Raw genomic sequence first — 57,671 nt, forward strand, 5'->3', positions numbered from 1 at the left:
AGCAACAGGAGGCCTGTCTTCAAATGTCGTCTGTTCCAGCGCCTCCAAACCCAAACGGAGTGGCCCTGATAGCCGTGCGATCAGGACGATAGGCGCGTGCGTTCTAAGAAGAGAAACGCCCAATCCCATTCTCCCACGGCTGCGCCGCCCCGAAAGAATCTTTCGGGGCCACCCCTGTGGGTGAGCACTTCGACGAAGCTTGGAGCGGTCCACTGTGGCGCCCTGGCTCATGGGAAGCGAATTCCGCCGTCACAGTCTTGCTCAACAGACAGGAATCAGGAGAAGAAGCGTTTGGCAGATCTATTCACTGGACCGAAAACAGGGTGGCCGTGATAGCTCCGCTATCAGGGCGGCGAAGCCGTAGGAGAACGCCTCTGCCGCTTGCCTCGAAGTGAACCGCTCTATGGGTTCTAAGGGGGCGATGTGTTTCAGCAACAAACATCCAATCCCATTCTCCCACGGCTGCGCCGCCCCGAAAGAATCTTTCGGGGCCACCCCTGTGGGTGAGCACTTCGACGAAGATTGGAGCGGTCCACTGTAGCGCCCGGGTTCAAGGGGAGCGAATTCCGCCGCCACGGTCTTTCTCCACAGACAGGAATGTCTGTGCCACTGGCTGAGGGTGACGGCGGGCTTTGGTGTCGCTCCCAGACTATTTCTTCTGGTCTTTCTTCTCAGCCTCGGCCTTGGGTTCTTCCTTCTTGGGGGCCTCTTTCTTGGGCTCCTCCTTGGGCGGCTCAGGCTTCTTGGCTTCTTCTTTTTTCGGTTCTTCCTTTTTGGCTTCCGGCTTCTTCTCCGGTTCTTTCTTCTCTTCCGGTTTCTTCTCCGGTTCCGGCGGGGTGATCGACAAACCGGCGATCACTTCGACCTCCGGCAGCGACTTCTTCAGTTCGGCGATGCCCGCTTCGGTCACGCCTGTCTGCCAGACGTAAAGTTTCTTCAGCTTCGGAAGACTGGCGAGCTGTTTGATCCCGGCGTCGGTGACCTTGGTGTCGTAGAAGTTGAGATACTCAAGATTCTTCAGCCCGGTCAGATGTTTCAGGCCGGCATCGCCGATCTGAGTCTTCTCCAGATGGAGGCGGACCAGAGTGTCGAGTGTGGAAAGATGCTTGAGGCCTTCGTCGGTGATTTTCGTGCCGCGAAGGTTGAGCGAATAGACGTTCTGTACATCCTTGAGTGGAGCCAGGCTGGCGTCGGTGACATCGCCGCTGGCGAGATGGTAGGAGACTTCGAGCCGTTCGTCGTTCTGGGCCAGCTTCTGCACGCGGCCCCCCTGTTTCTCGACGGCGTCGACCTGGCTGAAAGCGGTAGCGGCACAGAACAACAGCAAAATACAGGCGGTAGCGAACTCTCGAAGCATGTCTGACTCCCTGTCTGTTTCAAGATGACCCAGAACCCATCATAACCCGTTGATGTCAGCTGGTACGATAGAAAACGGTTCCCGAAATGCAAGTCCCGTCGGATTTCGATCGGGCAGGCGGGCACCGTTTGGTTTCGGAGCCGTCGCGGATTACAATCGAATCACGCCAATAACTCTAACGAAGAGTTCACTGACAATATCACGGGAGGAGAGACTGATGTCCGATTTGAACAGCAAGTACGATGCAGCCCAGAAACTCAAAGACGAAGGCGATCTGCAGGGAGCCGTGGCTCTGCTGCAGGAGGTCATCGCTGAAGATCCGAACTTCGTGCTGGCTCACACCGCTCTGGCCGTGCATCTCCAGAAGCTCGGCAACAATGACCAGGCTCTGGCACACGCCCGGAAAGTTGTCGAACTGGAGCCGGACGATCCGTTCTCACATGCTCAGCTGTCGGTGATCGCTCAGCGTTGCGGTCGCATCAACGATGCAGAAGATGCTCTGGCCCGCTCCAACGACATGGGAGCAGGCGGCTGCGGCTCGCACTGATTTCGCAGTCCGTTCTGGGACTGGGCCACGGTCGTAACGTTGGCATCCTGCCAATAATGGCGGCCCGATTGTTGACAATATGAGGTAGCACATCGATCAAGGATCGAGCACCACTCGTATTGGAAGTTACGGCCTGCGAAGCACGCCACACGCATTTCCCTCTCACCCAAACCCTCTCCGCCCAGGGGGGTGAGGGGACTTGACGGGGGGCTGGAACACTGAATCCGTCGAAACCATTCCGATGCAACTGACTCCACTGCTGCGCCTGCTTCGCTTCCCCGCACTCTTCACGACCTTTCCGGATGTGCTGGCGGGCTACGCGATTGTGCGGCAGGGGCAGATCGACGGGCTCGAACTGACGGCTCTGCTCGTTTCTTCCGGGTTGCTGTATCTCTCGGGCATGGTCTTCAACGATGTCTTCGATGTCGCTCAGGACACCGAAGAGCGTCCGACCCGGCCGATTCCTGCGGGAGAGATCAGTCGACGCACAGCCGCGATGCTGGGCGGCGGGTTGATGCTCGGCGGAATGATCGCAGCGGCGTTCGTGTCGCTACTCGCGGTGATCGTCGCCGTTTTACTCGCCTCGATGATCCTGGCCTATGACGCCGGTGGGAAGAAGACGCCAGCCGGCCCCGTGCTGATGGGGCTCTGTCGCGGGTTGAATGTGTTGTTGGGAGCGGCGTGTCTGGAGAGTTTCCAGTCATGGACTGCTCATCCCGCGTTGATCGTCGCCGGAATCATGGCGTTCTACGTGTGTGGAATCACGCTGTTCGCCCGCACGGAAGCAAAAGAGTCGGGACGCGGGCCGCTGATCGCCGGCTGGGTGCTTTGCCTGGCGGCTCTGTTTGGCTGGGGAATCGTCGCCGCAACCTGGGCGACGGGGCCAGCCGTGCGAATCACGCTGCTGATGCTGATCCTCATCGGCTTCCAGATTTCCCGCCGCATGTCGATGGCCCTGCGAACCCGTCAGCCTCAACACGTGCAGCAGGCGATTCGAGTCTTGCTGCTGACCATTCCGATGCTCGAAGCGATCGTCATCATCGCGCACGGCGGACCGGATTCCCTGCCGCTGGCAATTGCGGCTGCCCTGATGATGATCCCGGGGCAGATCCTCTCGAAGTTCATCCCGATGACCTGATGGGGTCGGGTGCGATGCCCACGCTCGGGCGGGCATGCTTCACATGGACGTCGCGGCCTCAGGAAGCTTCGCGGAATTTCAGCGACGGCTTTTCGATCGTGACGATCGTATTCGGCGGAATGCTCTTCATCAGCGAGACGCTGGCTCCGATGACGGAATTGGAACCGATCACCGTGTCTCCGCCCAAGATCGTCGCGTTGGCGTAGATCACGACGCCTTCTCCAATCGTCGGATGGCGCTTGGAGCCACGGATGATGTTGCCCTCACTGTCCTTGGGGAAACTGAGTGCTCCCAGCGTGACGCCTTGATAGATCTTCACGTACGGATGGATCTCACAGGTTTCACCGATCACCACACCTGTACCATGATCGATGAAGAACGAATGACCGATCTGGGCTCCCGGGTGGATATCAATCCCGGTGCGGGAGTGCGAGCGTTCCGACATCATTCGAGGAATGAACGGCACTTTCCGCCGGTAGAGTTCGTGAGCGAGTCGATGGATGGTGATCGCTTCGAGACCCGGATAGGAAAAGATGATCTCATCGAGATTCATAGCCGCCGGGTCGCCATCGAACGCCGCCTGCACATCCTTGGAAAGGATCGACCGCAGTTCCGGAATGCACTTCAGAAAGTCGAGCGTGATTTCCTGAGCCTCGGCTTCAAAATCCCGCTCGACGATGGCGTTGCAGACCGCATCGGTGCGTGTGGTGAAGTCGTGCCGAAGAGCCCGGGCGATCTGTTCGGTCAGCATGTCGTGAAGGCTGTCGACCAGATCTCCGACGTAATACGTTACATTGCCGAAGTGGAGATTCTGTCGACGGCGGTATCCCGGAAACAGGATTTCGGACAGGTCTTCGAGCAGCTTGGAAATCTCGTTGTAGCTGGGCAGGGGACAATGGCCGAGGTGATTGATTGTCCCGATCTCATGGTAGCTGTTGACGATCTGCCCGGTGATTTCCGGCAGAATTTCCTTGCGACGAAAGTCGGTAGCCATGACCAGCCTCTGGAAAGGGGTCGAGTTATCAGAGATCCCACAATGCAGTTAACGCAAGTTATCGGCAGTGTGCAAAACAACGCTGCATGCGCAGATCCATTCTTACGTCCTGCGGGGATCTGTGAACCAGAATACTCGGCAAAAGTTCGCTGTCTTATCTTTTCTTCCCCGATTGAAGAAGAATTCTGGCAAATTGAAACGATCTGAGGCATCTCCCTGCAGAAGATGCCGGAACATTCCGGTTCCGCTGGTCTTCCATGAATTTCGCCCGATTCGAACCGCCATCGTCGCCGATACACAGTAGGGACGGACCATCTCTTCCTGCCGTCAGGCCGGGTCGACTCCTGAGCGGAACCAGTGACCATGCAAGAAACTCGTGCTGAATCCGCTCCCGGTCAGGGAGTCCCTGATGCGGCTGCACCAGTCGCCGACTGGGAGCACTATCTGCAGCGTCATCTCGACACGCCGTCGGGGTGCAAAGTTCGCCAGACGCGAATCCGTCAGACTCCGCAGGGAAGAGAACAGGCGTATCTCAAGCGGCTGGCCAAAACCGCTCGCACGAGCTTCGAGAAAACGGCGGTGTCTTTACATTCGCACCGCCTGCAGAGACATGCTCTTGACCTGATTCAACTTCGGCGTCGACTGATTCCCGATGGATCCCCGGCCTGGCAGCGGATCGAAGTCTTTCTGGCAGTCGCCCAAGTGCACCAGGCTCTGGAACTGCTGCTCGACGAGATCGATGGTCTGCTGGGATTGCATCAGCAGATCCAGCGACTGATGACCGACACTGACGTGTTTCTCACGACTCTGGCCGCCGGGAAACCGTGCGACATCTTTCGATTGCGCACGATTCTGCAGGCGATTCGCCACGCGGCTGCCGATGCCACGGTTCAAACCCGTAACTGGCTGACGACATGCAGTCTATTCGCCGAGCTGGAAACGGCGAAGATGCTGCCCGTGCGACGTCTCCCGCTCGCCAGTGCTCTGCAGTCGACCTATCTGTGCGCCCGACTGATTCGACGGAATGGCTGGGGGCTAAACGAAGAGCAGATTCTTGCAGCCGCATTGCTGAAGGATGTCGCTTTCTGGCATCCGAAGCTTTCCGAGATCATTTCGAGGCGGGGACATCATTCCGAATGGTCGGCTGCAATGGTCGCATCGCTGAATGAGATTGCACCGGGAACGATTCGTATGGTGCGGCAGCATCACGAGTGTGTCGATGGCACAGGAATTCCCTTCGGCGTAGCCGCCGAAGAGCTTCATCGCAGTGACCGTCTGCTCTCGTTGATCACACGGTGGACCGAGTTGTATCAGCACGAGATGAAGATGCGTGAAGGTTACAGTCTGGAAGCTGACTGGCAGGATGATCTGAGGACGTGCAACGAGGTCATGGAGACAGAAACGGCGGAACATCGCTGGGACGCCGCCTGGTTCCAATGCCTGCAGCAGGAGTTCGGGATCCGGCCTCCGCAGGAAATCGCCTCACCTGAAGAGGGCGGACGTCAGCTGAACGACTGGAAAGTTCCCCGTCCCAACTTTCTCAAACGACGATTCCCGATCCTGGGAGACAAAGTCGCCGTCCACGCCGCTGTTCGCTCGAAGTCGAAAGAACGCTGAGTCTCGCCCGCTCGCTGATGTTCTTTCTGTAGATTCCCAGTGTGCTGGAACACCTCTTGGCCCCAGGCATAGGTGGCCCCGAAAGACAAGCGGAAGACTGCACCTTGAGGCTCGAGGCAGATGCGTTCTCCTACGGCTTCGCCGCCGCCCTTGGGAAAATGGGCACGACTGATTGCTGTCTGTGCGTCATTCGGGAGCGACGGGATCGTTTCCGCAATCTCCGCTGCTTGCAGGATCACAAAACGGCTTGGTTGAGCCCGACTGCTTTCCGTGAGATAATCCCCCCTCAATGCACACCACCAGAGGGAGGAAGGCGATGTCGAAACGATTCGGAGTCATTCTGCCGGCAGCCGGAAAGAGCAGTCGGTTTTCGCATCAACAGAGAAAGAAGCCATTTGTCGACCTGAAAGGCCGGGCGATCTGGCTGCGGGCCGCTGAACATTTCGTCAATCGCGAAGACGTGGCCAAAACGGTCATCGTGATCGCCCCGGAGGATCGCGAGTACTTCACGACGAAGTTCCAGCCGAATCTCGCCTTTATGGATATTGAAGTCGTCGACGGAGGAGCCGAGCGTGTCGATTCAGTGGAACGTGGCATTGCGGCCATGCCCGACGATATCGAGTACATCGCCGTCCACGATGCGGCTCGTCCCCTGCTGACCAAGAAATGGGTCGATCGCGTTTTCCAGGCGGCTGTTGAATCGGACGCGGCCATTCTCGGGATTCCGGTCACGAGTACCCTGAAGCGGGTCGCTGATTCGATGATTCAGGAAACGGTCTCGCGGGAAGCCCTCTGGCAGGCGCAGACGCCACAGGTGTTCAAAGCGGAAGTGCTTCGCAACGCTTATAAGGTTCGCGGGAAATTTGTGCCGACCGATGAAGCCCAGCTGGTGGAGAAGGCGGGGGTCCCGGTGAAGATCGTCGAAGGGTCGGCGATGAATCTGAAGGTCACGACGCAGGATGACTTCCGCATGGCGCAGGCCCTTGTGGATCATCTGCCCAAGGAATCGCTGCCACGGACGCTGCACCCGTTCAGCGACGAGCCAAGCGGATTATTCTGAGCCCCCCGGAAATAAAGTTTCAGTGAACGGTTCAGGCGGCAGTTGCAAGCTTCCCCGCAACGTTCATAATAAGACAGGCAACAACGACCCGATCACCGAAAGAGACTCGCCCTTCGATTGTCGATGGAGTGTCCGAGCTCGCGGAAATCAAAGGAGGGCACCATGGACCGAGATCAGATCAAGCACTGTATACCGCATCGCGAACCGTTCCTGTGGATCGACGAAGTTCTCGAGATTGAGAAGAACAAGATTCACGCAACGAAGTACATCGATCCCGATTTGCCGGTCTTTCAGGGGCATTATCCGGACTTCCCGATTCTCCCCGGCGTTCTACAATGTGAAATGGCCCTGCAGGCCGGAGCGATTCTGATTTCCCGCCAGCATGCTCTCGAAGCCGATAAAGTGCCGGTGGCGACGCGAATGAACGACGTCAAATTCCGTCACATGGTTCGTCCTGGGGACACGGCGAACGTGTACGTCGAGATTACCGAGCGGCTGGGCGACGCGTTCTTTATGACGGGCAAAATCGTCGTCGATGGCCAGACCACAACACGGCTGGAGTTCGCTGCCACCGCGACCGATTCGCCCAGCTAGTGTGTCCACGAGGATGGCACTGAGATTTATCTTGGTGTTGCCACGCAAGCGCAGGCCTGTCTTCAGCGTACGTTTGAGGAATGGCATTGAGTAGTGCGCACTAAGAGTGTCGCAGCTCTCCCTACGCTTTGGGTTGGGACTCCCTGGCAGGGTTGGACAGGCGCAATCGTATCTCCGCATGGTACGGACATTTGCTGGGATAACCCTGACGGCCAGCCTACATCCTGAGGCAAAAAGCTGTCTGCAGACGACGACACGAAAAAAGCCCGCGCGGAATCACGCGGGCTTTTTTTGCGTTTCAATCGGAGAGCGACTCAGCTCTTGGCCAGTTCGCGGAGCACCTTGTGCAGAATGCCGCCGTGGCGGTAGTACTGCACTTCGATCGGTGTATCGATGCGGCACGTCGTCACGAAGTGGACTTCGTCGCCGTTGGCTTTGCGGGCGGTCACTTCCACAGCCTGCATCGGCTTCAGTTCGTCATCAAGAGCGATGTGGAACGTTTCCGTACCATCGAGGTCGAGTGACTGATAGTCTTCGCCCTCCCGGAACTGCAGTGGCAGAACACCCATACCGACCAGGTTCGAGCGATGAATTCGTTCGTACGACTTGGCGATGACGGCTTCGACGCCGAGGAGATAGGTTCCCTTGGCGGCCCAGTCGCGGGACGATCCGGTTCCGTACTCGGCTCCCGCGATGACCACCAGCGGGATGCCGGCTTCCTGATACTTCATGGATGCATCGAAAATCGATGTCTGCTCGCCGGTCGGATGATAGACCGTCACGCTTCCTTCGGTTCCGGGAGCCAGTCGGTTCTGCAGTCGAATATTGGCGAAGGTGCCGCGGGTCATCACGCGGTCGTTGCCGCGGCGGGAACCGTAGCTGTTGAAGTCATCAATCTGCACCCCATTTTCCTGCAGGTAGAGACCAGCAGGGGCGGTCGGCTTGATGGCTCCGGCCGGGCTGATGTGGTCGGTTGTGACCGAATCACCCAGCAGAACCAGACAGCGGGCCTCTTCGATCGATTTGATCGGACGGGGCTCGTCCGGCATATCGACGAAGAACGGAGGTTCCTGAACGTAGGTGCTGTTCGGATCCCATTCGTAGAGATCCCCTTCAGCTCCCGAGATCTGCTGCCACTGTTCGGGGCCGTCGGTCGCCTTGGAGTACTGATTGACGAACAACTCCGGCGACATGCTGCCGGCGATCGCGTCGAGAATTTCCTGGCGAGTCGGCCAGATGTCTTTCAGATAAACCGCGTTGCCTTCCTTGTCCTGGCCGAGAGGCTCGTTGACCAAGTCGATATCGGTCGTGCCGGCCAGAGCATAAGCAACCACGAGCGGCGGACTGGCCAGGTAGTTGGCTTTCACCTGCTGGTTGATGCGGCCTTCGAAGTTGCGGTTTCCGGAGAGAACCGAGCTCACCACCAGATCACCTTCGCTGACGGCGGCGGAGACTTCCGGGGGAAGCGGACCACTGTTGCCGATGCAGGTCGTGCAGCCGTAACCGACGGTGTAGAAGCCGATCTGCTCCAGGTAAGTCAGCAGGTTGGCCCGTTCCAGATAATCGGTCACGACGCGGGATCCCGGTGCCAGAGAGGTCTTCACCCACGGCTTGCGGTTCAGGCCTTTCTCGGCGGCTTTCTTGGCCACAAGTCCGGCAGCCATGAGCACTGACGGGTTACTCGTGTTTGTACAACTGGTGATCGCAGCGATAACAACCGCACCGTCGGTAACGGGAGCGGTTTCGCCCTCGAACTTCACCTCGACTTCGGGCGACTCGCCTTCCCGTTTGAAGGTGGTCTTAAGATCGCTCTCCCAGGACGACTTCATGTCTCGCAGCAGGATCCGATCCTGAGGCCGCTTCGGTCCGGCCAGGGACGGTTCGACGGTGCTCAAATCGAGTTCGAGAGCCGAGGTGAATTCCGGTTCCGTTCCGCCGGAAACGTAGAACATTCCCTGAGCCTTGTAGTAGGTCTCAACGAGTTCGATCTCTTCTCTGGTGCGGCCGGTTCGCTCAAGATAACGCAGAGTTTCCGCATCAACCGGGAAGAAGCCACAGGTCGCTCCGTACTCGGGAGCCATGTTGGCCAGCGTGGCCCGGTCGGGCAGGGACATCGAATCGAGGCCGGGGCCGTAGTATTCCACGAACTTGCCGACAACGCCGTGCTTTCGAAGCATCTGCGTGACGGTAAGCACCAGGTCGGTCGCGGTGGCGCCTTCCGGCAGTTCGCCGGTCAGCTTGAAGCCGACGACTTCCGGCATCAGCATGTAAATCGGCTGGCCGAGCATGACGGCTTCGGCTTCGATGCCGCCGACGCCCCATCCAAGTACGCCGAGGCCGTTGATCATCGTTGTGTGCGAGTCGGTTCCGACCAGGGAGTCGGGAGAGAGCACGCCATCCTTCTGCAGGACGACTTTGGCCAGATACTCCAGGTTCACCTGATGGACGATCCCGGTGGCGGGAGGAATTACGCGGAAGTTGTCGAAGGCCTGCTGACCCCAGCGGAGGAACTGGTAACGCTCGGCATTTCGTTCGAACTCGATCTCGAGGTTCTGATCGACGGCCATGCGGTTGGCGAACGCATCGACCTGCACCGAGTGATCGATGACGAGATCGCAGGGAACCAGCGGATTGATCTTTCTGGGATCTCCACCCATTCGCACCATGGCGGAACGAAGAGCCGCCAGATCGACGATGGCGGGAACGCCCGTGAAGTCCTGCAGGACGACGCGGCCCGGATGGAAGGGGATCTCGACCTGCTCGACATTCTTCGCGTTCCATCCGGCCAGGTTCTTCACGTCCTGATCGCGAACGACAAAGTCATCCCAGTTTCGCAGGCAGGATTCGAGCAGAACGCGGATCGAATACGGCAGGCGCGACGTGTCTCCGAGGCCTTGCTCGCTCAGCTTCTGGATGTTGTAAAACTGAAATTCGCCGGCCGATGTCTTCAGGCTTTCTTTGGCGTTGAACGGATTTCCGCTAGTCATGCTCCACTCCCAGTCCGATCCCGAACGTTCGTCCGCGATCTGCGTTTGTTGTACTGCTCTTGAGTTAGAAAGCGTACTTGATGCAACGGCGATGTTAAAGGGTTCCCCCGGTCCACAGATCGCATTTTCGAAGGGGACGAATCTGGCGAGAAGCAGGGGCGACATCGACTTATCATCAACCGTCGATGCGACTTAGGGATCAACCTCTCCCGATGAATGGGCCCGGATTGCGACGTTCTGACGCATTCATCGCTCGAATTGAGTCGGGGAATAGCGCAACGTACAGCGGTCATCCGCGAGATTCCGGTGAAGACTGTTAAGGTTTGATGAACAGTCGTAACTGGCACTGTTGTTCGAGTTCTTCAGTCGCGACAATCCTTCCAGCAAGAGGCCTCGACCGCACGCACGCTGTCGGACTTGTGGGAACGAATTGAAATCAAGCGACTGTGCTCGTCGTCCAGAAGGCGACTGGAGCAAACGGAACAAAAATGGCAACTGATGCCCCTGTCAGGGTGGAGAACGAATTCATGGCTGCGAAAGCGGCTGATATTGTTGGTCAGTTGATCGCCGGCGGGCGCTATGAAATTCAGTCCCATGTGGGGACCGGAAGCATGGGCCACGTCTACCAGGCGTACGACCATCGGCTCGGCACGTCGGTCTGTGTGAAGATCCCGACGATTTCTCGTCTGGCCGATCCGGATTTCGCCCGCCGGTTTGAATTGGAGTCGCGGTTCCTGGTGCGTCTGGCGCATCCGCAGATCGTCAATATCATCGACGTTGGCATTGAGAACGAGACGCCGTATATCGTCATGCAGTTCATCAGTGGCGGCACGCTGCTGACCCAGATGCAGGATGGAAACGGCAACCTCACGCCACGTCCGCTCAAAGATCTCAAGCACTGGTTGCCGAGCGTCGCCAAGGCTCTCGATTTCATGCACTCCCAGGGGTGCATTCATCGCGATGTGAAACCAGCCAATATTCTCTTCGACGATCACAACAACGCCTATCTGAGCGATTTCGGACTCTCGAAGCTGCTCATGGAAGATGAAACACAGGAAGACAACCGGATGACGGCTAAGGGAGCCGTGGTCGGAACGCCGAATTATGTCGCGCCGGAAATCGTCCTCGGCCGTGAGTACGATGGCAAAGCGGACCAGTACTCTCTGGCCATCACCGTATACGAGTTCATCACTGCGATGGCGCCGTTCGAAGGTCCTTCGGCCTCTGCGACCATGGTCAATCAGACGACCAAACAGCCGCCGCCGATGATGACTTTCGTACCCAGCCTGGCTCCGCGAGTGAACCAGATTGTCCTGAAGGCGATGTCGAAATCCCCCGACGGCCGGTATCGAAACTGTGAAGAGTTCGCCGACGCTTTGATGACAGCCGTCCTCACAGGCAACCTGGCGGCTGCGAATTCGACCCGATCTCAGTCGGGCATCAGTTCGGTTTCCGGAAGCGGCTCGACCGATATCGGACGGTCCCCCCGGTTCATCGTGACAAAAACGTCCCGGGCTGTTTCGCCGGGAAAAATTCCGTGCCCAAAGTGTGAGAAGAAGCTGCTCGTCACGTCGGCGTTCGCCGGCCAGCTGGCAACCTGTTCCGGCTGCAGCGGCCGTGTCCGGATCTCCAACGATATCCAGGAACTGGCGCTGCTGGAAGAAAACCCGAATTACAACGCCAGTCTGCATCGAGGCGGCGAGAGCGATCAGTTCAAGACCGTCCTCAAGACTGAAGTCTTCGGATTAAAACTCTCCGAACGCCAGGCCAACTGGTTCGTTGGGGGCACGCTGCTGGCGATCATGTTCGGTGCGATTATTTTCGGCATTCGTCTGAATCAGGAGTCGATGTCAGATCAGACGTTGAGGGAAACGCGCACGATCAGTCGCGAGAAGGACATGAGCGCCCGGATTGCCCGGATCCCTATCAAAGCGGCCTACACTCCGGCTCCGGCAGAGAATGACTGGATTAAGCGACAGGTGTCGAACTTCAGCAATCTGGTCTCCGTCAACGCGGACATCCAGCTGACATCAAATGCAGAGGGCGGGGAAACAGCGTTGAATCTCGCTGCGGAACTCATTGAGATCGACCCGCACTCGCTCAACACACTGCTCTCGACGCGAACGACCCTCGAATTCGAACGTCTCAAGCAGCAGTGGCGGGACAATGACAGCACCGAGGGGCAGCTCTTCGAACGCGAAGAGACCATCTATACCACGCCGTTCGTCTGCCTGATGTGGCAGGACCGTTATTTTGAGTTCACTCAGAGATACGGTCAGCTGAATCTTGAGACGGTCGTTCGTGCCGCCGTTGACGATGCCGACTGGGGGACTCTGGCCGACAAGCCGGACTGGGGACTGTTTCGTTTCGCCACGCCGCCGCTCGACGATCCCGAGTTCGGCGATCTGATGTTGATCACAGCCTGCCACCAGATTCTCAAGACCGATCAGGCGCTTAAGTCCGAAGATCTGATGAACGAGAAGGTTCGCGATTTTCTGAAGAAGGTGGACCGTCTGCCGGTTCGGAATCGCACCGAAGGCTCGGTGATGGATGCAATGATTGATGCGGCCGTGCAGTCGGGGCCTGACTACGCCGATGTGTTGATCATGACCGAACAGGCGGCTCTGAAGGCTATTCCGCAGCTGGAAGAAAAGTGGAAACAGTTCGTCCAGGTCGTTTATCTCACGCCCGCTCCGAATATGTCCCGGTCGATTGGGATTACTTCCGTGGCGACCGATGCCCAGGCCGACGGAGCCTCCACGTTTCTTGATTACCTGCTCAACTCGGAATCGATGCGGCAACTGGCCGGTGAAGGGCTTCGGCCGGCATCAGCGGCTGTCTCTCCCTTCGAAAGTCAGGTCTTCTCTCGCTACCGCCTGCGGGGTGTCAGAGAAAATGCACCGGGAGCGGTCCCGCTTCCCGGGCCGGAAGTTGTCGACACCCTGAGGGAAACCTTCGAGCGAATCCGGCTCCAGTAGACGCAGCGTGCTGGCCGGCTTTGGTCCGCATGCGGGTGAACCGTGGGCATATCCCGCGGAGGAGCGACTCTTCGCCTGAGTCGCCGCATCTGATGCGAAAACAACGGTCACACCTGTCAGACAACCGCCCTAGAAGTTCAGCTCCCACTCTCGTCGAACCGTTTGCAGTCCTTCCGTGCAGACGTCGTAGAGTTCGCTCAGCCGCCGGAGGATGGGAGCCTCTTCTTCGTAAGGCTCCTGTTCGAAGGTGCTGGCGATGTAATACGATCGCTTTCCCTGCTCGCGATAGTCGATGAGACTGTCCTTGCGGTCCCAGCTCTTGAGAACTTTGAGTCCTTCCGGATACAGCCCCGTCCAGAAAAGGGTGAAATCGCCAATGTGGCGATGAATCTCGCGGCGGGGGCGGTCGGCACATTGCTCCGCTTCGGCCAGCATTCCCGCGACTTCTTCGAGGCGATGACCTCGGAGATCGCGGATTTTGAAGATCGATTCGTGGCGGACGAATCGCAGCAGCAGGGTGGTCAGATAATCGACCAGACCAGGGTCTGGCACACCCATTTCGGCATGCAGAGTGTTTTCAAGCAGCCCCGCGAATAGATTTCGCAGCTGGTCTTCACCGGAAAGGATTCGAACCATGGTCGCATTCCTCCGTTTGGTGTCGGGTGAATGGATAGGAGAATCGTCGGCTGGTTCGGTGAATGATCGGCCGTTGTCGTTGTCAGAGCCGTCCGATGAAAACCATCGCTCATCGTCCGGGTCTGAGGTTCCACGCGCGGTCATTTTCAATCACACCGCAGTCGCTGACATCTCGTGAATTTCATTCTAGGTTGGGGGTACAGTTCGGGTCAATTTGTGATTTTCCGGGCTTTTCACGTTGTAAATGATTCCCTACGATGTTGCCCGACTGAACGTCCTGCATGCAAAACAACTGCCCCACCACTCTTTGGATCTGACGTCAGTCAAGTCGTAACAGATGACCAAGAAACACGTTACGACGCATTATGTCGGCTTCTGGATAGAACGGGGCAGAGAGGGACAGCGTGGGCTGTCCTGTGACAGTTTCCATTTCACAAAGTGAGCAAATTTCGATGACTGAGCAGAAAGCAACGAACGTTACCTGGCACGACCACACCGTGAGTAAGGCCGAGCGGCAGAAGCTGATGGGCCACAAGAGCGCTGTGCTGTGGTTCACCGGCCTGAGCGGAGCCGGAAAAAGCACCGTGGCCAACACCGTCGATCACCTGCTGCACTCCAAGGGCATTCACACCTACGTCCTGGACGGCGATAACGTCCGCATGGGCCTGAACAAGAACCTCGGCTTCTCGGCTGAAGATCGTGCCGAGAACATTCGCCGCATCGGCGAAGTGGCCAAGCTGTTCTGCCACTCCGGCGTCTTCGTGCTGACCGCCTTCATCTCTCCGTACCGCGCTGACCGCGACAAGGCTCGTGAGATTCTCGATCAGGGCGAATTCATCGAAGTTTACGTCAACGCTTCGCTCGAAACGTGCGAAGGTCGCGATCCGAAGGGGCTGTACAAGAAGGCCCGCGCTGGCGAGATCAAAGGCTTCACCGGCATCGACGATCCGTACGAAGAACCAGCCAACCCGGAAATCGTTCTCAATTCGGACAATAAGAGCATCGACGAACTCGCTCAGGAAGTCGTCGACTACCTCGAGAAGAACGGCTACCTGTCTGCATAACCTGCGACAACCAGCTATACTCCGAACCCCGCTGATCGATCAGCGGGGTTTTTTCATGGCAGTCGTCAACGCGAGTGAATCGCTCCCATTCACCTGAAATGGGACAACTCACCCAGGGATGACTCAGACGCGTGCGTCTGAGTGGCCCAGCCACAAGAAGCCGGTCACCGACGTCTCTTGTTTACACTGCCTGGCAATCGTTATTAGAGCAGTTTACTTTTGGGTGTAACCGTTCGGTCCGCGAAAGATGCAGCGTTTCAGGCGATTCGACGCTCATTCGCGGACATCCGATAGAGCGATCCGCTCTATCGTTCCGGCGACGGACAGCGTCTTCCTGTGACTTCGTCACCCAGACGTGCACGTCTGGGCCATCCACCTTGGCGGAACGCCAACGAGAGATTCATGACCGTTTTCCCTGTCCCAGAGTCTTCCATCGTCCTGACCCATGACCGCTAACCCACAGCTGCCGACCTGCATTTCTCAATGGCGCGATGAGCAGATCGAATTGCCGACTGGTCCACTCACGTTGACGATCCCCGCCGATCCCGATGCGTTGCTCGACGATCCCGACGTTCTGGAAGAGAGTCGACGGACGGACTATGTCCCGTACTGGGCGTACCTCTGGCCGGCTGCCAGGGAGATGTCGCGTCTGCTGACCAGTCTGGATGAAGCCCCAGCCGAATCGGCTCTCGAACTCGGCTGCGGCAGCGGGCTGATTGGTCTGGCCGCGATCACACGTGGCATTCATATCACCTTCAGTGATTACCGGCAGGAAGCCCTTCAACTCGCCGCCTTCAACGCCCGCCAGAATGGGCTGACCGACTTCGATGTTCTCAACGTCGACTGGTTCAACATCGAAACAGAACGCCGGTTCCCCTGGATCATTGCATCGGATGTCCTGTATGAAGCCCGCTTTCACGAGCCGTTTCTGAACGCAGTCTCCCAACTGCTCGAACCGGGCGGCGAAATCTGGATTGCTGATCCCGGTCGGGCGCTGGTTCTCGAGTTCGTGCGGCTGGCGCAAAGCCGAGGATGGGAGCCGGACGTCTACAACGGCGAGAGGGAACCGCGCTCGTTTCCGGTTATTGGTCAGTTTCAGTTGCTCGTCTTCAAGCCGACTGCTTAGCATCTGGGAAGCGCAGCAGACCCTCAACGATGCAAATCAGTCGAAAGGTGCGGACGTGCAGAACAGAATTCAACGGCAGTGGATGACCATCAACGAGTCTCTCTTTCGCAGAATGGTCTTCATCGCTGTTCTGTGCCAGTGGAGCTCGGGAATCGCTTTCGCTCAACAGCCAGAATCACTGAAGCCGATTAAGAACGTGATTTTCATCCTCTCTGATGATCATCGCTACGACTTCATGGGGTTCCATCCCAAATCTCCCGCCTGGCTGCAGACACCGAATCTGGATCGCATGGCCAGCGAGGGGATGCATTTTGAGAACGCCTTCGTCACGACTTCGCTCTGCTCGCCGAGTCGCGCTTCCATTTTGACCGGCCAGTACATGCATCGGCATCAGGTCGTCGATAATCAACGGGGCGTGCCGGAAGGAACGACGTTCTACCCGCAGTTGCTGCAAGAACAGGGCATGCAGACGGCCTTTATCGGCAAGTGGCATATGGGGCATGACGATGACAGTCCCCGGCCCGGTTTCGATCACTGGGTCAGCTTCATGGGGCAGGGCCAGTATTTCGATCCCGAACTCAACATCAACGGCAAGCGGCAATCATTCAAAGGGTACAATGCCGACGTCCTGACCGATCAGGCGCTGGAGTGGATGCAGAAGGGCCGCGATGGCAGCAAGCCGTTCTTCATGCACCTGGCATTCAAGGCGGTCCACTATCCGTTTCAGCCGGCCAAACGCTGGGCCGGGAAGTATCACGGCAAGCCGATCGACTATCCCGAAACGAGAGCCCGTACCGAGCGGAACTATCGCACGCAGCCGAACTGGGTGAAGGAACGTCGCTACTCCATTCACGGCATCGATCACATGGAAACCGGCCCGTTCGATAAAGACCCGGTGCCCGATCTGGATGACCTCTACTGGGACTACGCCGAAACCGTCAGCTCCTTGGACGACAACATCGGGCGGGTGTTGAAAGCACTTGAGGAAGCGGGTCTGGCTGAGGAAACACTGGTGCTCTACATGGGCGACAACGGATTTCACCTCGGCGAGCATGGTTTCTACGACAAACGGGATGCCTTTGAGACGTCCGTTCGCGTGCCGCTGCTCGCCTGGTCGCCGGGAAATGTTCCGGCTGGTAAAACTGTTTCGCAGATGATGCTCAATATCGACATCGCTCCGACCGTTCTCGAAACGCTCGGCTACAGCGATGCCATCGACCCCAAACAGTTTGACGGGCAATCGTTCGCTCCGTTTCTGGCGGGAAGCTCAACCGACTGGCGCTCGCATTTCGTTTATGAGTATCACTGGGAATGGAACTTCCCCGCCACGCCGACGCTCTTCGCCATCCGCACCGATCAGCACAAGTACGTCTACTATCACGGAACGTGGGACATCGACAGTTTTCATGAACTGACGACCGACCCGGACGAACGCCACAACCTGATCAACGTCCCCGGCTATCAAGAGCAGATCGAAGCCCTCCGCTCGCAGCTCTTTACCGAACTCGAAGAACGAAATGCTCTGAACGCCCCAGTCCGCCCACCAGCCGGCGAACGACTCGGTCAACGCAAACTGCCCGAGTGATAACTCTCAGAGAAGCAATGAGTCCACCCCAGTAGGGTTCGCTGTGTGGACGCGGAATCGTCGTCGATTGCGTGACCAGTTCGCTTCGCTTCAAGTCGTGTTCCTGTGATGCGGACACCTATCGAAGCACAGAAGGCGGAAATAAAGAGCTTCACGCAATACGCGTTCGCACAGTGAACCCTACAGCCGCCTACGAGGCGGTTCCTGCGAGAGCTTCGACGACTTCTTTCTCGGCTGGCGTCTGTTCAATGACACGCATCGAACGCCACTTGCCGCCAAGGAAGCGGATCAGATAGATGATCCCGAGCGACCAGACCCACGCGGTCAACAGGGACCAGCATCCGTAGATGCCGACGTGGAGGACTTCCACGGCGACATAGGTCGCGATCGCCATGCCGGACGCCATGACCAAACTCACCTTTAACACAAAGGGGGTATCACCGGCTCCTTTGATGGCGCTGACGAAGATCATCATCGCGGCATCAAACATGTTGTAGGCCGCCACGAAACGGAGCAGGTTGATCGACATCTGCCAGACTTCGCCGTCTCCGCCCTCGGTTTCGACGCCGACAAAGAACGGCGCGAGGAAGAGTTGCGGCACCAGCAGATAACTCAGCGAGATGCCGGTCATGTAGACCAGTGCGACGTGCAATGTCGTCCACGTTGCACGAGCTGAGAGATCGTCGCGGTTCTCCCCAAGATGCTGACCAACCAGAATGCTTGCGGCCTGAGCAAATCCCCAGATCGGCATGAACGCCAGCGTGCTGATGCTGAAAGCCATACTCGTCGCCTCTGCTTCGACGCCGCCGAGTCGACCGACCAGCATGATGAAGCAGGTGAAGCCTAGCACATCGAGCACGAACTGAAATCCGCTCGGCGCCCCATAAAAGAGGATCCGCTTTAACAGGTCCCGATGAATTCGCAGATCGAGCGAATGAAACTCGATGCGATGCTTCTTCTGGACGAGAAGCAGGAAGTAGATCAACGCTTTGATCCACAACGATGTCACCGTCGCCCAGCCCGCTCCCGCGATTCCGGCTTCGGGAAATCCATACTTGCCGAAGATCCAGGCGTAATCGAGGAAGACGTTCAACAACGCCACAAAGGTATCGACGCACATCACAATGCGCGTTCTTCCCCGGCCGGAATAAAAGGACGAAAGGGCCTGAGCGATCAGCATTGCCGGGATGCCCCAGCAGAGGATCTGGAAATACTGGATCTCGAGGGCCTGCACCGCCGGTTCGTGACCGGCCAGTGCAAAGACGGCGGGAGCCAGCGGAATGGCCAGCAAGAGCAGCGGACTAAGGAACAGCGAGATCCAGACGCCCTGCCAGACGGTGGGCCCAATCTGCTTCGGCTGATGACTGCCCGAGTACTGAGACACAAACGTGGCGCAGTACATACAAATACCGAGCGGCAGGCAGAGCAGAGAGAACCAGAGCGTCGAGGCGGAAAAGGCAGCCGCCATCGCGATTCCCGATTCCCACTTCAGAAAGACGCGATCGACGAACGTCATCACCGTCCACGACAGGGAGGAAATCACTAACGGGAGTGAGACATACAGAATTTCCCGACCACCAGCCGTGCGATTCCACCACGTTTCACGAGGCGGTTGGGGCGGGGCGAGCAATGCAGCGGAGGCATCCATACCAGTTGATCCGTTGAGTGAGCGCACCTGAAAGTCGGAGGGCCGCAGCGGGGCGGGGAGAGATCGGGAGAGCCGCTCCCGGCGCAGGGGGAGCCAGCGATCCGGGAATGATAGGGCAGACACCGGCTGCGGCAAATGGTTCGACGGGAATTCGCACCGCGTCGGAAACAGGGCGACGATCTAAGTTCCAGCCACTTCGGAAGCTCCGTTCATCCGCGAAATTTTCCTGAAAATCCGCGAAGGATCTTTACGGTTCGTCCGTCTCCTGTTCTGAGGTAACGTCAGTAATCAGAACGCGCTTAAGTGGATCGGATCATGTTGAATCAGAGAACCCTCCTGGCCGGCATCGCTGTCCTGGCGGTGGTCGCTGGCATCGCAAACGCTTCCTACTGGGCTGGCTTCGACGATGGATACTGGTTCCGCACCGATATCCGTCTTTCCAAAGAAGTACTGCAGGATCAGACGCTTCTCGACGACATCAAACTGGAACCGGTCGCGCAAAGAAAATTCCGCGCCCGGTGATGGGACCAGGACCACGTCCGGGAAGCCCGACTTCCGCTGGCCGGCCCGTTCCTGTTCGGCAATCTTGACGGGAAGAACCTGAAGGCCATCGACCGCCACGTAGCCATCAGCCTCTGCGTTCGAGATGGTGACCGTTCCGTCCGTCTGAGGATCAAACCGGAACCGTCCGAGAGCAACAGGGACCTGCTCAACGATCGCAGGTTTGCGCTGGTTGACCGTGACGACGCGGCTGCCTTCACTCGTTTCGATGGTGACCCGCGTTTTGCTCGAACGGTTTTCGTGCCAGCTGTAAAGCAGACGGACTTCGTACTCGCCGGCTTTCGGCACCTTGAAGCGGAAGATCGCTGACTTCTTCCCGCGATCGGTGTTGTTGTCGTGGCGGTATGTGTTGCCGATCAGGGAATGCTGTCGCCCACTGGTGACCCAGTCCCCTTTGAACTCGGCGGACGAGTCATCCAGAACGATTCCCGGCAGCTCACTCAGTGGCGTTTGTCCCGGCGGCCAGTGCAGGATTTGGCCGTCCGCCTGAAGCCGCTCTTTCAATTGATCGTACTCGACATCTTGAATGGCGATGTCCTTCTCGAGAGCCAGACAGGCAGCCGTCGCCGCCGACTGGCTCGTGATCATGAAGGGCGGTTCCATGCGAATGCTGGCGAACGCCGAGTGACTGGCTGACAGAGCGAAAGTCACAAGCAGATTGGTGCACTGACTCTTCTTCGGCACGATGGCGTCGTAGCCGATCTGATAGGGGCCGAAGCCTCCCCGGCCGGTGGCGATCTTCCCTTCACGGGTGACAACTCCATCTTTCACAATGCGGCGGATTTCATGGGCGTCGGTCCCGTAGGATCCCAGGCCGATCGACTTCGGAGCGAACTCCCGACCGAAGGTGTGATGCTCCGTCATTACGAAGTCGCTCACCATTCGTCGCCCTTCGCGAACATAGATCTGATGGGGCCAGCCGCCGGTCTCTGGAAACTCATCCTCTGGCAGTCCGAACCGCCTCATGTCATTGCGGACCTTTTCCGGTACGCGGGGATCATTCGCCAGAAAGTAGAGCAGTCCGCGGTGATAGTTCTCGAGCTCGCGGGCCAGTTCCTCGCGTTCGTCATAACTCGCTTCGGGCCACGCCCAGCTGAAGCCGGGGAGATTGCCGCCGAAGGTCGCCGTGTTGAAGTCCCACTTGCTGTTTGGCAGCGGATCGTGCTTGCTGAACCAGCGGAGATCCATGTCGTCTCCCTGAGCCAGGCACGCTTCGATGAAGCGAACGACCAGTTCATAGCGGGCGGGATCGTAATTGTCCGGTTTCACGATGGGCCGCATGTTGTCCGGATCGGTTGTCATGCACAGCCGATAGCAATAGGCCTGCACACCCGGGGCAGCTTCACCTGGAGTGCCCGGTTCGCCTTCGTTGACCAGCGGGAGCAATCCACTGGACGGGTCGCCTTTGACGACGTACGGATCGAGCGGGAAATCGCGATCCCAGACCCCCTGACCACCCGGCACGCGTCCATTGGAGCCCGGTTTGAGGTGCCCGGTACGTGGCTTGTAATTGTCGCTGTAGTAGATGCCGTTGTACGTTTCGCCGTACTGGTCGTTGCTTTCCCGGGTGAGGGTGTAGTCAACTCCCGCGGCGGCCATCAGATCGCCTTCGTAGGTGGTGTCGATGAACATCCCGGCCTGTACGGTCCGGCCGTCTTCGAGAACGAGTTCGGTGATGCGTGTTCCGTCTTTCCGCACCGAGGCGAGCCGGGCGTTTCTCATCACGACGACGCCTGCTTCTTCCGCCATTTCGTCGAAGACTCGCTCGGCGATGTGAGGCTCGATTGAATACGAACCCCCGGTGGCGGGTCCGCCGTGGCCTTTAAAGCCTTCATCCCACTGCAGTTGTTTTCCGTAGGTGGCGACGAGTCGTGTGAAGTACTCGCGGGCAATCCCGCCGACGCTTCGCGGCTCGCCGATATCGACGGCGCTGAGTCCGCCCGAGGTCATGCCGCCGAGATGCAGCCCCGGTTCGACCAGCACGACCCGCTTCCCCATGCGAGCGGCCTCAACAGCCGCGACCACCCCGCCGGACGTTCCGCCATACACGCAGACGTCGGCGTCAGTCGTCGAACCTTCCCGGACCCATTCTTCGCTGAATTTCGCGACGGTCAGCTGGCCTGTTCGGTAGTGGTCGACGCCATCCGTCGAGCCGCGTTCGTAGAAACAGAGAATCGTTCCGTCCGACAACGCGGCCAGATCGCTGTAACCACTGAATCCGGGTTCAATCACTCGCTGATGCGGCCACGTTTTCCCTTCGTCTTCACTCAGCTTAACGGTCACGTTCACCCGATCCCGCTTTTGTCCCGCGACCTCTTTGCCATCTCTTCTGCTGAGGTTATGAGGGTTTGAAAACGCAATCAGCCCCGGCTCGTTCCCGTCTGGTTCGCGGACGCGGACGATCGCCCCCATGCAGATCGGTTCCAGCAGGGCGGGATCGAACCGAGGCTCGGACCAGTCGGTCGCTCCGTTGGGACTGACGGTCACGAGTCGGCGATTTCGTTTGGATTCATTCCGGGCATTAAGCATCACCGAACCATCGGCCAGTTCCACGACCACGGTTTCGTTGGGAAAGATGAACTCGTCGGTGTCGGGAATGGCGATCTCTCCGCGGTGCCATGTCTGACCATGATCGTCGCTGTAGATTGTTGACGTCACTGAGGGACGATGGGCATGTCCTCCCGTGCCCGGGGAAATCCAGACCGGCACAACGAGACGGCCGGCGTGTTCGCCATGCTGCAGTTGAATCCCGTGTGCCGGACCGGTCGCGATGACCTTCCAGTCGTAATCGGGACGAAACTTCTCGAACGTCTCGGTGATCTCGACCGGCTCGGTCCAGCTGACTCCGTCATCGTCGCTTCGCATATAGAAGCACCGCATGTATTCGAGACAGTAGAGGAAATGCACGGCTCCCGTCTGGTGATCGACAATGGCGACCGGGTTGTTGACGGTGTTTTCGCCCGGCTTGTCGAGGTTCTGTGCAGCCGCCACTGGATTGATGGGAAGATCGCCTTCGATTTGCACGATCTGTTGAGCCGGCTCCCAGGTGGTTCCGCCATCCGTACTCCGCCGCATCGGAATGTCGATGGTCCCCCAGTCGCCACTGTCACTCTTCCGGGCTTCGCAATACGCGAGAACCGTTCCCTTCGTTGTGACGACGATGCCTGGAATGCGGAACAGCTTGTAGCCGTCCTCTCCAGCAGTGAAGAGGTCGGTCTTCGTGATCTCCGCCCCGAAGGTTGTTCCCCCGCAGTGGCAGAGCAGGCCGAGATAGAACAGGATGGCAGGCAGGAAACGAAAGCGCATGTCTCTCTCCTCAGCGGTTATGTCGTGGTCGCGGCAGCAGTTGTCGATTCGGGGCTGCCGGAACTTGTGTAGATGGTCAAACCGGTCAGATCTTGCTCGGATTTCCCACCGATCAGGCTGGCGAGATAGCCCGCGATCACACAGGATGCGATGCCGATCGCCGTGTAGAGGTAGCCGTTGACCCGCGTGTACTGCCACACCGTCAGCATGGTCACGGTTCCGATGAGTGCGCCGGTCAGTGCACCGAACGCGTTGGCCCGAGTCGTTCCCACACCGAGCAGAAACAGACCGCCAAGCACGCCCATCAGCAGGCCGATCACTTTCATGAAGGTATCGAACAGCGAGCGAATCTCCGGATCGATGAACATCAGCGCGAAGCAGGTCCCGATGACTCCGACAATTGCGGTGAGAACCCGGGCGACCGTGAGATAAGAACGCTCGGTGCGACACAGGTTCCACGGACGCAGAAAGTCGGTGACAACGGTCGTGGTGATCGAGTTCATGCTCGTCGAAACGGTTGACTGGGCCGCCGAGAAGATGCCGGCGACAATCAATCCGGCGACACCGATCGGCATCTCGCGGGCGATAAACATCGGAAAGATCTGGTCGGTGGTGACCGTCGGATCGAGCTTCTCGGGATGACTGCGGTAGTAGGCGAACAGAGCCGTGCCGATGGAGAAGAACAGGAACGTCGCCGGAATCGTGAGAATGGCATTGGTCCAGATCGAACGGGCGGCCAGCTTCTGTGTCGGCGAGGTCATATACCGCTGCACCACCGCCTGGTCGGCGGTGTAAGAGGAGATGTTCTGTCCGATTCCGCCGATGATAATGACCCACAACGCGAGTTGAGCATCGGTCATATCCCAGTGAAAGTTCGCCATTCGGAACTTCTCGGCATCCGCCGCCTGGGCGATGGTTTCTGTAAGGTTGCCGTCGACCCCGTTGAGCAGCAGTATGAGGGCGAAGATCGCTCCGCCGAGCAGAACGAACGTCTGCAGCGTGTCGGTCCAGATGACCGCTTCGATTCCGCCCATGGTGCAGTAGATGATGCTGAGGATGCCCATCAGCAGGACCGACTGTTGCGGCGTAAGTGGCGTGGCGACGGCGAGAGCGAGCGCGGTCAGCGACATCACAACCGCCATTCGGAAGATGTGGAAGACGGCGAAGCTCAGGCTGCCGAAGATGCGTACCTGACGATTGAATCGCTTCTCCAGATATTCGTAGGCACTGGTGACATCGAGCCGGCGGTAGAACGGAAGTGCGACAAAGACCGCCAGAAAGGCGACGACTGGAATCATCATGTTTCCGGTCGCGTAAACCCAGTCCTGAGCAAACGCCTTGCTGGGAATGCCGGTGAATGTCAGCGAACTGAGCATCGTCGCGAAGATACTGCAGCCAGCCGCCCACCACGGGATGTGTTTGCCGCCGCGGAAGAAGTCGTCGGTATTCTTGTTGCGGCGCGTGAAGTAGACGCCGATTCCGACCATGGCGGCCAGGTAAGAGAAGAGCACGATGTAATCGAACGTGGCGAATCCGCCCGGAGGACTTTTCGGCGAGATCGACCAGAGGCCGGAAGTCCGCACGCGCGGCCGCACTTCGCCGGAGGCGATGACGATCCGGCCGTCCCACATCACAGGAATCGTCGTGACATGATTGGCCGGCATCGGCCCGCCCGACGACCAGGTGTCGGTGACCGTATGATAGGTGAGCGATTCCCGGATGAAGCCGGGGTGGTCGTCCTTGAGCTCATCGGCTTTCAGGAACAGTTCGCCATCATCCCCGCCGAGGATGACAATATGACTCTGTCCAACGCCGATTGCCGTCCCGGCCATCACTGATCGGGGAGCATCCTGCCGCTGCCGCCAGCTGTTGGTTTTCGGGGTGTATTCCCAGACGTCTTTGAGAAACTCGACGTCCTCTCCCTGCTGCCGGCGTCCGCTCATTACATAGACGCATTCGTGATACCCGTTGTGTTGGGCAACCGTCAGATTGAGCGACCGTGAAGGGCCCGGCCAGGCTTCGAGTTCTTTCCACTCAAAGGCCGTGGGATCTTCTTTCTGCGAGAGATCGAGGGCCCAGAAGTTGTTCATCGCCGAGTCGAGACCCGATCCACTCTGACCGCCGGCGAGATAGATCGTGCTTCCAATGAGCACTGCCTGCCCGTGTGCGCACGGCTGCGGCAGGGGAGGGTACTCCACGTGAGTGAGCTGCTTTGATTCGGAATCCCACTTCAGGAGAAAGACATCACGGAACGTCGATTCGCTGTCGTTTCCGCCCATGCAGACGACACCCTCGGGGGTCGAGACGGCGGCTCCGTAACCGACGGGGCGCGGGAGTGGAGCGGCCGTCGTCCACTCATAGCCGTCGGCGGTCCTGGTCAGAACATAGGTCTTGTCGTGCCAGACCTTCGACGTTTCCCAGACCGGCTGAGGAAAGTTCGCCCCACCGGCTACGATGAGCGCTTCGTTGTGGACTCCCACAAAGGGGCCGGCGACACCGAGGGGATCGGGAAGATCGGGCAACGCCTGCCAGTCGAGCATTGCCGGCGGGACTTCCGCGGACGTCTGTGCCGCAGACCTCTCTTCCGCAACCGTCGGGGCTGGCTGTGCGTTCGCTATCTGCCAGGGCAGAATCAGGAACAGAATCGTTGATAGAGCGATGGTGAACTTCATGAGTTGATCTTCAGGTTCGAGCGACTGCGTTCCCGGGCTCAGGCCGATGTCGATCCGGCCGGCTGTCGGATCCAGTCGAAGAAGCCGATCTGTTCCAGATCGCTGCGAAGGGCTTCGGTTCGTTCTGGGGTTAACGGCACATTCGGCAGACGGGGCGGGCCGCAGTCGACGCCGATCAGCGACATGATTGTCTTCTGGGCGGCTCGCGGACCGTAGGGCACAAACGTCCGCACAATCTCCTGCGAGCGCGACTGCATCTGTTGTGCGGCAGTCAGGTCACCAGCGGCGTACGCGTTCAACAGCTGTTGATAGACCGGAGCCGCGAAGTTGTAGGTACTTCCGACAGCCGCGACCGCCCCGGCCGTGAGCCCGGCCAGCAACATTTCGTCGAGTCCCCAGAAGATCTGGTACCGGTCGCCCCCCGCTTCAACACAGGCCTGAAACTCGTGCACGGCCGGCGAGGTGAACTTGATTCCCGCCAGCGTCGGAATGCGATCTCCAGCCTTGCTGAGAAACTCGACCATGTTGAGGTTCACTCCCGTAATCGCCGGGATGTGATAGTAGTAAAACGGCAACTCCGGAGCCCCGGCTGTAATCTGAGCCATGGAGGCGATCAGCGTCTCGACCGAATCGGGCTTGAAGTAAACCGGACTGACAGCAGAGATCGCATCAGCTCCCGCAGCCTGAGCATGAGCGGCCAGCTCCGCGGCCTGAGCGAGACTCTCACAGCCTACCTGAATGATGACCGGCAGCCGGCCCGCAGCCGCGCTGATGAACGCCTCGGCTGCATCGCACCGTTCCTGAAACGTAGCCGAGATCCCTTCGCCGGTGCTGCCAAGCACATACAGGCCGGCGATCTTCTGTTCGACCAGATGATCCACCATGGCCGGTACCTTGTCGAGATCGAGAGAGCCATCGGCTTGAAACGGAGTGAATGTGGCCGCAATCAAACCCTGCAGATGGGGGCGGGGAAGTGACATTCAACGTCTTTCTGTGAGGAGTTGTCGTTCTTAACGTGTAGCGGACGGTCCAGTCGTGGTCCGTCGATCGGACGATGTCAGCAAGTGCCCCTCGCTCCCTTGGGGAAGAGGGGTAGGGTGAGGGGGAAGTGCGGGTGAACTGGTTCGCAGGCCGCTGATTTCATTCTGAAATAGTACGTCGCTGGTTGATCGCCCCCTCATCCGCCCTTCGGGCACCTTCTCCCCCCGAAGGAGGGAGAAGGGACACGGTTCATGTGATACATACCGATCGCCAGCTCTGTAGAGCAGGTTCCTGCCTGCCGCCGCTCAGCGAGACGGTGTTGTTACTACTGATCGCCGCCTTTCACCCAGTTGATCGGGAAACGGGCGAGGGTGATCTTGCCGTAGTTGTCCCGTTCATACAGGCAGCCGACGAGGTCGTCTTCAATCACGCAGAGTGAGGAATAGGCACTGCTGCCTTTGTTAAGCAGACGCGAGTCGGCCCATGTCTGGCAGTCGTCGTAGCTGGCGCGAATGGTCAGCTGTTCGCGTTTGTCGGGCGTGGCGGGATTCGAGAATAGAATCACGCCCGGCTTGTCCCCCTCGGCGTGACGCACGCGGTGAATGCTCGCCTGGCAGGTTGGCGAAACGAGTGTGTCATCGTGCCGCTGATCCCGCCAGGTGTTGCCGCCATCGTCGCTGAAGCAAACCTGCCGTGACCGGTTGGAGCGATCGTAGTTCCGCATGTTGAGCAGGAGCGTCCCGTCAGAAAGTTCGACGACTTCACACTCGTTGACTTCATCCTTCGGAGCCGATCCTCCCTGATGCCAGGTCGCGCCGTTGTCGTCGGAGTAGATGACGTGCGAGCGGAAACGGGTCCCCTTCGCGGTCGGAATCTTGTGATCGCACGGAATGACCATCCGGCCGGCATGTTCCCCGTGCTGAAGCTGAATCCCCGAGCCAGGTCCGGTCGCGTACCAGCTCCACGACTTGTCTTTCACATCGCGAGTGATCTGCTTCGGAGGCGTCCAGGTCGCACCGTCATCGCTGGACGAAGCGACATAGACATGCCGGGAGTCTTCACCGAAACCGGCCTGAATCTTGCCCTCATGGATATCGCCGGCATTCCAGGTGAGCAGCAGCCAGATGGTTCCCGTTTCCTGATCGACCACCGGGCAGGGGTTTCCGCAGGTGTTCCCCGCATCGTCCCAGACAACCTGCATCTTCGACCAGGTCTTGCCGTGATCGAACGAGCGTCGCAGCACCAGATCGATATTCCCCGCGTCCGAGCGACTGTCTTTACGACCTTCGCAGAATGCGAGCAGCGTGCCGGCTTTGGTGCGAATAATCGACGGAATGCGATAGCTGTGATAGCCACCTTCGCCAGAAACGAAGATGTCGGTCTGAGAAAGTTCCTGTTCTCCGGCTGTAACGGAGCAGGGTGCCAGCAGCGTGAGAAGTGTCAGGAGGGGAAACGCGAAACGATGCATGTCGATTCAATCCTTGGTAAGTGACAGTCAGTTGTTGAATTATTTCGGGACCTGGCCGCGAGTCGGCTTCCATTTCTTCAGGTCGGAAACCTGAGCCGCTTCGTGGTCGGGCAGCCATGTTCTGTGTGGGTCAATAATCTCCGCGAACTGCGGATCGGAGGCCAGGTTATTCCACTCGAGTGGATCGTGGTTGTTGTCGTAGAGTTCCTCGCTGCCGTCGGCGTAGCGGATGTAACGCCAGCGTTCGCTGCGAACCGCATGATTGCCAGACATGTACGTCATCAGCGCCGGGCGATCCCAGTCGCCGGCGGGATCTTCGAGCAGTGGCCGGAGGCTGATTCCGTCGGTCTCGGGTTCGGCGGGAAGATCGCAGAGATCAAGCAGCGTCGGGTAGAGAGCCGTCAGATCGACCGGTTTCGTACAGACACTGCCGGGTTCAGTGAGGCCCGGGGCGACGACAATCAGAGGAATGTGATTGGTCTTCTCCCAGAGGGCGAACTTCTCGATGTGGTTCTTCTCACCGAGGTGAAACCCGTGATCGGACCAAAGGACGATGATCGTATTCTTCCCCCGTTCGCTCTGATCAAGAGCATCGAGCACACGTCCGATCTGAGCATCCGCAAAAGCAACGCACGCTGCATAGGCCTTCACGAAGTCGTGCCAGGATCCCGGGGCTCTGTCGTCGAGCTGCATCATGCCTGACCAGAACCATCCCTTCTTCTTCAACAGTTGCCGAGCCCCGGGAGGCAGGTTCAGATCCGGTTGTTTTCGAGGCAGAGGAATGTCGGCATTGAGCGAATGATATTCAGGCGGCGCGAAGAAGGGCGAATGCGGTTTGAAGATGCCGCACGCCAGAAAGAGAGGCTGCTCGCGGTCATAGGTGCGGAGAACCTCGGCACAGTAGGTCGCGGTGTGGTGATCGATCGAATGTTCTTCGCGCTTTGGCCAGGCACCCCAGTCGGTGTTGCGGGAGCCGTATTCGGGAGCGTCGTTCAGCTTCTTCTCGGGATACAGTTGCGGCCGCATCGGTTCGAATTCATCGAAGGAGTCATCGTCGTGAAAGGAGCCGTCGAGGTGATGATGAAAGATCTTCCCGGCTCCCACGACGTGATACCCGCCCTCCCGAAAGTGCTGCATGATCGTCTTACGATCCGGCATCGCTTTCCGCCAGTCGCTCTTGTTGCCATAGACGCCGGTGGTCGTCGGACGGAGGCCCGTCACTGTCGCCACGCGGGACGGATTGCAGGCTGGCGAGGCACAATAGGCCTTCGTGAACAACAGCCCCCGTTGGGCCAGTCGCTGTAGATTCGGTGTGCGAATCGGAGCCTGCGGATCGAGCAGTTGAATCGAGTCGTTGAGATCGTCAACGACAATCATCAGCACATCCGGTCGCGACTCCTCAGCAGACGCAGCCCGGCCTGCCAGCGCGAGGAATGTCACCAGGACAATCACGAGCCATTTGAAGGGGCCGTTGTGCAGACGCGGATTGTGCGTTCCAGAAACCATCGATGTGCTTTGCTTCAATACACGAGTTTGCGGCGTTCCGAAAACAGACACGGCAGAACAAAGGGGATCTGTTACCGAGTCTGCGCAGCGGAGCCTGTCTTATCAACACGTGCTGATGATTCTACTGCAAACGTCATTAGCGAACATGTCACCTGTCCGCAAAAAGATTGGCAATTTCACTACCGGCGGTTTTGGGGCTGAAGGTAGCATGCACTGGTCATGGCCACCGCAGAATCTTCGACGAAGAAACGATCCTCCGAACCTCGGGCTCGCAACGTGCTGCTGGCGCTCGGGTGGTATTATCCTGAAATCCATCGGGGTGTGGCCCGGTATGCGCGGGATCATCACTGGCATGTGACGCTCGATTTCGACGATCCGGTGCCCCGGCACTGGAACGGGGATGGCGTGCTGACTCTGCTCGGGGCCCGGGAGACAATCTGGCGTCAACTGCGACGGCTGCCGGTGCCGATCATCGATCTGGCCGAGAGCCGCCCGTCGATCCCGCTTCCCCGTGTCACCATGGACAACGCCGCGATTGGACATCTGGCTGCTCAACACTTTCTCAATCGGGGCTATCGACAGTTCGCGTTCATTCATCGCTGGAACTTCGGAGCCAGTCGGGCGCGACGCGATTCTTTCCGGACAGAAGTTGAAAAGGCGGGATTCACGTGCGAAGTTCTCTCCTGGCAGAAGGAGCGGGAGAAGCGGCCCGACAATCGTGCGGAGCGACACCGCTGGCTGATGCGGCGGCTTGAACGTCTGCCCAAACCGCTGGCCGCGTTCGCCATGCGGGATATTGAAGCCGTCGAGGTCATTGAAGCCTGCGTGGCAGCCGGGATTGCCATTCCCGATGAAGTCGCCGTGCTCGGCGTCGACAACACGGAAACGGTGTGCGACTGCCTGCAGGTGCCGCTTTCGAGTATTGATGTGAATCTGGAACAACTCGGCTACGAGGCGGCGGCTCTGCTTGATCGACTAATGGACGGAGAGGCGGCTCCCTCAACTCCCGTGTACATCGCTCCGGCCGGCGTGGTTGAACGGCGCAGTACCGACCATCGAGCTGTGAATCATCCGCAGGTGGCGGTCGCTCTGAGGTACATCAACTCGCATGCTCATGAAACGCTCAGCATGACCGACATCGTGAGGCATGTCGCCATGTCTCGCAGCGGGCTGGAGAAGGCTTTTCGCGATCATTACATCCGTGCTCCCATGCAGGAATTACGGCACGTCCGGCTGCAACATGCTCAGCGACTGCTGCGGGAAACATCGCACAAACTGGCGACCATCGCTCGCCAGACCGGCTTCCAGACGCCGCACAATCTTTGCCGCACTTTTCGCCAGCAACTCGGAGAAACGCCGCGCGAGTATCGACTTCGCTGGCAGAATCAGGGAGAGTAGGCGACGAACCGATTCCTCCTCGTCGTCGAATTCGTAGAAAGAAACTGATGTTGAGAATGCTCCCTCTCTGTGCTCTTGCCCTCGCCTTATTGACGAACATGTTGCGTGCCGAAGAACCTTCAGACGTTCGGCTGGCAATCATCGGGGATTCGACCGTCTGCGAGTGGCCAGCCGATTCGGGGCAGTGCGGCTGGGGGCAGTTTATTCACGAGTATTACGACGACGGTGTGACGGTCACCAATCTGGCACGATCGGGCCGCAGTACAAAAACGTTTATTCGCGAAGGACGCTGGGAGAAAACTCTCGAAACGCAGCCCGATGTCATTCTGATTCAGTTCGGCCACAACGATTCCCATGCTCCCGATCGCCCAGAATCGACCGATTCCTCGACCGACTATCAGGAGTATCTTCGCCAGTACGTCCGCGAGGCTCGGGAACAGGACGCGATGCCGATCTTTGTGACGCCGATGGTGAGACGGCAGTTCCACGAGGACGGCACGATGCGGGATAATCTTCGCCCCTATGCCGAGGCGATGATCGCTGTCGGAAAGGAACTCGAGGTTCCGGTGATCGATCTGCATCAGTCGAGTTGGAAGATCGTGGAAGAACTCGGCCCGGAGCGAAGTCCGGAACTGGCCAACGCACCCGGCGACGGGACGCACTTCAACGAGAAAGGCGCCCGTCTCATGGCCGAACTGGTAATGCGGGAACTCTCGAAGATCGACTCTCCCCTGCAGCCGTATCTCACGAAGTAGACCGGCTGCCCAGATAGGTAAACTGTTCGAAGTGACTTCTGCCGTGCTATTCGGCGGGAACAATTTCGCCGATGATCAGCAGCGAGCTGGCATACCACGTGTGCGGAGCATACTTCTCGGGATGCTTATCGAAGTACTCGCGGTTGCGTTCGAACAGCACATTCCGCTTGTCGATCGTCTCCGGCGTCAGGGTGATCTTCACCGTATGACGTCCGGCGGGGAGCCCAGAGCCGATGGTCAGTTTGCTCATCCGGTGGTACGTGCAGTAGCCGTCGATTCGATTGCGGAAAGCCGGCTCGCGGTCGTCGAGTTCGACTTTCAGGCGACCGCCATCCGGTCCCAGAATGTCGAAGACAGCGACCGATGTTCCTTCGAAGGCGAACTCCAGCGAAGCGGCCGGCTCGACGGCCTGGTAGATTTCCGGCATGTTGCGTTGAAAGCGGCGGCCGAGAGCGTCGTCGCTGGTCAGTTTCTTCCAGTGGCCGTGCAGCATCTCGGGCGTTAACGAGACCTGTTTGGCCTGCTCCCAGTTATCGGGCGTGAGCGGCGATTTCAGTTCATGCTCGGTTGGCTCACCGCTGGCCTTGCGGATCGCGGGCCAGGAACGGGCGATCGTTTCGGTATAGATTCGATGGCCCGTTTCGACATGGGGATGCACGCCATCGCTCGAGAAGACGAGCGGCTTCTGCTTCATGTCGGCCGGCTTCTCTGCTTTGAAGACCAGTTCGCCGGCTGCTTCAAGTTCAACGACTTTGGGGCCGAAGTGAATCGTGGGGATCTGATAGTGATCGGCCAGCTCCTCCATCGCACTGGCGGAACGCTGCATCTCACCGGCTCGCAGATTCGCCAGAACCGGTTCGCTCAGCGTGTAAACGAAGCAGATGTCGATTGTCGGATCGGCTTTCCATGTCTGGCGGACAATTCCTTCCATTGCCTGATGGATTCGCTTGGGATCGGCTCCACCGTCGTTGACCGCGAACTCGACAAACAGCAGATCGGGATCGTGCTGGAGCACGTCGTTTCCGAGGCGAAAGACGCCAAGGTCCGAACCGGTTCCGCCAATCGCGGCGTGAATCTCATCGATCTTCGCGTCTGGATACTGCTCCTGGAACCACTCCCGCGACTGCACCCGCCAGCCCGGAGCAGCCGTGATGCTGCCGCCCAGATAAGCGATCTTCACATGCTCGCCAGCGTCCAGCTTCGCCACAAAGTTCGGCAGCCCGGCTCGCGGGTGACATTCAACCGCTTTGCGAAGCGGATAGGAATCGGCAGCTTCAGCAGTCGACGTGACAAGAAGCAGGAAGAGTAAAAGCAGAGATGTTCGGAAGGTCATGATCATGGTGTCGCTCAAACAATAAGGAGGGGAACAGAGTCTCTTACAAGGTCAAAGTCAGCGCGGCGAAACTTCCTGCCGCAGAACCTGCATGGTTTCTCGCTGGCGTTTCTCGACGAAGCGGCGGGCCTTCTCGGCTTTCTGCTTTGCTCCGGCGGGATCTTTCGCCATGGCGAGGACGGTTTCCGGGAGACGCTGAACGTCGTCTTCCTGATCGAAATCGAACAGCCAGTCCTCGAGGCCAATGTCTTTCCACATCATTCCCTTGCTGGTCTGCTCGGCCCAGCGACAGACAATTGCCGGCACGCCGTTGCCGATGCACATGATGGGAGAATGCATTTCGTTGCCGAACAAACCGGCACTGCGAATGTAAACGGAAATCGCCTCGCCGGTCATCCAGTAATCGGGTCGCCAGACGGTTCGCTTTTTCACGTCGTCCGGCAGCGGATCGTAGAGCAACTCTTTCCCGACCGCCATCTGTGTCTGATCTTCGGGGCAGACAAGAATCTTCAGGTCGGTGTTCCGCACGACATCGATGATCGCCTGCCGATGCGGACGATGATCATGCTCCTTCATCTCTTCGTTGCGGGCATGCTTCACTTCGTCCATTGCCGCATTCTTCTCCGGAATCACCCAGTACGGCGTATAACGCAAACGTGGAATGCAGCAGAGGAACTTGCCGTCTTCGAGACCGTTGACGGTGAGAAAGTCGATCGCTTCTTCTTCATCACGCAGGTCGGTGCCGAATGCACCATCGGGTCCGAATTCCATCACGGGACTTGTGCAGCCACGTTCCTTCGCGAGTTCCAGAGAAACCGAATCGCGGAAGAAGACAAAGCGGGCCTCACTCAGAACTTCGATCGTTCGGGCGAACTTCTCGGGCGAGTCGGGGCGGGTTGAAGAGGAGCGTTTCAATGGCAGCGTGATTCCATAGATGCCGTACGGCTTGCCCGTCTCTTTGCTCCAGCGAACCACATCCCGTTCCGCGACGAGCGAAGCCCCTGAGCTGTGCAGTAGAAAATCGCACTCAGCAAACGCGATTTTGAGATCGACGGAACCACGAATGATCTTCAGTTTCGGAAAGCGTCGCATCAGCAGTTCGTCGACGCCGTTGTCGACTTTGCTTGGCCAGAGCGTGATCTCGGCTTCCGGAAGATGTTCTTCAAGAATGGCCAGAACGCCGGGCGTGTGAGCGACATCGCCGATGTTGACCGTCTGCCAGGAAGATCGCAGCAGAATCTTCGGCGGCCGCCCGCTCGGAGCCGCAGAGAGAATCCCCGGAACAATCGCCGCTCCCAGAGCCGCGGTGGAAGTGTGTAGAAACTCGCGTCGCTTCATCGTTTCACTTTCTGATCGGTGTGATCGGCATGTGTCGAAACCAGTATGGCGGACACAAAAGGAGAAAGCGACTGACTCGTTTCCGGGGAATTCCACTCCTCTCAACGCGCGGTGTGAAGGACCATTGTCCCTGCTTCCGATCCCTCAATGATCAGCTTGGGGAACTTCGTAGCAGCTTCCAGTACTCGCCTCAACTTGAGGCGATTCGATTCGTGTTGCGGGAGCAAATTCAACACGCGAGATAGAAATGCTCTAACTCAACACATCGTGTACCACGTGGCCGTGCACATTGGTCAAACGACGTTCGAGACCGTTGTGGTAGAATGTTAACCGCTCGTGGTCGAGCCCCATCAGATGGAGCAGGGTGGCGTTGAAGTCGTAGACGCTCAGCTTGTCGACGGCAGCCTTGTAGCCGAACTCGTCGCTTTCCCCGTAGCTGAATCCCTTCTTCACGCCCGCTCCAGTCAGGAAACAGGTGAAGGCATCGGGGTTGTGATCGCGACCGGTGCCGTTGGCCTGCAGGAAGGGCATCCGTCCAAACTCTGTGGCCCAGACGACCAGGGTATCTTCGAGCATCCCCCGCTGTTTCAGATCGGCGATCAGGGCCGCGGTCGGCTGGTCCATGATCTCGGCCTGCATGGCATGCGTCTTCAGAATATCGGAGTGCGAATCCCAGTTCGTGATCCCGTTGCCGCCGGCGGGGTCACTGCCGTTGAAGAGCTGCACCACACGAACCCCTTTCTCAAGCAGCCGGCGGGCGAGAATGCAGTTCTTCGCATATTCCCGTTTCAGTTCCGAACCCTGTTCCACGCCGTACGACTTGATTGTCGCGGCTGTTTCTCCGGACAGGTCCATGACGTCCGGAACTGAGGTCTGCATCCGTCCGGCTAACTCGTAACTGGCGATCCGTCCGGCCAGGTTGGCGTCGTCGGGATACTGTTCGAGATGCCGCGCATTCAGCCGCTGCAGCAGATCAACGGTCTTCCGGTCAGCCTGGGCACTCAACCCACTCGGACGATGAAGATTGTTCGGCGGATTCTTCGCATTGAAGTCGGTTCCCTGAAACGCGGCTGGCAGGAATCCGTTGCCGAAGTTGTTCTTCCCGCTCCGGGCCAGACCTCGCGGATCGTTAATCGCAACGAAGGCCGGCAGTTCCTGATTTTCGGTGCCGAGCGCGTAAGTCACCCAGGCTCCGAACGACGGGAATCCTTCCATCGTGAAGCCGGTGTTCATGAAGTTCTCGCCCTGTGGATGAGCACTGGTCTCGGTTGTCATCGAATGCAGAAAGCAGAAGTCATCGACCTGCCCGGCGAGATGCGGCAGCAGATCAGAGACCATCTTGCCGGTCTCGCCACGCGGCTTGAACTCCCAGAACGGCCTGGCAATGTTGCCACTCGGCCCTTCGAACGTAACCGCCGGCAACCCCGGAGGCTTCTGACCATGCAGCTTGAAGAGAGCCGGTTTGTAATCGAACGTGTCGACATGACTGACCGCACCCGGCAGATAAATGACGAGCACCTGCTTAGCCGGAGCCTCGAAGTGCGGATTCCGGGGCGCATACGGATTGTTCGGATCAATCTCGGGCCGAAGCGGCGTCTTCCCGGCAACCGTCGGAGCATTCCCGGCGAGCAGCCCTTGGCCCTGCAGCAGGCTCGCCAGCCCCAACCCGGCCGCAGACAACCCCGCGGTGGAAAGAAAACTCCGCCGATTAAGCAACTCACGCCCCTGCGGAGAAAGATGTTCTGGATTCGACATGGGTCTGTTCCTTGTTTCGATCTTCTTCACCCAACGCGTGAGCGAAGGGGATTGTTCGTTTGGTCCCTCGCTTACGCGTCGGGTTGTGATGTGGCTGGTGCCTCGGTCGTGTTCGTGTAAAGCGTGGTTTTGCTTTTGACATCCCAACCCGAAGCGTAAGCGAGGGACTAGAGAAATCGAGTTCACCCTCATGCTTTGGGTCAAGAGTGGACGTCGTCAGCTCTTGTCCTGGCGTTCTCGTTTACGTTTGGTATTGAAGTTGGTTGGGTTATCGGTCTCGATCTTTCCGATCCTGGGCGTCTCGAACATAGAGGATTGCCGTCTCGAGATTATCGTCGCCGAAGATCCATCGGATGCTGCCCCGTTCCGCCCACCACTGTTCTCGGTCTGGATCCACGCATTCTTTCAGCCTCCGCGTGCACCATGACTTCAAGTCTCGTCGAATTCGGCCGGGATCGGTGTCGGCCGCTCCGATGATGACGTGGAGATGAGTACTTCTGCAGTTCACCGCAAACAGCGTCCACCCGCGATGCCGGCAGGTCTCAGCGATCTGGTTTTCGACGACCCGACGCGCCGCTTCTCCGAGACGACACGCATCATCTGTCATCGTAATTCGGCAATCGAGTGCACGATCCGGGTCTGGCAGTTGCCAGCCATTCCGGTATTGCACCCACCCTCGCGGATCACCGGGAAGCCATGTTCCATAGGTCGGCCAGGTAATGAAGAATGCAATCGGGTCATTCATGACTGACGTCTGGCGCCTTTCTGTGAATCATGGGTTGTGCTTTTGTCATCCTAACCCGAAGCGTGAGCGAGGGCGGTGCTTGTTTGGTCCCTCGCTTACGCTTCGGGTTGGGATTTGGTTTGTGCCTCGGTTGTGTTGGTGAAGGAGTTCGTTGGTTAATTCATGACGGACGTCTGGCGTCTTTCTGTGAATCGTTGGTTGTGCTTTTGTCATCCTAACCCGAAGCGTAAGCGAGGGCGGTGTCTGTTTGGTCCCTCGCTTACGCTTCGGGTTGGGATTGGTGCTGACTTATCGAAGTTAATATGTGCCTTGTTGCTGTGCGCTCATGCTCTCGCTGACGCTTCGGGTTATGGTTGGATGGTTTCCGCATCATTTGTTACGGCAGGAAGGCGAATTCGTTGGAGTTGATCAGGGCTCGGCAGACCAGGTTCAGTTGGTCCGCTTTGGCCAGTGGCAGGCAGGCTTCGCGTTCTTCCGGGCGGGGCGAGCGGCTCAGCAGGAGTTCGAAGCAGCGGTCGACGGCTCGGTTCGGATCTCCCTCTGCTTCACTGCGGGCTCGCTCGGCAATGCGGTCGGACTGATCGAGTACGAACTCGCTGTTCATCAGGTTCAACGCCTGCAGCGGGGTCGTTGAGACCGGTCGTCTGGCCCGAACCTGTCCGCAGTCGGGGAAGTCGAAGGCGGTGAAGAGCTGGTCATCGACTCGCCGCATCCGTTCCTGATAGATCATCCTCCGCCACGTGTGGGGACCGTAATTGTCAACGACTTCCCATTGGGCGTAGGTTTTCTTTTCGTTGTGAATCCGATAGCTCTTGCCGCCGACGGAGAGATCGAGGTTGCCGGAGACCTGCAGAATCGCATCCCGAATCACTTCCGCTTCGACTCGCTTCGGCGGGTAACGCCACAGCAATTGACCTCCCGCATCGACAGCCAGTCCGTCGTCGCGAGGCTGGCTCGACTGACGGAACGCGTCGGAGAGGACGAGCATGCGAATCATCGCTTTCATCGACCAGGGTTGTGTGGTCTCCACGGTTTTCGGTTCGACGAACTCAGCCGCCAGCCAGTCGAGCAGTTCTGGATGGGTCGGCGGTGCTCCCGCTTTCCCAAAGTCGGCGGTCGTTGAGACGATGCCGGAGCCGAAGACATGATGCCAGATCCGGTTGACCATCACGCGAGCGGTGAGAGGATGTTCCGGGCTCGCGACCCAGTCGGCAAACGCGGCCCGCCGTCGCGGTCCCGGCGAATCGGAGGTCATTCCCAGATCGCCATCGAGCACTTCCGGACCAGCCGCGACAACCTCATCACGCGGATTCTCCGGGCTGCCCCGAAGCAGCACACGGGTGACCTCCGGTTCGATCAGCCGGCCGACAAAACTGGGACGCGGGCCTTCTTCGGCCAGCTGTTCGATTAATCGCTGAATTTCATCGAGTGCGACTTTTCGTTCCGGGTGATCCTGGTTGAGCTTCTTGTTAACGAACCACGTGCCGACCCACGGCTGCCATTCGCCATTCTCCTGCATGATGTCGACATCGAACTCGTATCGTGGCAGGTTCGGCTTCCTGTCGAGATAGTCCGTGTCGTAGAAATACTCGCGGTTATTGCTGAGCCGCAATCGGTTGATCGTCTCCGGTTCGGCGAAGTCGAATTGCACCCAGGGACGCTCTTCGTCCTTCTCGACCTTTGCCCGCCAGATCATCGTGCCGTATTCGCCATCGTTGAGGCGCTCAATCGGATTACGATTCTCGAAGCCCGCTTCGGGAAACCCGGTCACTTGTGTGCCACGCCGGTCGCGTGCCAGGTTCACGTTCTGCCCGTTCGGCCCGAGCACTTCGAGTTCGTCGAGAAAGACGTTCGGCATCTTGAAGCGAACGCGAATCGCTTTTGTCGTGACTGGTTTGAAGTGGAGTTCGCGATAGGCACCCCAGTCTTCTTCCCAGCCGCCCAGTCGGCGGAGTTCCTGCCGCTGAGTGGCGATCTGTTTCCACAGCTCGGCTCCCCGCTGTCGCAATGGATGTTCGGGCGAGTACTCAGGATGGCGACTGCCGAATTCGATGTCCTGAAAAACGGCCGTCATCGCGTAATAGTCGGTAATGGACACCGGATCAAACTTATGGTTGTGACACCGGGCACACCCGATCGTCACGCCCATGATCGATGCTCCGACCGTCTGCATGATTTCATCCATGCGATCGGCTCGCGCCTGACGGATCGCCGAAGGTTCACGACCCACGGTGGCGGCTGGCACGTGTGGGCCGGCGACCAGAAACCCGGTCGCTTCACCGACACCCATGGTGTCTCCCGCGAGCTGTTCTTTCAGGAACTGATCGTAAGGCTTGTCGTCGTTGAAAGAGCGAATCACGTAGTCGCGGTAGACCCAGGCATTCTTACGATACAGGTTCGCTTCCGAGCCGTTTGTTTCCGCCCAGCGAATTACGTCGAGCCAGTGTTGAGCCCAGCGCTCGCCAAACTGCGGCGAGTCGAGTAACCGATCGACCGCTTCGGTATAAGCGTGCTCGGGATTCTCTGAATAGGCGGCTACGAACTCGTCGGTCGTTTCCGGCGTCGGCGGCAGTCCCGTCAGGATGATCGAAACCCGACGCAACAGAGAACGGGCATCAGCCGGTTTGGAGAATTCGAGATCGTGTTCCTGCAGCTTCTTCAACAGAAAAGCATCCACCGGGTTTGCTGGGGGCGATGTGCTGTTGAGAGTTGGAGCGACTGGACGCACGACCGGCTGGAAGGACCAGAGATCGACCTCGTTCTTCACTTCCGCATCCATCTGGCCCGGCCAGACGGCTCCCTCACGAATCCACTGTACGAGCAGAGCGATCTCTTCATCGGGGATTTTGTCTTCCTCGGGCGGCATCTTCACACTCGGATCGAGATGCTTAACCACTTCGATCAGGTAGCTCTTCTCCGGATGCCCGGGCACGATCGCCGGCAGTCCGGAATCGCCTCCTTTGAGCATCCACGGGCGTTGATCGAGCCTCAGTCCCGATTCCTGCTCGTCTTCTCCATGACAGTACGAACATCGCTCTTCGAGAATCGGAGCAATGTCCCGTTCGAAGTCGACTTCGTTTGCGGAGAGAGTCTGCGAACTGAGGCAGAGCAGGGCGATTGACAGTGCGGTGAGAATGTAGCGTTTCATGGTGATGGCTTCGGCTGAAGGTCCCTCGCTCACGCTTCGGGTTGAGATTGCGCGTCCCTCGCTCACGCTTCGGGTTGGGATGCTTAGGCTGATTACGTTTTCGGCAGGGCCTGTCGCCAGCCGTTGTTGTGTTGTCTGGTCAGTTCGCGGACGAGGTCCGGGTTTTCAGCCGCGATGTTTTTCGTTTCCTGGGGATCGGTCTGGTGATCGTACAGTTCCACGAAGAGCGGCTCCGCTTCCGGGTTGCGATGGTCACGCCAGAGGACGAGCCGGTACCGGTCGGTTCGCATCGTGTAGCCCATCAGGTGTTCTTCGAAGAGTTCGCGGTCCCACTGGTCTCCCTGCTGGGCTTTGATTCGCTGCTCGACATCCTGAATCAACGGGCCAAACCAGGTCTCCCGCATCTCCTGCGAAAGGGGATTGGCGGCCCACTCCCGCAGAGCCGGATTCGGATACTGACTGAAAGCAGCCGACTTCCACGGCTGGTCCGGCTGATTGAGCAACGGAACAAAACTGTGCCCTTCGAGATGTTCCGGCTGTGGGACGCCCGAGAGTTCGCAAAGCGTCGGATAGATGTCGACCAGTTCCACGAGAGCATCGGTCGATTCGCCTCGGGCCTGCATATCGGGCGTCCAGATGATGAGCGGAACACGGGTGGCGATCTCGTAGTTGGTCGCTTTGCCCCACACGCCCATGTCGCCAAGGTGCCAGCCGTGATCGCCCCAGACGACGATGATCGTATTGTCGCGAACGCCTGCTTCGTCGAGAGCCGCGGTCAGCATGCCAATCTGAGCATCGACATAACTGGTGCTGGCCAGGTAAGCGTGCTTGAGCGTTCGGGCCAGATCGGCGTCGATCGGACCGTGCTTGGGAATGTTCGAACGGGTTCGCAGCTCGAACGACGCATGCAGCCCCATCGCCGCTCCTTCTTCGGGGGCAGCTCCATCGGTCACGAGTGGGATGTCATTGGGATCGTAAAGGTCCCAGTACTTCTTCGGGGCGCACCAGTTGAGGTGCGGCAGATGATAGCCCATACCGAGGAAAAAGGGTTTGTCCGCTTTCGCCATCTGTTGCATCGTCTTGACAGCCAGAAGCGTATTGTAGCCGTCGATGTAGGCGTGATCGGGGACGTCGGCACTTTCAAAAGCCGGCCCGCTCGCCAGCCCCCGCCGTGCTGCTTCGCCATATTTGGCGAACATTTCTTCGAAGTTTTCCCGCCGAAGCTGAACGTTCTCCGGCAGACGGAAGGGGCCCTTCGGTTTGGTCATCTCCGGCCCCAGCCACCTGGCCGCCTCACGACTCCAGGAGCGTTCTTCGTCGGTGTCACCATGATGGAAGATCTTGCCGACGTAGGCCGTTTCGTAGCCGTGATCGATGAAGTGTTCTGGCAGGGTCAGCACATCGGGCTGCAGTTCCCGCAACGAAACATAGTTGTGGAACAGACCGGTTGTTTCCGGTCGCGTGCCGGTCATCAGACTGGCCCGTGAAGGGCGGCAGATTGCCTGCTGGCAATAGGCCCGATCGAATCGCATTCCGTCGGCTGCCAGGGCATCGAGATGCGGCGTGATCGCGATCTCCGAACCGTAACATCCCAGTTCCGGACGCAGGTCATCAATGGCAATAAACAGAATGTTCGGCTGCTCGGCTGCCTGACTGGACGAGCCCATCAGAAGAAAGCCGATCGAAGCGACCAGCAGACTGAAGAAGTGGTGGGGCGTTGTCATACTCACTGGGATCCCTCGGCTTTCTTCGCGAACCAGGCCTGCCGCTCTTTGCCGGAGGCCAGCCCGTCGTTGTTGCTGTCGATCTCTTCGAAGTTGGCTTCCACCCTGGCCGCGTCCCAGGGCCAGCCATTCTTTTCCCATTTGGCTTTCTCGCTGTCGACATACTCTGTCTTCGTCCAGTCGGTCGCCGTTTTCTTCTTCGCATCTTCGGCTCGTTGCCAGACGCGGACGTAATCGACCGACATCGACGTTGGGAATCCCTCGTCGGTGGTTTCTTCCGGAACCGCGACTCGTTCGCCCCCTTCATACGCCACGAAGGGATACCGCAGGCCGAGCGACAGCGTGAGCTGCATCGGCAGATGCCAGTACAAGTTCGGTTTCCGCGCGACTTCTTTGCCATCGATGTACCAGACGATCCAGTCCCGAGAATTCTCGAGTCCGTAGACGTGATAATCCTCTCGGGGATCCCACGACGAATCGACATGGTTCCGACAGATCTCCGGATGACTGTGCGGTCGCAGCCAGACCCGCTTGCCGTCACGAATTACCGTCGTGTGCAAATTGCAGTCGATGCGGGTCACCGGGAAATGCTGCTTCGTTTCAAAGTCGAACTCACTCTGCTGCAGTTCAACGATATCGATTTCCGAGTAGGCCACGGTTTCGCCGTCTCGAGCCAGAAAGCGATTCTGCGGCCCCGAACTGTACAGCCAGAACGAAGGGCAGGCCCCCGGATAACGATCGCAACCCTTGATTCGGGCTTCGAAGTATCCATAGGTGACCGGCTCGTCGATCCGCGCCATCCCGGACGTGTAGAAGAGTTTCTTGTTCGCGCGTTGATGATCTTTGCGAACCATCTGCAGATGCAGCGAACCCTCTTTCTGAATCACATTCTCCGGCTCCCAGCTCCAGGGACCAAAATCTTTCGAGTCGATATTCCACCGGCTTCGGTCGATCTGGGTGGAGTTGAACTCATCCGAATGACTCTCCTGATAGACCCACCGGCCGTTCTCAAGCACGTCACCCAGAGGCTGAGGGGGCGTATCCGGGGCCGAAGAATGGTCGTCACTCAAGAGCCCGCTATTCGAACGAGGAGGCGCGGCGTGAATGTGGGGCAGCGCCAGCAGGCCAACGAACATGGTCAACACGGTCGCTGATATCAGACGACAGGTCGAGGCGTCCCAGAGGGCTCTGTTCCAGTTTGAACTCATCTCAGTCTTCAAAGCCGCGTCCTCAAAAAAAGAATCCCAACCCGAAGCGTCAGCGAGGGCTCGTTGACCGATCTTCTGCACAAATTCATAGCCCGAGCGGGCGACGTCGTTTTCAATACCCCAGCGGTTTACCCTGTTCGTAAAGTTCGCGAATCTCGCCGTCTGCGAGTGCCTCATTGAAAATGGCCAGCTCGTCGATCGTTCCGTTCAAATTGCGAACCGCGAACCAGGGAGAATCCCGGAAGGGTTGTCCCCAGTTGCCGATCTCGGCCGGGCCGATTCGAAGCCGCGTCACCAGAAACTTGTCTTCGATCGGATGGTGACTGACCGGTTGTCCGTTGAGGTACTGCGTCACCCGGCGGCTGGCGGGATCGAAGACAGCGGCCAAGTGCAGCCATTGTCCGCTCATCGAGGAATTCCAGATCGGTTCCGTCATATAGACTCGATGCAGACCGGCATCGTGCACGATCTTCTGGTCCACTTTGGAGAAGAGCCGGACCTCCTGGCTGTCGTCGACCATCACGGAGAACATCACCCGGCCATCGTCCCGGATCTGCCAGTGCGGCTCGCCATTCTCGTAGCCGTCGCCCATGAACAGGGCGTTGTACCGATGGTCCAGGCTGTCGATTCTGGCCCAGCAGGCAAACGTGAATGCTTCGAACTCGCCGTCGACCTGCATCCGCAGACGGGCTCCCGGCCGGCTGAAATCGAGTCCGGGAGACAGTTCGCCGAATCGTCCTGAAGTTCTGGTAACCGGACCGCTCAGAAAGGCGGACGAAGCGACGCCGTGCGTGGCGACATTGGGAAGGAAACGTTCGCTCGTCATTTCGGCTGCCGTAAAGTAGCCGATCAGATCAGAGCGTTGACGCAACTTCTGGGAAGCCGCCTGCCAACTGTTGAATCGCGTCTCGGCAACACGACCGTGACGCCGCTTCATGTCCGAAGCCGTCGGAATGTCGGCCAGTCCGATCGCGTCGGCTTTCTCGCCGGCCAGGACCCGGGATTCGCCCGTCAGAAGTCGCTCTTCGTGGAACTCGCCGCCTCGCAGTTCAATCTCCCCGTCAATCACCTCGACCTGACTGTTGCCATCTCCGACCGAGAGCGCGAACTCGGTTCCCAGGTCGACAATCTCCGAGTCGGCCGCCTTCACGATGAAGCCGCGCGCAGCGGGGGGCACCATGGCTCGGAGACGTCCTTCGATCACGCGAACAGACCAGTCCGATTCGATCTCCAGTTCCGCGGGGCCTTCGACGATCAGCGTCGCTCCACAGAAGAAGTCGATCTCGGCCACGCCCTCCTCGAAGGCAAACGAACCGTTCGGCAGCACATCGCCCTCGACGCGCCGGACAGCATCGGACGGCCATTGCAGATCGATCGCATGTCGAAGCGTGGCATGCCCGGCGATGCGGGACTCGGAGCCGTCGGAGGAGTCGTTCTCGGCAATCGGGCTGTCGGAAACGGAAGACTGATTTCGTTGCCCGAACCAGAACGCGGTGCCGCCTACGGCCAGCAAGACCGCCGCTGCGGCCAGCCAGTTCCAGGTCGCAGAAAGACGGGAGTTGAACAGCCCTCGCTGACGCTTCGCGGTGGGATTGGAATGGACGGCCGGAGCGTCTGTCTTTTCCCCTGCATCGGATTCACTGGCGAGGTCTTCCAGGGTTCCACTCATGTGGACTGCGCGGAGATAGGCCGTCCGAACTTCGGAGTCCTGTTCAATGGCGTCCTGAAGACGGTCAAAATCTTCGGGAGAGATCGTCTGGTCGATCGCCTGAAAGATCAATTGTCGAATGTTGTCATCCATTTCCGGCCTCCCCGGCCAGACGCCGCTCGACGCAGTTCAGTAAAAGAGTTCGCAACACGTTGACGCGACTGTAGAGCCGCCGGGCGTTCTCTCCCGTTTCTTTCGCGATCCGGGCAATCGATTCACTGGGAGAGTGCACGCTCAACACGAGCCGCCGCTGATCGGGAGGCAACTGATCCAGACACGCCTCAACCGCCCGGCGTTCCTCGTCCTGCTGGTCGAGGGCATCGAGAGCCGCCTGAGCCAGTTGTTCAATCACCCCATCGCGAAAAACGAGCCGATCCCGTTTCCGGTCCCGCTGCCAGCTCATCGCCTTGAATCGAGCAATCACACAGGCCCAGCGGACGAAATCATCCGCGGTCGAATCGGCACTCTCCGGCTGAAAGTCCGTGAACTTCTTCCAGCACTCCAGAGCCGTTTCCTGAATGACATCATCGACGCCGTCTCCCGAGGGAAGCAGGAAACGGACAAAGCGACGGATCGCCAGATCGTGCCGGGCCAGCAGGGCGACAAACTCGTCGTACTGCTGCTCGCGGTCTTCCGATTTCCGGCTGGTCACTTCTGAAGAATCCATCGTTGGTCCAACAGCAAAGAGCGAGGGGTTAACGGAATATTCCGCGAACCAGCGAATTTACCAGATTCTTTGTCGATTTTTCTGAAAACCGATCGGCCTGATGGGACTCGCACGCGAAAACGGCGATTTTCATCGTCTCTGAAACTTCCCGAAATTCCGTCGGCTGCCCCGCTGTTTTCCCGTGCGGGAAAAGTTCGGCGACGGTATCTTGGAGCTTGCAGATGCGTGTCGCATGTTCATGTTTTCAGAGCCGCCAGTTGAACCGCACATCGATCAGGTTGAGTAAGTCCTCCCGCCACCGCGCCGCCGTGTGGTCCGATCGCTCCGTTGCTCTCTTGGAAGCTCCGCGCCGCCCCGGCATTTCGGCGGTAGGGATACCCCGTCTGCGACTCGACTGGCTGTCAGCCGAATCGAACTGGCTGCTCGACTGAAGCTGACTCACACCGATGTTCCGAACGGGACCGGTGCGCTGAACTCATCGTCGGGTGCTTTCTGTCGTTTCGATGTCTGCTTTGCGAGGTGCGCGCTCATGTCTGCCTTTTTTCGGTTCCTGCCGTCCTCGAAGACCACTCGACGCCTTCGGCAAAGAGTCTCGGCCGTTATGTCTGGGCACCACTGCGTGGAGGCCCTCGAACTGCGGCTGCTGATGGACGCCCGGTTCACGTGGATCGATCTGGACGGCGGGGCCTGGCAGACGACGACCAACTGGCAACGCGTTCTCGGGCAGTCGACGTCGGGATATCCATCGACGAGCGGTGATATCGCAACCTTTGAAGTCGAGAATCGAGCACAGACGATCTTCTTCAATCGGAATGAATCGATTCCGATCGTCCAGGTGGTTGAAGGTCAGCCGACGTTCGATCTGAATGGCTACACATTGAGGCTCGTTGGATTGCCGGGAGGGCTTGTTGTCTCGAGCGACCGAACTCCCGAGTACACGCCCCGCATGGGGGTCGACGTTCCCAAGGCTTCGATCGTGGATGGTACGGTCGTCGCGAGTTCGGTCTTCGTGGGGGGACTCGCTCGCGAGTCTCGTCCTCCTTCACCCGATGATGCAGAACTGACGGTCGGAGCCGGCGGGATTCTTCAGGTGGGACAGTTCGGCATGCAGGTCGGGTACACTTCGAACGGAACGACCTGGGGGACGGGAACGGTTCGCATCAATGGCGGCGGAAAGATCATCCATGATTTTGACTACACTGTTAATGTCACCGGCTCAGTGCTGATCAATCATTCCGGCAGCGAATGGAGGGGAGCGGACATCGACTTCCGGCAGGGAGGAAGTTCGCTGTATGTCGAGAACGGTGGGCGCTTCAGTGGAGGCGTATCGGGTTCCTCCGGCGGAAACAATATCGCCGATACAGTCATCGTTCAGGGGAACGCCAGCTTCAATGGCTCGCTGTTTTCGGGCGATAATGGCGTCCGGTTCCTGGCCTACAACGGCGCGACCGTGGAAACCAGCTTCGTCAATGTGAGCAGGAGCAACACGGCCGTCCCTAAGCCGGTCTTTCTCGTGGAAGACCCCGGAACAACCTGGTCGAACCTCGGCAATGTGAGCGTGGGCGGGCGGAACGGATCGGACCAGAATTCCAGCAAGTACGGCGGCATTCTCGCCATCAACGACGGAGGGCAGGCCACGATTCTGGGAACGCTCAACGTCGGCTTTCAGGGAGAAGTTCATCTGCTCTCGGGAGGCCTGTCCGTTCAGGGAATTTCTCTTGGAGCGGACACCGTCTTCAACTGGGAAACCGGGCGGCTGACCATTAACGGCGGAACTGTCACGGGGACTTCCGGTTTCTGGAGACAGGATGCCACCATTCTCAACGGTGGCAAAACGCTGGAACTGCTGGGTGGAGCGACGATCTCCCGGAACGCGCTCACGGTTTCGAACGATTCAACGGTACGGCTCATCGGAGGGAGCGCCTTCACGACGTCGACCGTCTCGTCTGCGGGGACGATCACCGTGGAAGACTCGACGTTAACCGGAACGATCACGGCGACCGGCGGCACGCTTGAAGGGCGGGGAACCATTAACGGCCTGGTCCGGATGGATGGCACTTCCCCAGTCACGCTGGCCGTGCGGCAGGGGGCTCTCAAAACGTACGATCTCGATCTGCACGATCGAACCACGTTCTTTACCGAATTCACGAGCGAAAGAAACGCTCAGCTGCAGGCGACCGGGACCGTCAGACTGGATGAAGCCGAGCTGCGATTTCACATTCCGACGCAACGTTCCTTTGGCCGCGGAGAGCAGGTTGTCCTGATTCAGAATGATGGCACGGACGCGATCGTCGGCAAGTTTCGCTTTCGCGAAGAGGGCGTCTATCGCACGCTGAATGAAGGCAGTCGCTTCATTCACTCCGGACGGGAATGGGAAATCTCCTACCGGGGCGGGGATGGTAATGACGTCAGTATCATGGAAGTTCTCCCTCCGGTCGCTTCATCTCTCGTCGGGTTCGTGAATGGCAACTGGTGGATCGCCAGTGCCGATGGCGAAGGCAACTATTCGAGTCGGATTGCTGCGACCGGCCCGGCCAGCACGTTCCGTCGAGTTGTGCAGGGCGATTTCAATGGCGACGGTCGCGAGGACATCGCCGTCTGGATGAGCAACCGGGAATGGCGGGTCGGAATCGCCAATGAAAGCGGACAGTTCATCTACACAACGTGGACGACCTGGGCCAGCTCGGAGATCAAAGAGATTCACGTCGGTGACTTCAACAACGATGGTCGGGATGACATCATCGGGTTGTTCAAGAACGAGAATCGCGGCCGCTGGTGGGTCGCCATCTCTGAGGGCGACAAGTTCGTGAACCGTCACTGGGGGGATCACGGTAACTACAATGGCATCCACACCGTGCTGGTCGGCAACTTCGATGGCGTGAAGGGGGATGACCTCTCCATCGTGGCCACGTCCGGCCTTGTCTGGATGGCCAAAACCAGCAACACCCGCTTTCAGTATCTGGAGTCGCATCGCTGGAACCTTACCAACGGGTTCCACTTCGCCCAGGTGGGCAACTTCAACGGCGACACTCGCGACGACATTCTCGCGGTCTTCGGAAACGGCGTGACACGGAGCGTGTACGTCGCCAAGTCATTAGGACCTGCGGAGGGCTTCTACAGCAGCAAATGGACGGAGCTGACCGTGACACAATCGCTCGACGCCGTGGTCGTGGGCGACTTCGATGGCGACGGCCGCTCCAATGTCGCCCTGCTGCTGAATGGAACGAAGCTCTGGTGCGGCCGCTCGAACGGGCAGCGATTTGCGATGGAACACTGGTTGAACTGGACAGCTGTGTCTGAAGGATTCGAGAGTATCGCCGTTGGCGACAGCAATGCCGACGGACTGGCCGATATCATTGCCCGGGTTCCGAACGGGACCTGGTATTCGGCTCAGTCGACCGGATCGTCCTTTGTGAATCGAAACCTCGTGCAATGGTCGGCCACAGCCGACTGGCAGTACGTTCGAGTTGGTCAGTTCACCACGCCAGCTCCTCGATCGAGCGGAGCGGCCGTTTCCGAGGATCAGAACCTGGCAGCCACTGCTCGCCGCTGGATGGATCTCTCGGCACAGCCGCTTCCGAATCCTGCCGGAGAGCAGCATAAGGTTCTTCCCCAACTGCCAGCCGGCGAAGCGTTCGGGGCCTCCTTTGACGACTTCGGCAGCGGCGATCTGCTTGAATATCTTGCCCGACTGGCTTTGTAACGGGAACGCGGATGATTGACCTCGCGGGCGAACGCATCAATACTCGGTGACATGTCATCGCATTCCCCGTCCCCTGAAAAGGAGCCGAGATGTCCCTGAAGCCCGCGAGTCTCCCCACGTTTCCGTTGATCGCGCTGATGCGACGACTCGTTCTGCCAGCCGTCCTCTGCATGGCGACTGCTGCGTTGTTCCACTCCACGGCGACTGCGGCCGCGAAGGACGATCGGCCGAATCTGCTCTTCATCCTTGCCGACGACATGGGCTATGGCGATGTGCAGGCTCTCAATCCGGAGTCGAAGATTCCGACGCCGCATCTCGACGGACTCGCGGCTGCCGGGATGACCTTCACCGATGCCCACACGCCATCGGCGGTTTGCACGCCGACTCGATATGGAGTCGTCACCGGTCGTTACTGTTGGCGAACGCGGCTCAAAAGCGGGGTGCTGAATGGCTATGGTGAGCCGCTGATTCAGGATGATCGGACCACGGTCGCCGAGTTTCTGAAAGAGCAGGGGTATCGCACGGGCATTGTCGGCAAGTGGCATCTCGGGCTGGGCTTTGCGAAGCAGGGCAAGGAGTTCGATTTCAGCAAACCGGTCGACAACGGACCGCATACGCATGGCTTCGAGCACTCCTACATCATTCCGGCTTCTCTCGACTTCCCGCCGTACGTTTACATCCGCGATGGCGAACTGACGGAGTTTCCCAGTATCGAACAGGCCGCACAGAAGTTTCCCGCTTTCCTGCGGAAGGGGGAACGGAGCCCGGATCTGACGATGGAGAACGTGCTCGACGATCTCGCCGCTCACGCGGGGGTGTTCATCGCTGAAAGCACGAAAGGGGACAAGCCGTTCTTTCTGTATCTCCCGTTGACGGCTCCGCACAAGCCGGTCATTCCGCACCCGCGTTATCAGGAAGAAACCTCGCTCGGTCCGTATGCCGATTTCGTCGTCCAGGTCGACGCCACGGTGGGAGCCGTGCTCGATTCGCTGGAGAAAGCCGGAGCGGCTGAGAACACGCTCGTCATTTACACCAGCGACAATGGTTCGTTTATGTACCGGCTGGGTGAAGATGCGAAAGACCACACCGACGAGGTGAGCGTGCAGGGATATCGGGCGGAGAACCACACTGCCAACGCAATCTATCGCGGCACCAAGGCCGATGTCTGGGAAGCCGGGCACCGCGTGCCGTTCCTCGTCCGCTGGCCCGGAACGGTTGAGGCTGGTTCGCAGTGTGATGAAACGGTCTGCCTGACCGACTTCTTCGCCACGGCGGCTGACATCATCGACGCAGAGATTCCGGAAGGCACTGCTCCCGACAGCTTCAGTCTGCTCTCGCTGTTCGAAGGGCAGGGCTGGAAAGAGCAGCGGCCTCCGGTGATTCATCACTCGGTTGGGGGGATGTTCGCCATTCGGGACGGCAAATGGAAGCTCGTTCTCGGCAACGGCTCCGGCGGACGGGAAAAACCGCGAGGCAAACCGTTCGAGAAACCGTACGCGCTGTTCGACATGGAACAGGATCCCGAAGAGCGACACAACGTCATCGACAAGCACCCTCAGGTCGCCAGACGCCTCGAAGAAAAGTGCCTGCAAATCCGCGACGCTGGCACCAGCCACGTCGAGTAGTAGTGATTTCACTCTCGAGAAATCTCACGGCTCAGAAGTCCCCTCGCCCCCCCTGGGCAGAGGGTTAGGGGGAGGGGAAAATGCGGGGGCCATGCTTCTCAGGCCGTTGATTTCAGCATGAACACATGCGTCGCTGGTTGATCGCCTTCTCACCCGATTCGGGCCTGTTGCGTCTGGCGGGGGGCTGTAGCAACCGCCACAACCGGTTCCTTCAGCCTGATTCTGCTGCACAATCCGCACTCCCCGAACCGGTGCTCCCCAAAATCAACGCCTGAATGTTGCTTTTTCGCGACACGCTTTCCAGACGCGTGCTAGGTTTGAACTGAGATTGTGCTTGTTCGGCTCAGTCGTCGCGATCCGTGAAGTGGAGGGGCCAACCTCCGCAATGTCCGGAGGCGACAGGTTCGAACAATACGAAGCGGGGATGTGTGTGCCCTTTTATGCCGGATGTTGATCGGGAGGATCGACGGGAGCCCGGTGTACCTCGCTTCTCGCGATATGTGCTCTGCACGGACGCCATAGCAGCGAAACGGGGGCAGGTCATGGAGGCCGCCCCCGGTCGTTGAATTCTAACAGACAGCCGCAGTGGACTTATGATCGATTACGATCGGTTAAAAACGGACCTGGCAGCTTTGGGGCTTTTCGCCTTTCTGCTGTTTGCTGCGCTCAGTCTGATCAGTTTTAACCCGCTCGACGCACCGGCTGAAGCGATGTATCCGCTCGCCGAGACGGTTTCCAACCTCTGCGGACCGATCGGGGCCAAGGTTGCCCATCTGTTGATGAACAGTCTCGGGTATGCCTGCTACATCCTGATTGTCGCTGCTGTCGTGTTCGATCTGCGGCTCTTCTCGACGCATCCGGTTCGGGATATGTTCCTGCGATCGCTGGGCGTTGGACTGATCATCTTTTCGGTCGCTTCCGCTCTCAGTATGTTCGCTCCGGGACTTGGAAATCCGGGACTCTACGGCAGTGGAGGTCGTATCGGGGCCACGGGAGCGATGCTGCTCGAGAAGAAGTTCTCAATGGTCGGCTCCACGCTGATGCTGCTGACCCTGCTTCTGGCCGGTCTGATGCTCTCGGTCGAGCTGTTCGCTCTGGCGTTACTGAAGAACTGTTTCGTCACGCCGGTGCTCACGCTGCACTCGAAGCTTCGTCCAGCCGAGCCTGACCACGAAGAGATCGAAAAACAGACCCTGCTCGACATGCCGCTCTGCGAAGTGCCGGTGAATACGGCTGCACGTGTCGAAACAAAGAAGGTCACCAAGCCAAAGAAGGCGAAGCCTGTTGTCGTCGAAGAAGTTGTCGATGAGATTGTCGAGGACGAACTCGAGGAAGACGAGGATGATCTTCCTGCTCCCGCTCCTTTCCGTGTGAATCCTCCAGCCGGCTCTGAAGCCCGGCGGGTCGATCCGGTTGAGGAGGAAGCAGATGATGCTGTCCCTTTTGAATTACCGCCTCTCGACCTTCTTGAAGATGCCGAGGACTTTCCGTACGAACTGCTCGCCAAGAAAGCGCAGATTGCCGCTGCGACACTGGAACGGACTTTCCAGGAATTCAATCTGAACGTCAAAGTCTCCGAGATCGATACCGGTCCGGTGGTCACCCAGTTTGAACTCGATCTGGAACCCGGTCTGCGCGTTTCCCGCGTGACCGCTCTGGCTGATGATCTCGCCATCGCTCTCCGCGTGCCGGCTGTGCGAATCGTGTCTCCGATTCCGGGCAAGAACACGGTCGGGGTTGAAGTGCCGAACGATAAGCGCGTGATGGTTCGCCTCCGCGAGTTGATCGAATCGAGCATGGAAGACAACGAAGGCATGCGTCTGCCGCTCTTCCTGGGCAAAGATGTCTCCGGTCGCCCGATGACGGTTGACCTGGCGAAGATGCCTCACCTGTTGATTGCCGGTCGAACGGGAACGGGTAAGTCGGTCTGTTTGAACACGCTGATTCTGTCGCTGCTCATGGCTCGGAATCCGGATCAGGTGAAGATGCTGATGATCGACCCGAAGATGGTCGAGCTCTCGCCGTACATGAAGATTCCCCACCTGATGCATCCGGTCATCACCGACATGAAGAAGGCCGAAGCGGTACTCGCCTGGGCCGTCGACAAGATGGAAGAACGGTACGACATTCTGGCCCGTTGTGGTGTGCGTCACCTCGATGGCTTCAACAAGATGTCGCGTGAAGCAGTCCTCAGAAAAATGGGGATCGAAGCGGACTCTCCGGAAGCGGACAACATCCCAGAACAGATGCCGTACATTGTTATCATCGCCGACGAAATGGCCGACATGATGATGACGTCTGGAAAGGATGTCGAAGGGCATATTATTCGTCTGGCTCAAAAGTCACGAGCCGTGGGAATCCACCTCGTTCTGGCGACGCAGAAGCCGACGGTCGATGTCATCACCGGTCTGATCAAGTCGAACCTGCCGGCTCGAATCTCCTTCCAGGTCGCGAGCCGGACCGACAGCCGTGTCGTCCTCGATGAGATGGGAGCCGAGAAACTGCTCGGCAACGGGGACATGCTTTATCTGGCCCCGGGCACAAGCACTGTGAACCGGGCTCAGGGAACGTATGTCAGCGATGAAGAAGTCAACGGCGTGATCGAATACCTCGGTCGCCACGAGCCCGAGTACTCGCAGGAACTCTCGCAGGTGACGTCCGGTTCGAGCGATACAACCCATCGCGGGATGGATGCGATCAAGGAACGCGACGAACTTTACGAACAGGCGATCGAAGTCGTCATTCGTGAAGGGCGTGGTTCGGTTTCGCTGCTGCAGCGTGCACTCGGCGTTGGTTACGGACGCGGAGCCCGACTGATCGACTACATGGCGGAAGATGGAATCGTCGGCGAATACAACGGCTCTCAGGCGCGAGAAGTGCTTTATACGATGGAGCAATGGCGAGCCATGCAGGGCGGCGGCGACGTCGATGACTACGACGACGACCTCGATTAAACGGTGATGCATCCGTTCTCGAGTGCGACAAAAATGCTGTCGCTCTGGCTGGCGATATCCGATACAGTGCAGACGCCTCGCACATCATGTCGCTCGATGACGTCTGCACAACATGTCGCAATCTTTGCTTGTACTGTCCGATCTGGACGGCTGCCTGCTCGATCACCATACCTACAGCTATGCTCCCGCTGTTCCCCTGCTGGAACGATTGCGGGCGGCCTCAATTCCGGTTGTTCTCTGCTCCAGTAAAACCGAAGCCGAGATGCGTCCGCTGGCGGAAGAGATGGAGGCCAGTCCGACGATCATCTGTGAAAACGGCGGCGTCATCTGCTGGGAGAAAGATGGCGAACGGACCGTCCTCGGCGTCGATCGTCAGCAGATTCTCGATGTTCTGACGGACTGCAAAAGCCGCTTTCAATTCGAGTCATTCCGCGATCTCGGTGTCGAAGGAATCGCTCGTGTTACAGGGCTCCCCGAAGATCGAGCCGAACGGGCTGCCTCGCGGCATTGCACCGAACCGTTGCTCTGGCACGATGACGACAGCCGGATCGAAGGGTTTCGAACAGCACTGACTTCGCATGGCCTGCAACTCACACGCGGCGGCCGCTTCTGGCATGTCGCCGGGCCGACGGACAAGGGCAAAGCGGCTGCTGTCGTGATTGATCGGCATCGAGCCGAACGTGACGACGAACTGATCTCGATCGGACTGGGAGACAGTCCCATCGACGAATCGCTGCTGCTTGCTTCAGACATTGCCGTGGTCATCCCGGCTTTCGACGGTTCTGTCCGGCTGGAGTTTCCGCATCGCCGCCGTATCGTGGCTCCACAACCCGGGCCGGACGGATGGGCCAGTTCCATGAGTTCACTTCTCGATGAATACGATATTCGCTGACGGTCAGTCAGCGTTTGACTCCAACGTGATGACAACACCCCTGATGTAGGACAACTGACGATGGCTGATTTCGCACAGAATGGAATCATCGGAACGCTGCACAATCTGCGGTATCGCACGACCGAGGAACTGGATCACGATCTGAAGGAGTTCGGTCGCGATCGTCCGATGGCGCTGGTGCTGCCCTGCCTGTTCTCTGAACTTGAAGGTCCGGCTCTTGGAGCCATCGTCGATAAGCTCTGCGAAGTTCCGTATCTCGAAGAGATCATTATCGGACTCGATCGAGCCGATGCCTCGCAGTACGAACAGGCACAAAAGTTCTTCGATCGACTTCCGCAACGAAAGGTGATCCTCTGGAACGACGGGCCACGGCTGATGAACGTGAATGCCCGGCTGGACGAACTCGGACTCGCTCCGAAGGAACCGGGCAAAGGCCGCAATGTCTGGTACTGTCTCGGCTATTTCCTGGCGGCTGGTCGTTGCCAGGCGGTCGGACTGCACGACTGCGACATTCTCACGTACGAACGCGACATGCTCGCCCGGCTGCTCTATCCGATCGTGCATCCGTCATTCAACTACGTCTTCTGCAAGGGCTATTACTATCGCGCAGCCGGTGGGAAGCTGAATGGCCGGGTCGTGCGCCTGCTCGTCACGCCGCTGCTCCGGGCGCTGCAGTTGACCATTGGGCAGAATGATTATCTCGACTACATGGGGAGCTTCCGCTACCCGCTGGCCGGCGAATTCTCGATGCGAGCCGAGGTCGTGCCGTCATTGCGAATTCCGTCCGACTGGGGACTCGAGATCGGGACCCTGTCGGAAATGTATCGCAACTACTCGCACCATCGAATCTGCCAGGTCGACATCGCCGATGCTTACGACCACAAGCATCAGCCGGTCTCTCCGGACAACCCTCAAGGCGGCCTGCACCGGATGTCGGTCGACATCTGCAAGGCGTTGATCCGCAAGCTCGCCGTGAACGGCAAGGTCTTCTCACCGGAAGTCTTCCGCACGCTGAAGGCAAGCTATTATCGAGCCGCTCTCGATATGATCGACCATTACTGCAACGACGCCACGATGAGCGGTCTCACACTGGACCGTCACACGGAAGAAGCGACCGTGGAACTTTTCAGCCAGGCCCTGATGAACGCCGGCGAACAGTTCCTGAGAGATCCGCACAGTGCCCCGTTCATTCCGAACTGGGCTCGAGTTGTGAGTGCGTGTCCGGATATTTTCGAGATGATCACCGACGCCGTGAACGAAGACAACGCCGCCGCGTGAGTCCACGCCCGTGGTGGTGGCATCCTGAACCAGCGGCGCTCATTGGGGAAGTATCGGTCTACGAAGCGCGCCGTACGCGTTTCCCCCTCACCCTGACCCTCTTCCCCCCGGACACTGCGGACGGGCCACCCAGGTGACTCAGCTTTCTGGACGTTCTGTGCTGGGGGACGGTTTCGCCTGCCACGTCTGCCTAACTCTCACCGCTACGAGAGGGCTACTCTACTTGTCCGTCGGTCGGTTCGTGATCCACACCGTCTGGTACGGCGCGAATGCGATCGTTCCCATCTTGTCGTTGAGGCGGCGGCCGGAGATGAGGTCGTGCCAGGTGTCGGTCGCGATCAGGTTCAACTGAGACAGCTGCAGCGTGTGGCGTTTGGCGGAGAGGTTCGAGACGCAGAAAATGCTCTGCTGCCGGTCCATGCTCTGTCGCCAGAAGCCAAAGAAGTGCGACTTCAGATGCAGCGTGAACTGGGTTGCGTTCGGGTGAAACGCGGGCTGCTCGCTGCGAATCCGAATCCGTCTGACGAGTTCACGGAAGACTCGAGCCGTGGCTGATGATTCGTCGTCCAGCTTCGTTTGAAGTTCGGGGTAGGCGATCTGTTTGCGGTTGATCGACCGCGCCCGCCCGGTGCGTTCCACCCCTTCATGATCGTTCGGCGTTGCCAGTAAACTGTGGATGTAGAAAGCCGGGATCCCTTCGAGGGACATCATCACTGTCTGCGAGCAGATGAAGCGGTCCACCTGATAATCGTCGGGGCCGTCGTTCGTTTCCTTGAGAGCATCGAAGAGCGACGTGTTGACCTCGTAAATCTTTTCGCTGCCGTCCGAGAGCCGACGCGTTGAGAAGAGTCCTCCGCTGCGACGAATCGTTTCGACCATCTCCTGCTGTTCCAGGTCGGTCAGCAGCCCTTCGGCCGGTCGCATGCCAATGCCATCGTGCGACGCCGTGAAATTGAGATACGTGCAGCCGATCGGGGCAGGGGGCATGCTCATCATCCACGTTTTCAGGTGCTTCGACGTCCCGGCCAGCAATGCGTGCAGCACCAGAGGAGCGAGGCTGAAGTTGTAGATCATGTGGGCTTCGTTGGAGTTGCCGAAGTAGGTCAGATTCTCCCGGTTCGGCACGTTGGTCTCGGTGATGAGCACGGTGCCGGGCGCGAAATAGTCGACGATCGTTCGCAGCAGCCGAACGACTTCGTGCGTCTGTTGAAGATGAATGCAGGAGGTGCCGATCTCTTTCCAGAGATAGCCGATCGCATCGAGCCGAATGATCTGCACGCCGGCGTCGAGATACCGGCGAATAATCTGCAGGAATTCGAGCAGCACGTCCGGATTGCGGAAGTTCACATCGATCTGATCGTGGCTGAACGTGCACCAGACCGACTTGAGCCCGTCGGCCGTCTGCACGGTCCGCAGCAGAGGACTGGCTCGGGGCCGAACGACATCGGTCAGATCTTCTTCCTGGTCGACGGTGATGAAGTAGTCCCTGCCGGGCGATTTCCCTTCCAGAAAGTTCTGGAACCATTCGCTTTCTGCCGACGTGTGATTGATGACCAGATCGGCCATAAGGCGATATCGGTCCGCGATTCGAGAGACGTCGTTCCAGTCGCCCAGA

Annotated in this window: 35 protein-coding genes (1 of these 35 running past the window's edge); 16 read left to right on the forward strand and 19 right to left on the reverse strand. The window is 58.6% G+C overall.

Annotation, left to right across the window (positions count from 1 at the left end):
• Positions 1-649: 649 nt before the first annotated feature.
• Positions 650-1,357 carry a hypothetical protein gene (locus L1A08_RS01030; RefSeq protein ID WP_238753241.1) on the reverse strand — a complete coding sequence of 236 codons (708 nt, stop codon included), beginning with the start codon at positions 1,355-1,357 and terminating at the stop codon, positions 650-652.
• Positions 1,358-1,574: 217 nt separating this feature from the next.
• On the opposite strand from L1A08_RS01030, the gene L1A08_RS01035 reads away from it, so the two are divergent.
• On the forward strand, positions 1,575-1,904 hold the full coding sequence (locus L1A08_RS01035; RefSeq protein WP_238753243.1) for a tetratricopeptide repeat protein: 330 nt from the start codon (positions 1,575-1,577) through the stop codon (positions 1,902-1,904).
• A gap of 241 nt (positions 1,905-2,145) precedes the next feature.
• On the forward strand, positions 2,146-3,042 hold the full coding sequence (locus L1A08_RS01040; RefSeq protein WP_238753245.1) for a UbiA family prenyltransferase: 897 nt from the start codon (positions 2,146-2,148) through the stop codon (positions 3,040-3,042).
• Between the two features lie 58 nt (positions 3,043-3,100).
• On the opposite strand, the gene epsC is transcribed toward L1A08_RS01040, so the two are convergent.
• Positions 3,101-4,036 carry a serine O-acetyltransferase EpsC gene (gene epsC, locus L1A08_RS01045; protein ID WP_238753247.1) on the reverse strand — a complete coding sequence of 312 codons (936 nt, stop codon included), beginning with the start codon at positions 4,034-4,036 and terminating at the stop codon, positions 3,101-3,103.
• 363 nt (positions 4,037-4,399) lie between these two features.
• Between epsC and L1A08_RS01050 the strand changes: the two genes are divergently transcribed.
• The 3 genes from L1A08_RS01050 (at position 4,400) to L1A08_RS01060 (ending at position 7,307) form a co-directional block, all read left to right on the forward strand.
• A complete protein-coding gene (locus L1A08_RS01050) occupies positions 4,400-5,653 on the forward strand; it encodes an HD domain-containing phosphohydrolase (RefSeq protein WP_238753249.1) in 1,254 nt (417 codons plus the stop codon).
• Between the two features lie 316 nt (positions 5,654-5,969).
• Positions 5,970-6,713, forward strand: a complete 744-nt coding sequence (gene ispD / locus L1A08_RS01055) for a 2-C-methyl-D-erythritol 4-phosphate cytidylyltransferase (RefSeq protein WP_238753251.1) — start codon at positions 5,970-5,972, stop codon at positions 6,711-6,713.
• 162 nt (positions 6,714-6,875) lie between these two features.
• Entirely contained in the window at positions 6,876-7,307 is a 432-nt protein-coding gene (locus L1A08_RS01060) for a 3-hydroxyacyl-ACP dehydratase FabZ family protein (RefSeq protein WP_238753254.1), read from the forward strand.
• 314 nt (positions 7,308-7,621) lie between these two features.
• On the opposite strand, the gene acnA is transcribed toward L1A08_RS01060, so the two are convergent.
• Entirely contained in the window at positions 7,622-10,294 is a 2,673-nt protein-coding gene (acnA, locus tag L1A08_RS01065) for an aconitate hydratase AcnA (protein WP_238753256.1), read from the reverse strand.
• Positions 10,295-10,782: 488 nt separating this feature from the next.
• On the opposite strand from acnA, the gene L1A08_RS01070 reads away from it, so the two are divergent.
• Positions 10,783-13,272 (forward strand): serine/threonine protein kinase, encoded by a 2,490-nt coding sequence (locus L1A08_RS01070; RefSeq protein ID WP_238753258.1) that lies wholly within the window; start codon positions 10,783-10,785, stop codon positions 13,270-13,272.
• A gap of 129 nt (positions 13,273-13,401) precedes the next feature.
• Here the strand turns inward: L1A08_RS01070 and L1A08_RS01075 are convergent, their stop codons facing one another.
• Positions 13,402-13,908, reverse strand: a complete 507-nt coding sequence (locus L1A08_RS01075; RefSeq protein WP_238753260.1) for a hypothetical protein — start codon at positions 13,906-13,908, stop codon at positions 13,402-13,404.
• A gap of 452 nt (positions 13,909-14,360) precedes the next feature.
• Between L1A08_RS01075 and cysC the strand changes: the two genes are divergently transcribed.
• The 3 genes from cysC (at position 14,361) to L1A08_RS01090 (ending at position 17,683) form a co-directional block, all read left to right on the forward strand.
• Positions 14,361-14,972: an adenylyl-sulfate kinase gene (gene cysC, locus L1A08_RS01080; RefSeq protein ID WP_238753262.1), complete on the forward strand. Its 612-nt coding sequence runs from the start codon at positions 14,361-14,363 to the stop codon at positions 14,970-14,972.
• A gap of 445 nt (positions 14,973-15,417) precedes the next feature.
• A complete protein-coding gene (locus L1A08_RS01085) occupies positions 15,418-16,098 on the forward strand; it encodes a class I SAM-dependent methyltransferase (protein ID WP_238753264.1) in 681 nt (226 codons plus the stop codon).
• 55 nt (positions 16,099-16,153) lie between these two features.
• Positions 16,154-17,683, forward strand: coding sequence for a sulfatase family protein (locus tag L1A08_RS01090; protein WP_238753266.1), 1,530 nt, complete (start codon positions 16,154-16,156; stop codon positions 17,681-17,683).
• A gap of 190 nt (positions 17,684-17,873) precedes the next feature.
• Here the strand turns inward: L1A08_RS01090 and L1A08_RS01095 are convergent, their stop codons facing one another.
• The 6 genes from L1A08_RS01095 to L1A08_RS01120 all read right to left on the reverse strand — a co-directional run bounded on the left by L1A08_RS01095 (position 17,874) and on the right by L1A08_RS01120 (position 29,825).
• Entirely contained in the window at positions 17,874-19,331 is a 1,458-nt protein-coding gene (locus tag L1A08_RS01095; RefSeq protein ID WP_238753268.1) for an MATE family efflux transporter, read from the reverse strand.
• A gap of 288 nt (positions 19,332-19,619) precedes the next feature.
• Entirely contained in the window at positions 19,620-23,198 is a 3,579-nt protein-coding gene (locus L1A08_RS01100) for an FAD-dependent oxidoreductase (RefSeq protein ID WP_238753270.1), read from the reverse strand.
• A 17-nt stretch (positions 23,199-23,215) separates the two neighbouring features.
• On the reverse strand, positions 23,216-25,870 hold the full coding sequence (locus L1A08_RS01105) for a sodium:solute symporter family transporter (protein ID WP_238753272.1): 2,655 nt from the start codon (positions 25,868-25,870) through the stop codon (positions 23,216-23,218).
• 38 nt (positions 25,871-25,908) lie between these two features.
• Positions 25,909-26,850 carry a dihydrodipicolinate synthase family protein gene (locus tag L1A08_RS01110; protein WP_238753274.1) on the reverse strand — a complete coding sequence of 314 codons (942 nt, stop codon included), beginning with the start codon at positions 26,848-26,850 and terminating at the stop codon, positions 25,909-25,911.
• Between the two features lie 326 nt (positions 26,851-27,176).
• Positions 27,177-28,319 (reverse strand): sialidase family protein, encoded by a 1,143-nt coding sequence (locus tag L1A08_RS01115; RefSeq protein WP_238753276.1) that lies wholly within the window; start codon positions 28,317-28,319, stop codon positions 27,177-27,179.
• Positions 28,320-28,358: 39 nt separating this feature from the next.
• Positions 28,359-29,825 (reverse strand): sulfatase, encoded by a 1,467-nt coding sequence (locus tag L1A08_RS01120; protein ID WP_238753277.1) that lies wholly within the window; start codon positions 29,823-29,825, stop codon positions 28,359-28,361.
• Between the two features lie 219 nt (positions 29,826-30,044).
• Between L1A08_RS01120 and L1A08_RS01125 the strand changes: the two genes are divergently transcribed.
• Both L1A08_RS01125 and L1A08_RS01130 read left to right on the forward strand, forming a co-directional pair.
• Entirely contained in the window at positions 30,045-31,223 is a 1,179-nt protein-coding gene (locus L1A08_RS01125) for a XylR family transcriptional regulator (protein ID WP_238753279.1), read from the forward strand.
• Positions 31,224-31,270: 47 nt separating this feature from the next.
• Positions 31,271-31,978 carry a rhamnogalacturonan acetylesterase gene (locus tag L1A08_RS01130; RefSeq protein ID WP_238753282.1) on the forward strand — a complete coding sequence of 236 codons (708 nt, stop codon included), beginning with the start codon at positions 31,271-31,273 and terminating at the stop codon, positions 31,976-31,978.
• Positions 31,979-32,024: 46 nt separating this feature from the next.
• Here L1A08_RS01130 and L1A08_RS01135 read toward each other — a convergent pair whose 3' ends face one another.
• The 8 genes from L1A08_RS01135 to L1A08_RS01170 form a co-directional block, all read right to left on the reverse strand.
• Positions 32,025-33,311, reverse strand: coding sequence for an SGNH/GDSL hydrolase family protein (locus tag L1A08_RS01135; protein WP_238753284.1), 1,287 nt, complete (start codon positions 33,309-33,311; stop codon positions 32,025-32,027).
• A gap of 57 nt (positions 33,312-33,368) precedes the next feature.
• Positions 33,369-34,649: a polysaccharide pyruvyl transferase family protein gene (locus L1A08_RS01140; protein ID WP_238753286.1), complete on the reverse strand. Its 1,281-nt coding sequence runs from the start codon at positions 34,647-34,649 to the stop codon at positions 33,369-33,371.
• Positions 34,650-34,901: 252 nt separating this feature from the next.
• The gene (locus L1A08_RS01145) at positions 34,902-36,404 is read right to left on the reverse strand and encodes a DUF1501 domain-containing protein (RefSeq protein WP_238753288.1); all 1,503 of its coding nucleotides are present in this window, start codon (positions 36,402-36,404) and stop codon (positions 34,902-34,904) included.
• Positions 36,405-37,525: 1,121 nt separating this feature from the next.
• Positions 37,526-40,297 (reverse strand): PSD1 and planctomycete cytochrome C domain-containing protein, encoded by a 2,772-nt coding sequence (locus L1A08_RS01150; RefSeq protein WP_238753290.1) that lies wholly within the window; start codon positions 40,295-40,297, stop codon positions 37,526-37,528.
• A gap of 92 nt (positions 40,298-40,389) precedes the next feature.
• On the reverse strand, positions 40,390-41,964 hold the full coding sequence (locus tag L1A08_RS01155) for a sulfatase (protein ID WP_390896835.1): 1,575 nt from the start codon (positions 41,962-41,964) through the stop codon (positions 40,390-40,392).
• Positions 41,965-42,023: 59 nt separating this feature from the next.
• The gene (locus tag L1A08_RS01160; protein ID WP_238753294.1) at positions 42,024-43,229 is read right to left on the reverse strand and encodes a kappa-carrageenase; all 1,206 of its coding nucleotides are present in this window, start codon (positions 43,227-43,229) and stop codon (positions 42,024-42,026) included.
• A gap of 112 nt (positions 43,230-43,341) precedes the next feature.
• Positions 43,342-45,030 carry a LamG-like jellyroll fold domain-containing protein gene (locus tag L1A08_RS01165; protein ID WP_238753296.1) on the reverse strand — a complete coding sequence of 563 codons (1,689 nt, stop codon included), beginning with the start codon at positions 45,028-45,030 and terminating at the stop codon, positions 43,342-43,344.
• The gene (locus L1A08_RS01170) at positions 45,023-45,604 is read right to left on the reverse strand and encodes a sigma-70 family RNA polymerase sigma factor (RefSeq protein WP_238753298.1); all 582 of its coding nucleotides are present in this window, start codon (positions 45,602-45,604) and stop codon (positions 45,023-45,025) included. Before L1A08_RS01170 ends, L1A08_RS01165 begins: the two co-directional genes overlap by 8 nt.
• Before the next feature lie 601 nt (positions 45,605-46,205).
• Here L1A08_RS01170 and L1A08_RS01175 point away from each other — a divergent pair.
• The 5 genes from L1A08_RS01175 (at position 46,206) to L1A08_RS01195 (ending at position 56,056) form a co-directional block, all read left to right on the forward strand.
• The gene (locus L1A08_RS01175) at positions 46,206-49,307 is read left to right on the forward strand and encodes an FG-GAP repeat domain-containing protein (RefSeq protein ID WP_238753300.1); all 3,102 of its coding nucleotides are present in this window, start codon (positions 46,206-46,208) and stop codon (positions 49,305-49,307) included.
• An 89-nt stretch (positions 49,308-49,396) separates the two neighbouring features.
• A complete protein-coding gene (locus L1A08_RS01180) occupies positions 49,397-50,932 on the forward strand; it encodes a sulfatase family protein (protein ID WP_238753302.1) in 1,536 nt (511 codons plus the stop codon).
• Between the two features lie 593 nt (positions 50,933-51,525).
• Positions 51,526-53,886 (forward strand): FtsK/SpoIIIE family DNA translocase, encoded by a 2,361-nt coding sequence (locus L1A08_RS01185; RefSeq protein ID WP_238753304.1) that lies wholly within the window; start codon positions 51,526-51,528, stop codon positions 53,884-53,886.
• 112 nt (positions 53,887-53,998) lie between these two features.
• Complete coding sequence (locus tag L1A08_RS01190; protein WP_238753306.1) at positions 53,999-54,778, forward strand: HAD-IIB family hydrolase; 780 nt, start codon at positions 53,999-54,001, stop codon at positions 54,776-54,778.
• A gap of 60 nt (positions 54,779-54,838) precedes the next feature.
• Positions 54,839-56,056, forward strand: coding sequence for a glycosyl transferase (locus L1A08_RS01195; protein ID WP_238753308.1), 1,218 nt, complete (start codon positions 54,839-54,841; stop codon positions 56,054-56,056).
• A 219-nt stretch (positions 56,057-56,275) separates the two neighbouring features.
• On the opposite strand, the gene L1A08_RS01200 is transcribed toward L1A08_RS01195, so the two are convergent.
• A protein-coding gene (locus tag L1A08_RS01200; RefSeq protein WP_238753310.1) for a sugar phosphorylase crosses the window boundary here: on the reverse strand, positions 56,276-57,671 show its 3' portion. 341 nt of this gene lie beyond the right edge of the window; only the last 1,396 of its 1,737 coding nucleotides appear in the window; its start codon lies beyond the right edge, outside the window; its stop codon occupies positions 56,276-56,278.

This window comes from Rubinisphaera margarita (assembly GCF_022267515.1).
Taxonomy (GTDB): Bacteria; Planctomycetota; Planctomycetia; order Planctomycetales; family Planctomycetaceae; genus Rubinisphaera; species Rubinisphaera margarita.

Bases quoted from the DNA above. Each gene is read 5' to 3' on its own strand.
- L1A08_RS01030 (WP_238753241.1), bottom strand. From the start codon at position 1,357: ATGCTTCGAGAGTTCGCTACCGCCTGTATTTTGCTGTTGTTCTGTGCC.
- L1A08_RS01035 (WP_238753243.1), top strand. From the start codon at position 1,575: ATGTCCGATTTGAACAGCAAGTACGATGCAGCCCAGAAACTCAAAGAC.
- L1A08_RS01040 (WP_238753245.1), top strand. From the start codon at position 2,146: ATGCAACTGACTCCACTGCTGCGCCTGCTTCGCTTCCCCGCACTCTTC.
- epsC (WP_238753247.1), bottom strand. From the start codon at position 4,036: ATGGCTACCGACTTTCGTCGCAAGGAAATTCTGCCGGAAATCACCGGG.
- L1A08_RS01050 (WP_238753249.1), top strand. From the start codon at position 4,400: ATGCAAGAAACTCGTGCTGAATCCGCTCCCGGTCAGGGAGTCCCTGAT.
- ispD (WP_238753251.1), top strand. From the start codon at position 5,970: ATGTCGAAACGATTCGGAGTCATTCTGCCGGCAGCCGGAAAGAGCAGT.
- L1A08_RS01060 (WP_238753254.1), top strand. From the start codon at position 6,876: ATGGACCGAGATCAGATCAAGCACTGTATACCGCATCGCGAACCGTTC.
- acnA (WP_238753256.1), bottom strand. From the start codon at position 10,294: ATGACTAGCGGAAATCCGTTCAACGCCAAAGAAAGCCTGAAGACATCG.
- L1A08_RS01070 (WP_238753258.1), top strand. From the start codon at position 10,783: ATGGCAACTGATGCCCCTGTCAGGGTGGAGAACGAATTCATGGCTGCG.
- L1A08_RS01075 (WP_238753260.1), bottom strand. From the start codon at position 13,908: ATGGTTCGAATCCTTTCCGGTGAAGACCAGCTGCGAAATCTATTCGCG.
- cysC (WP_238753262.1), top strand. From the start codon at position 14,361: ATGACTGAGCAGAAAGCAACGAACGTTACCTGGCACGACCACACCGTG.
- L1A08_RS01085 (WP_238753264.1), top strand. From the start codon at position 15,418: ATGACCGCTAACCCACAGCTGCCGACCTGCATTTCTCAATGGCGCGAT.
- L1A08_RS01095 (WP_238753268.1), bottom strand. From the start codon at position 19,331: ATGGATGCCTCCGCTGCATTGCTCGCCCCGCCCCAACCGCCTCGTGAA.
- L1A08_RS01100 (WP_238753270.1), bottom strand. From the start codon at position 23,198: ATGCGCTTTCGTTTCCTGCCTGCCATCCTGTTCTATCTCGGCCTGCTC.
- L1A08_RS01105 (WP_238753272.1), bottom strand. From the start codon at position 25,870: ATGAAGTTCACCATCGCTCTATCAACGATTCTGTTCCTGATTCTGCCC.
- L1A08_RS01110 (WP_238753274.1), bottom strand. From the start codon at position 26,850: ATGTCACTTCCCCGCCCCCATCTGCAGGGTTTGATTGCGGCCACATTC.
- L1A08_RS01115 (WP_238753276.1), bottom strand. From the start codon at position 28,319: ATGCATCGTTTCGCGTTTCCCCTCCTGACACTTCTCACGCTGCTGGCA.
- L1A08_RS01120 (WP_238753277.1), bottom strand. From the start codon at position 29,825: ATGGTTTCTGGAACGCACAATCCGCGTCTGCACAACGGCCCCTTCAAA.
- L1A08_RS01125 (WP_238753279.1), top strand. From the start codon at position 30,045: ATGGCCACCGCAGAATCTTCGACGAAGAAACGATCCTCCGAACCTCGG.
- L1A08_RS01130 (WP_238753282.1), top strand. From the start codon at position 31,271: ATGTTGAGAATGCTCCCTCTCTGTGCTCTTGCCCTCGCCTTATTGACG.
- L1A08_RS01135 (WP_238753284.1), bottom strand. From the start codon at position 33,311: ATGACCTTCCGAACATCTCTGCTTTTACTCTTCCTGCTTCTTGTCACG.
- L1A08_RS01140 (WP_238753286.1), bottom strand. From the start codon at position 34,649: ATGAAGCGACGCGAGTTTCTACACACTTCCACCGCGGCTCTGGGAGCG.
- L1A08_RS01145 (WP_238753288.1), bottom strand. From the start codon at position 36,404: ATGTCGAATCCAGAACATCTTTCTCCGCAGGGGCGTGAGTTGCTTAAT.
- L1A08_RS01150 (WP_238753290.1), bottom strand. From the start codon at position 40,297: ATGAAACGCTACATTCTCACCGCACTGTCAATCGCCCTGCTCTGCCTC.
- L1A08_RS01155 (WP_390896835.1), bottom strand. From the start codon at position 41,964: ATGGGCTCGTCCAGTCAGGCAGCCGAGCAGCCGAACATTCTGTTTATT.
- L1A08_RS01160 (WP_238753294.1), bottom strand. From the start codon at position 43,229: ATGAGTTCAAACTGGAACAGAGCCCTCTGGGACGCCTCGACCTGTCGT.
- L1A08_RS01165 (WP_238753296.1), bottom strand. From the start codon at position 45,030: ATGGATGACAACATTCGACAATTGATCTTTCAGGCGATCGACCAGACG.
- L1A08_RS01170 (WP_238753298.1), bottom strand. From the start codon at position 45,604: ATGGATTCTTCAGAAGTGACCAGCCGGAAATCGGAAGACCGCGAGCAG.
- L1A08_RS01175 (WP_238753300.1), top strand. From the start codon at position 46,206: ATGTCTGGGCACCACTGCGTGGAGGCCCTCGAACTGCGGCTGCTGATG.
- L1A08_RS01180 (WP_238753302.1), top strand. From the start codon at position 49,397: ATGTCCCTGAAGCCCGCGAGTCTCCCCACGTTTCCGTTGATCGCGCTG.
- L1A08_RS01185 (WP_238753304.1), top strand. From the start codon at position 51,526: ATGATCGATTACGATCGGTTAAAAACGGACCTGGCAGCTTTGGGGCTT.
- L1A08_RS01190 (WP_238753306.1), top strand. From the start codon at position 53,999: ATGTCGCAATCTTTGCTTGTACTGTCCGATCTGGACGGCTGCCTGCTC.
- L1A08_RS01195 (WP_238753308.1), top strand. From the start codon at position 54,839: ATGGCTGATTTCGCACAGAATGGAATCATCGGAACGCTGCACAATCTG.